The sequence below is a fragment of the Knoellia locipacati genome (assembly GCF_044791685.1).
Taxonomy (GTDB): Bacteria; Actinomycetota; Actinomycetes; order Actinomycetales; family Dermatophilaceae; genus Knoellia; species Knoellia locipacati_A.
Genome location: NZ_CP087730.1, coordinates 570,342 through 628,012 on the forward strand (window position 1 = coordinate 570,342; position 57,671 = coordinate 628,012).

The following is a 57,671-nucleotide window of genomic DNA, read 5'->3' on the forward strand; positions in this document are numbered from 1 at the left end:
CGAGCCCGGCCTCGAGGGCAAGGACTTCTACTCCCCCACCCAGGCGACGTTCGCCAACGGCATGCACGCCGCCATCGTCGAGACCGACCCGGTCACCGCGGAGATCAGGATCCTGCGCTACTGCGTCATCCACGACTGCGGCACCGTGGTCAACCCGATGATCGTCGAGGGCCAGGTCCACGGCGGGGTCGCGCAGGGAGTGGGCGGCGCGCTCTACGAGCGGATGGCCTACGACGAGACGGGGCAGCTGCTCAACGCCTCGTTCATGGACTTCCTCATCCCCTACGCCTCCGAGGTCCCGCACATCGAGACCGACCACCTCGAGACGCCCTCCCCGCTCAACCCGTTGGGCATCAAGGGTGCCGGCGAGGCCGGCACGATCCCCGTCTCCGCCGTCATCGCCTCGGCCATCGAGGACGCCGAGGGCTTCCCGATCCGGTCGATGCCGATCAGCCCGACCGAGCTGTGGGACCTGCGGCGCGAGCACGCTGCTGCCGCGGCCGCAACGGCCGCCTCCGGCACCACACCGACCCCGACGACGACCCCGACCCAGGAGTCCGCATGAAGATCTCCGGAACGGCCACCATGGCCGCCTCCCCCGAGCAGGTGTGGACCGCCGTCCATGACCCCGTCGTGCTCGCGCGCTGCATCCCCGGGTGCCAGTCGCTGCGCGAGCTCGCGCCCGGCCGCTACGCGATGACCGTCATGGCCGGGGTCGCGGCGATCAAGGGCTCGTACGACGGCGAGGTCGCCATCACCGACGTCACCGAGCCGACGGCGTTCACGATGAAGGCCGACGGCGCCGGCGCCCCCGGAACCATCGCGACGACGGTCGACGTGTCCCTCGCCCCCGGCGACGACGGCGGGACGGCCATCTCCTACGAGGCGGACGCCATCGTCGGCGGCCCCATCGGCGGAGTCGGCCAGCGCATGCTCGCCGGCGTCGCGCGCAAGATGGCCGGGCAGATGTTCACCGCGCTCGACCGCGACATCGCCGGCGAGCGCCCCGCAGCCCCCGCACCCGCCGCAGTGGGCGCCGGGGCCGTCGCCGGCACTGCCCCCGGTGCCGGCGTGCCCGCGGAGGTGGGCGGACGGCATACGGGTGTGTATGCCGGCTCCGCGGCTCCCAGCGGGAGCGGACCCGGTTTTGTCCCCGGCGCCCTCTTCGGAGCGGGCGTCGCCCTTGCCGGCGTCATCGTCGGCTGGCTGGTCGGAGGTCGATGATGCGCCCACTCACTGCTGCTGCGATCCAGGTGGCGCCCGTACGCGGGTCGCTCACCCCCCAGGTCGTCGAGGCCAACATCGAGCGCTGCCTCGACTTCGTGCGTCGCTGCGTCGCCGAGACCGGTGCCGAGCTCGTCGTGCTGCCCGAGTCCGCGACGACCGGCTTCACGCCCGACTGCTCCGTGGAGCAGCTCTGGGACCTCGTGAGCGAGCTGCCCGGTGCCATGTCACAGCCGTTCCAGGACCTCGCCAAGGAGCTCGGGATCGTCCTGTGCGTCGGCACCTACGAGCGCGGGCCGGAGCGCGGGATCGTCTACAACGCCTCGATCCTCGTGAACAGCGACGGCGCACTCCTCGGGGTCTACCGCAAGACGCACCCGTTCTGCACCGAGGCCGTCTCGGGTGGCGGCTGGGTGACCCCGGGCGACACGGTGACGGTGTGCGACACCGCAATCGGGCGGATCGGCATGATCATCTGCTTCGACGGTGACTACCCCGAGCTGTCCCGGATCCAGGCCGTCCAGGGTGCCGAGATCATCTGCCGCCCGTCGGCGCTGCTCCGGTCCGCGGACATCTGGGAGCTGACGTCGAGGGCGCGTGCCTACGACAACCATGTGTTCGTCATCGGCGCCAACGCGACCGGCATCGACCCTGCCGGCGTCATCTACTTCGGCAACAGCCACATCGTCACCCCCAACGCGACGATCGTCGCCAAGGCGGCCTCGCACGAAGGCTGGGTGTCGGCGCGGCTCGACCCGAGGACGGCGCTCTCGTCGCTCACGCCCGGCTCCAACATCCAGCAGGGCTTCGACCACCTCCGCGACCGCAACCTCGACCTCATCCGGGGCCACCGCGAGGAGCTCGAGTCACCGGCGAAGACGGCGTTCCCGCACGGCGGACCGCGCCCGGACCACGTGCCCGAGGGCGACTGAGCGGACCCCTGCTCCACGGGCGACGACCTGGCGTCCGCCGTTCGCCAGGTCGTCCCGCCTGTGTGCACGGCCGCGCCCGTGTGCACTGCTGCGCCCGGGTGCAGCAGTGCACAGGGCCGGACTCGTAGGGCCGTTCGACTGTGCACTGCTGCACCTCAGCGGAGCAGTGCACAGGGCCGGACTCGTAGGGCGGTTCGACTGTGCACTGCTGCGCCACAGCGCAGCAGTGCACAGTGCTGTCCGGACACCACGCGGGGCCGGCTCGTCCAGCGCGGACCGAAGGCAGTTGGCGGGTTCTGAGGCGACTTCCGCGATCCGTTGGCAGAGATTGACAAGGCGACCACCCGGCATACCCGGCTTGAATCTCTGACATGGCTCAGCGACGCATCAGGATCGGGATCGACACCGGCGGCACGTTCACGGACGTGGTGGCCTTCGACGAGGACTCGGGGGACCTCGTCACGACGAAGACCCCCAGCACCCCCAGCAACCCGGCGGACGGGTTCATCAACGGCATCGACAAGGTGCTGGGGCTCATGGACGCGAGCGGCGACGACATCACCGCCGTCTGCCACGGCACCACCGTCGCGACCAACAAGCTCCTCGAGGGCAAGGTCGAGCAGCTCGGCTTCATCACGACCGAGGGCTACGAGTTCATGCTCGAGATCGCCCGCCAGGCCGTGCCGGACGGCTACGGCAACTCCTACTTCTGGGTCAAGCCGGCGCGCATCGTCCCCGCCGACGCGGTCCGCACCGTGGGTGGCCGCTTCGACTTCGAGGGCAACGAGATCCGCCCGTTCGACGAGGAGGGTGCCGTCGCCGCGGCCCGCTGGTTCAAGGACCACGGCATCACGACGATCGGCGTCTGCTTCCTGCACTCGTATGCCGCGGACGACCACGAGCTGCGGATGCGCGAGATCCTGCGCGAGGAGCACCCCGAGGCGATCGTGTCGATCTCCAGCGAGGTGCTGCGCGAGTACCGCGAGTACGAGCGCTCGATGACGACGCTCGTCGACGCCGCGGTCAAGCCGAACGTCAGCCGCTACGTCACCAACATCCACGAGCGGCTCGACGGGTTCACCGGCAGCGCCGAGGCCGGCACCGCGGCGAAGCGCGAGATCCCCTTCTACATCATGAAGTCCAACGGCGGCGTCCTCTCCGCCGACGAGGTCGTGCACCAGCCGATCACGACCGTGCTGTCCGGCCCGGCTGCCGGTGCCCTCGGCGCCGCTCTCATCGCGCAGAAGGCCGGCTTCGACAAGATCCTCACCTGCGACGGTGGCGGCACCTCGACCGACGTGTCCGTCGTCCTCGACGGTGAGCCGACCCTGACGACCGAGGGGACGGTCGGCGCCTACCCGAGCAAGATCCCGATGATCGACGTCGTCACCGTCGGCGCCGGCGGCGGCTCGATCGCGTGGGTCTCCCCCGAGGGCGCGCTCAAGGTGGGCCCGCACTCGGCCGGGGCCGACCCGGGCCCGCTCTGCTACGGCAAGGGCGGCACCGAGCCGACCATCACCGACGCCCACGTCACCCTCGGCCGGATCCCCCCGCACCTGCTCGGAGGCGAGATCCCCCTCGACGTCGAGGCGGCCCGCACCGGCATCACGGCGCTGGCCGAGCGCCTCGGGCTCGACTTCGAGCGCTGCGCCACGGGCATCCTCGAGATCTCCGCCTGGAACCAGGCCAACGCGCTGCGCCAGGTCTCGGTCAAGCGTGGCCTCGACGTCCGTGACTTCATGCTCACGACCTTCGGCGGCTCCGGCTCGCTGCTCGCCTGCCGCCTCGTCGACATCCTCGACCTCGCCGGCGTCGTCGTCCCCCCGAACCCCGGCAACGTCAGCGCCTTCGGCCTGCTCACCGTCGACGTCAAGAACGACTACGTCCAGACGCAGGTGGCCAAGCAGACGGCGCTCGACCACGCGGCGATCGAGAAGACCTTCGCCTCCCTCACCTCGCGTGCGGCGGCTGCCCTCGAGAAGGAGGGCTTCTCAGCGGCCGAGCACCAGTTCACGCGGACCGTCGACCTGCGCTACTTCGGCCAGGCCTACGAGGTGCGGGTCACCGCTCCCACGGACGCGCCCGTCGACGACGCGTATGCCGCGAAGGTCGCCGAAGGCTTCCACGACGAGCACCGCCAGCTCTACGGCTACGACTTCCGGGGCGACCCGAGCCAGCAGGTCGAGTGGGTCAACCTCCGCGTCACCGGTGTCGGCCCGATCACGCGCCCCGAGCTGCGCGAGCTCCCCGCCCGCACGGAATCGACCAAGAGGTCAGAAAGTGCCGACGGTCCCGGCACAGAATCGACCAATTGGTCAGAAAGTGCGCGCCGCTCCATCCGTCCGGTCTGCTTCGACGCCGAGGACGGCTACGTCGACACCGGAGTGTGGTGGCGGCCCGACCTCGGAGCCGGCGACACGATCACCGGCCCGGCGATCATCGAGGAGTTCGGCTCCACGGTCCCGGTCCACCCCGGCTTCGTCGTCCGGGTCGACGCCTTCGGCAACCTCGTCATCACCAAGGAGGACAAGTGAGCACCACGCCCGCGACGCCGCAGACGGCACCGGTGAACCCGGCCGGCCTGCCCACGGCATACGAGCACGGCAAGCGGCTCACCGAGCCCGGCAGCACCGTCGACCCGATCCTCGTCGAGATCGTCCAGGGCACCCTGGCGAGCGTCGAGATGGAGGTCGAGACCGCGATCGCCCGCACCTCGCGCTCCCCCATGATCCGTGACGCCCACGACTTCCGCGCCGGCATCCACGACCGCCAGCTGCGCAAGCTCACCGGCCGCTCCTACTCGGCGCTCGTCCACCCGATCGCGCGGGACTTCCCGCTCGACGAGATGAACGAGGGCGACGTCTTCTTCCACAACGACGTCTACGAGTCCGAGGGCGGCATCGGCCACCTGCCCGACCTCTGCGTCACCGTGCCCGTCTTCCACGAGGGCGAGGTCGTGGCCTTCGTCCAGGCCTTCGGCCACCACGACGACATCGGCGGCGCCTGCCCCGGGTCGATGCCCAGCGGCGCCCAGTCGGTCTTCGAGGAGGGCCTCTCGGTCCCGCCCATCAAGCTCTGGGACGCCGGCGTCCCCAACAAAGCCGCCCTGCGGATCATGACCCGCAACTCGCGCATGCCCGACAGCCTCGCGGCCGACCTCGACGCCGAGTGCTCCGCGTGCCTCATGGGTGCGCGACGCCTGACCGACCTCTTCGCGCGCTACGGCCGAGACAGCGTCGAGACGGCGTTCGACGCGATCCTCGACAGCACCACCGAGACCTACCGCCGCGAGATCCTCAGCAAGATCCCCGCCGGCACCTACGTCTGGGAGGACTACGCCGAGCACGACGGCGTCGACGAGCCGCAGCTGCACACGCAGCGGATCACGCTCACCAAGGTCGACGACGCACCGGCCGACCCGGAGACCAACTTCACCGGCGGCGCCCGCCTCATCGTCGACTTCACCGGCACGGCGCCCCAGGCCAAGGGCCCGATCAACCACTGCGGCGACTACGTCGGCGGCAACTTCCTCAAGAAGTGGCTGGCCCCGATCCTGCGCAACCTCGCCGACACCCCCGAGCGGATGGCCGAGCTCGACGTCAACGAGGGCATCGTGCCGCTCATCGAGATGCGCTTCCCCGAGAAGGGCACCCTGCTCACGCCGATCTACCCGGCGCCGACCAACGCCCGCACGTTCGTCATCCTGCGCCTGCTCGGCGTCCTGTCGGGCGTCGTGGCCAAGGCCGTCGACGGTCAGATGCCCGCGGACCAGGAGACGATCCGCTACACCGGCGTCTACGGCAAGGACCGGGACGGCAACGACTACCTCATGCGTGAGGTCCTCGGCGGCGGCTCCGGCGGTCGCTACTACGCCGACGGCGAGGACACCATCCACGTCGTCCCCGACTCCCGCAACCTGCCGACCGAGTTCACCGAGTCGCGCTTCCCGTTCATCGTCGAGCGCCTCGGCCTGGCCGTGGACTCCGGCGGCGCGGGCCGCTACCGCGGTGGGCTGGGCTACGAGAAGCACATCCGGATGCTCCAGGACGCGAACTTCATGTCGATCGCGGACCGCTCGATCCTCGCCTGCTGGGGCGTCAAGGGCGGCAAGGCCGGTATGCCGTTCCACGTCACCATCGACGTGGGCGGGCCGGACGAGCGCGTCGTCGACGCGCTGGCCGACGCCGAGCCGGTCAAGGCCGGCCAGGTCATCCGCATCCGCACCACCGGTGGCGGTGGCTGGGGCGACCCGCTCGAGCGTCCCCTCGACGAGATCGAGCGCGACCTGCGCTGGGGCAAGGTGTCCCTCGACGGTGCGCGGAGGGCATACGGCGTCGTGGCCTCTGGTGGCAAGGACGACGTGAGCATCGACGTCGAGGCGAGCGAGTCCCTGCGCACGCAGATGCGTGAGGAGCGTTCGGACGAGCCGTTCTTCGACCGCGGCCCCGGCTACGCACAGCTGGCGACCGACGGGGCACGGGCGAGCGAGTACGACTGGATGTGACCGGTCGGTGACCGAGGTCCTCGTCATCGGCGCGGCCGGCAAGACCGGCCGCGCCGTGACGCGCGCCCTCCTCGCACGAGGGGTCGGCGTGCGGGCCGCGGTCCGCGCCGGGTCAAGCAGTGCTGCGTATGCCGGTGACCCGGTTCACGCAGTGCCTGTGGACCTCGTGAGTGGGACCGGTCTCCTGAGGGCCGTCGCGGGGGTCTCCGCGGTCTACCACCTGGCACCCAACGTCCATCCCGACGAGGTCGAGATCGCCGAGCGCGTGGCGGATGCCGCTGTGGCAGAGGGGGTTTCGCGCTTCGTCTTCCACTCGGTGCTGCACCCGGACGACGCGTCGATGCCGCACCACCTGCGCAAGGCCGAGGCGGAGAAGTCGATCCGTGCGCGGATCGCGGGGGCCACGGTGCTGCGCCCAGCGGCCTACCACCAGAACCTCGTCGACGCCGCGCAGGCCGGACGGATCGCCGTCCCCTACTCCCCCGATGCACGGTTCACGAACGTCGACCTGGACGACGTGGCCGAGGTCGCGGCGAGGGTGCTCACCGAGGACGGGCACGACGGCGCGACGTACGACCTCGCAGGGCCCGAGCGGCTGACCGTCGCGCAGATGGCTGCGGAGGCCAGCACGGTGCTGGGGCGTCCCGTGGCCGTCGAGCGGATCCGGCTCGAGGACTGGGTCGCCGGCCCCGGCGCCGAGCTCGACGCCCGGGCTCGTGACGAGCTGCTCGCGATGTTCGCGTCCTACGACCGGGACGGACTGGTGGGCGACTCGACTGCCCTCCGGTCGTTGCTGGGCCGTGATCCGAAGCGCTGGCGCGAGATCATCTGAGACTGTCAGCATGGGTGCATGAGCGACGAGCAGAAGTGGCTCGACCGTGCCATCGACCTCGCCGTCGCCAACGTCGCCCGGGGTGGGGGGCCGTTCGGTGCCGTGGTGGTGCGAGACGGCGCCGTCATCGGCGAGGGCACCAACATGGTCACGACCGACCTCGACCCGACGGCTCACGCCGAGGTCGTCGCGCTGCGGGCAGCCTGCCGCGACGTGGGTGACTTCCACCTGCCCGGTGCCACCGTCTACGCGTCGTGCGAACCGTGTCCGCTCTGCCTCTCGGCCTCGCTGTGGGCTCGGGTCGCCGCCGTCGTCCATGCCGCCGACCGGCACGCGGCAGCGGCGGCGGGCTTCGACGACGCAGTCTTCCACGGGCTGCTCGACCCCACCCCCGACCCGGAGGCCTGGCCGATGCGGCGCACGCACCAGCCGTCGCCGCGCTCCGAGGAGCCCTTCGACGCGTGGCGGGCGGCGCCGGACCGCACCGAGTACTGACGCCATGGACGTCGCGACCTTCTACGCCCTGTTCTCGGCGACGTGCTTCACGCTCGTGGGCCTCTGGTGGGCCGTGGTCCAGAAGCACGAGGTCTGGCTGCGCTCGCCCGAGGGCCGGCGGGATGCCGGTGGCATCTACCTCGCGTTCCTCCTCCCCGGGCTCATGGGCCTGTTCGCGCAGGTCGGCGGGACGGAGAACCCGCTCATCTGGCGGGTGAGCTTCGTCGTCGTCGCCCTCATCGGCTGCTGGTCGACCCTGCGGCTGCTGCAGCGGTCCCGGGCCGACGGGGACGCGGGCCTGTTCGCCCAGCACCGCTGGATCGCAGCGCTGATCTACGCCCTCATCGCGATCCTCGGCGTCGCGCCCGAGATCGTCGACCCGCTCGGGGTGACCCCGCTGCAGGCCGAGGCGACCCTGCTCATCCTGCTCATCGCGCTGGCCCACTGGCTCGTCTGGGAGTTCATGACCCACGCCGAGCCCGATCCGGAGTCCTGACCCGGGCGCCGTGTGCCTGAGCGCGAGCCCCCACTCGCGCTGAGGCACACGCGGCGGCAGGAATGCGCTATCTTGTGTCGCATGGTACCCGGTGACGACGCCATCCTGACGCACCTGCGTCGGGGTGCGCTCGAGTACTGCGTGCTCGCGATGCTCCAGGGCCAGGAGCTCTACGGGCTCGACATCGCGCGGCGACTCACCGTCGACGGCATCCTCATGTCCGGCGAGGGCACGCTCTACCCGCTGCTCGCGAGGCTGCGCAAGGCCGGCCTCGTCGACACGACGTGGCAGGAGTCGGTCGAGGGACCGCCCCGCCGCTACTACTCCCTCACCGACGACGGCCGCGCCGCGGTGGCCGCCTTCACCCGCACCTGGAAGCCGTTCCGGGACGCGGTCGACTCCGCCATCCAAGGGGGCACGTCATGACACCAGCAGTCACGCATCCGCTCGTCAGCGCCTGGCTGCGCGACCTCGAGCTGCTCCTCCACGGCATCGACCCGGGCGAACGCGCAGAGGTCCTCGCGGGCGTGCACGAGCACCTTGACGCGACCCTGCCGCCCGAGGCGTCCGACGACGACGTGCGCCGCACCCTCGCCGAGCTCGGCTCACCGCAGTCCGTCGCCGACGAGGCGTATGCCGGCCGCCCACCACACGTGCTGACGCAGGCGTCCCATCCCTCGGCCTGGCCGGCTGTGGTCGCTTCCGTGATCAACGGTGCCGGCCTCGCGGTCGCCGGTGCCATCACGCTGCTGGGAGCCGCCATGACGGGCTCGCTGGCGCCGCACCCATCGGAAGTCTTGGCGCTCGTCAGCTTCTTCGCCATCCCTTGGCTCGTCGGGCTCATCCTCACGTCGATGGCACAGGTGTGGGGCACGGCCGACAAGGTCCGTTCGAGCCTGCTCTACCCGGGGACGCTGCTGGCGCTCGGTGCCTCGACCTGGCTCATCGGACTGGCGGGCGCCGTCCCCCTGACCGTGCTCACGACAGTGGTCGTCCTCGCGGTCGCGGTCCGGACCCTCGCGCGGCTGGTCCGAAGCGCGCTGCGCTGAGCCGGGCGCGACGGCATACGGACGGCTTTTTGGCAGAAGGTGACACCGCACCGGACACGTCTTGCCACGGATGCACCGATCACGACGACGTCGCGGCTCCCTAGGCTCGACGCACGCCCGACCACCCGAGGAGCCGAACCGTGACCGGACCGCTGCAGGACATCACCGTCGTCGACCTGTCCCGCGCCCTCGCCGGCCCGCACGCCGCGATGATGCTCGGCGACATGGGCGCGCGCGTCATCAAGGTCGAGTCGCCGACCGGTGACGACACCCGTGGCTGGGGACCGCCCTTCGTGGGTCCGGACGAGGAGCCGATCTCCACGTACTACCTCGCCGCCAACCGCAACAAGGAGTCGATCACCCTCGACCTCAAGTCCGACGACGGCCGTGACGTCCTCACGCGGCTCGTGCAGCGTGGCGACGTCCTCATCGAGAACTTCCGCCCGGGCGTGCTCGACCGCCTCGGCTTCACCGTCGAGCGGCTGCACGAGCTCAACCCGCGGCTCGTCATCCTCTCCATCAGTGGCTTCGGGCACGACGGACCGCAGGGTGGGCGCGCCGGCTACGACCAGATCGCGCAGGGCGAGGCCGGGCTCATGTCGGTGACCGGCCCCGACCCCGACAACCCGCAGCGTGTCGGCGTCCCGATCGGCGACCTGCTCGCCGGCATGTACGGCGCCTATGGCGTCGTCAGCGCCCTCCACGAGCGCAGCACGACCGGCACCGGTCGCGTCGTGCGCACGTCCCTGCTCGCTGCCGTGGTGGGCTCGCACGCCATGCACGGCACGAACTACACGGTCGCCGGCCATGTCGGCCACGCCCAGGGCAACCACCACCCGAGCATCTCCCCCTACGGCCTCTTCCACTGCGCCGACGGCGACGTGCAGGTGGCCTGCGGCGCCGAGTCGCTCTGGGTCAGGCTCGCCGAGGGCTTCGGCATCGACCCCGCGACGCCGGGGATGGCGACGAACCGCGAGCGCATCGCCCACCGCGACCAGGTGGCCGCCACCCTCAACGAGGCGTTCGCGTCGTGGCGCCTCGACGACCTCCTTCCCCGTCTCGCCGAGCTCGGCGTCCCGTCCGGCGAGGTGCGCACGATCGACCGGGTCTACGACTGGGACCAGACGCGTTCCCAAGGGCTCGTCATCGACGTCGACCACCCCGTGCTCGGCTCCATCGAGATCCCCGGACCGCCGATCCGCTTCGACGACAACGCCTTTGCGGGTGGTCGTGAGGAGCACCTCGCACCTCCGACGCTCGGCCAGCACAACGAGAGCGTTCGGTCCTGGCTCGCCGAGGAGGGCCCGGCGTGAGCGACAAGCCCAGCGCCGAGCCTGGCGCCAAGCCTGCCCGGCCCACGTCGAGCGAGCTCATCGCCGCCGTCCTCGACGACAGCACCTGGCAGAGCTGGGACGAGGCACCTCTCGTCGTGGCCGACGAGGGAAGCCCGTATGCCGTCGAGCTCGCCACCGCTGCCGAGAAGGCCGGCACCGACGAGTCGATCGTCACCGGTGAGGGCCGCATCGGCGGGCACCGGGTCGCGGTGATCGCCGGTGAGTTCAGGTTCCTCGCAGGCTCGATCGGCGTGGCCGCGGCCGAGCGCATCGTCCTCGCCTTCGAGCGGGCCACCCGCGAACGGCTGCCCCTCTTCGCGGCACCGGCGTCGGGTGGCACGCGCATGCAGGAGGGCACCCCGGCGTTCGTGACGATGGTGAAGATCTCTGCGGCGGTGGCGGCCTACAAGCGTGAGCACCTGCCCTACATCACCTACCTTCGCCACCCCACGACCGGAGGCGTCTTCGCGTCCTGGGGATCGCTGGGACACGTCACCGTCGGGGAGCCCGGCGCGACCATCGGCTTCCTCGGCGCCCGGGTCTACGAGGCGCTCTACGGCCAGCCGTTCCCCGACGACGTGCAGACGGCCGAGAACCTCTTCGCCCACGGTCTGCTCGACGCGGTGCTCCCCGTCGAGCTGCTCACCGCGACGGCGGCCCGCTTCCTCGACCTCGTCCTCGCGCCGCACGACTCGTCGCCCGCACCGGACGTCCCCAAGGAGCCCCTGCCCGACATCCCTGCCTGGGACTCGATCACCCACTCCCGCAACCCTGCCCGGCCGGGCGTGCGTGCGCTGCTCAAGCTCGGCGCCACCGACGTGCTGCCCCTCTTCGGCACGGGCGCCGGCGAGTGGGACCGCTCGCTGTTCCTCGCGCTGGCCCGGTTCGAGGGCACTCCCTGCGTCGTCCTCGGCCAGGACCGTCGCGGCGAGCAGACCGAGGCCCCGCTCGGACCGTCGGGCCTGCGCGTCGCCCGGCGCGGCATGAAGCTGGCGACCGAGCTCGACCTGCCGCTCGTGAGCATCATCGACACCGCCGGGGCGGCCCTGTCCAAAGAGGCCGAGGAGGGCGGCATGGCCGGCGAGATCGCCCGCTGCCTCTCCGAGCTCGTCGTGCTCGAGGTGCCCACGGTCTGCGTGCTGCTCGGGCAGGGCACGGGCGGTGGAGCACTGGCCCTCATGCCCGCTGACCGGGTCATCAGTGCCCAGCACTCCTGGTTGTCACCGCTGCCGCCCGAAGGTGCGTCGGCGATCCTCTACCGGACCCCGGACCGTGCGCCCGAGCTGGCCGAACGCCAACGGGTGCGTTCGCTGGACCTGCTCGAGGACGGCATCATCGACCGCATCGTGGCCGAGCACCCGGACGCCTCCCAGGAGCCGGAGGCCTTCTGCCGCCGCATGGGTCAAGCCATCCGGCACGAGCTCAGCGACCTGTCCGACCACGACCCGGCGCAACGACTCGCTGCCCGGCACTCGCGATACCGGCTGCTGGGGCGCTCACCCCGCTGACCGCCGACGTCCAGCCGCAGGTCGCTGGGCGGGCCGCGACATCGCGCTTCGCCCGCCCTGCGGCACCCGCGCCTCGACATCTGCACCGTGACACCTGCCAAACGGGGACGCCTCACCTGTCAGGTCATGCCAACGCCCGTACCCGGCCCCCTCCCTAGGCTCGCCGCAACGGCATACCGACGGGGTATGCCGTCTTCGTCCAGGAGGTGGGTCGGTGCGAGTACTCGTGGCGCTGGGCGGCAACGCCATGACGTCCCCCGACGGCACCGCACACCCGGGTGACCAGGTGCGCGCCATCAGCGAGGCGATGGAGCACGTCGCCGAGCTCGTCGCCGCCGGCCACGACGTCGTGCTCACCCACGGCAACGGGCCCCAGGTGGGCAACCTGCTCGTCAAGAACGAGGTCGCGGCCCACGTCGTCCCCCCGGTGCCGCTCGACTGGTGCGGCGCCCAGACGCAGGGGACGATCGGGTTCACCATCCTCGACGCGCTCGAGCCCGCGCTCGCGCGTCGCGGGGTCGCCCGGCCGGTCGCGGCCCTCGTGACCCGCACGCTCGTCGATGTCGACGACCCGCACTTCCAGGCGCCGACCAAGCCGATCGGGCGCTACCTGCCCGCGGACCAGGCGCAGCAGATGATCGAGCACGGACAGCAGTGGGAGGACCGCGGCGACAAGGGCTGGCGCCGGGTCGTGGCCTCCCCCGAGCCGCGCGAGATCCTCGACCTCGGAGCCATCCGCGCCCTCGTGGAGTCGGGCCACGTCGTCGTCGCCGCCGGTGGTGGTGGCATACCCGTGGTGCGCGAGACCGACGGCAGCCTCCGAGGCGTCGAGGCGGTCATCGACAAAGACCTCACCGCCGCCCTGCTCGCGTCGGCCCTCGGCTGCGACATCCTCATCATCGCCACGGACGTCGACCACGCGATGGTCGACTACGGCACCCCGCAAGAGCGCCCGCTCGGCTTCACCTCGCTCGCCCAGATGCAGTCGTATGCCGCGGACGGCCAGTTCGCGTCGGGCTCGATGGGCCCCAAGGTCGACGCCGCGCTGCGCTTCGCCGAGAGTGGTGGACGCAGCATCATCACGTCGCTCGAGCACATCACCGATGCCGTCGAGAGTGATTTCGGCACGGTCATCGACAGCAGCCCCGAAGACTGATCCACGAGTTCCATCATCCCGATCCCCTGTCCCACAGCGGTTTCCGCAACAAGAAAGGTCACGTCGTGCCTGAAGCCATCGAGGTCCGCAAGGTTCCGATCCACAGCGTCTCCGACGCCTCCGAGCTCGCGAAGCTCATCGACAACGGTGTGATGGAGGCGAGCCGCGTCATCGCCATCATCGGCAAGACCGAGGGCAACGGCGGCGTCAACGACTACACCCGGATCATCGCCGACCGCGCGTTCCGCGAGGTGCTCGTCGACAAGGGCGCCCCCGCCGACCAGGTCAAGCAGGTGCCGATCGTGTGGTCCGGCGGCACCGACGGCATCATCAGCCCGCACGCGACGATCTTCGCCACGGTGCCCGAGGACGAGGCCGAGAAGTCCGACGACCTCCGCCTCACCGTCGGCTTCGCCATGAGCGAGCCGATCAAGCCCGAGGAGATCGGCTACGTCGGCATGATCTCCAAGGTCGCCGAGGCCGTGAAGGTCGCCATGGAGCGCGCCGGCATCACCGACCCCAAGGACGTCCACTACGTCCAGACCAAGACGCCACTACTGACGATCCACACCATCCGCGACGCGAAGTCGCGCGGCGAGAAGGTCTGGACCGAGCACACCCACGAGTCGATGGACCTCTCCAACGGCACGACCGGCCTCGGCATCGCCGTCGCCCTCGGCGAGATCGAGATGCCGACCGACGAGGACGTCATGCACAACCGCTCACTCTTCTCGTCGGTGGCCTCGTGCTCCTCCGGCGTCGAGCTCGACCAGGCCCAGGTCGTCGTCGTCGGCAACGCCCGCGGCATCGGTGGGCGCTACCGCATCGGCCACTCGGTCATGCGTGACGCCCTCGACGCCGACGGCATCTGGGAGGCGATCAAGGACGCCGGGCTCGAGCTGCCCGAGCGAGCCCACAGCAGCGACATCAAGGGCCGCCTCGTCAACGTCTTCCTCAAATGCGAGGTGAGCCAGGACGGTCAGGTGCGCGGTCGCCGCAACGCCATGCTCGACGACTCCGACGTGCACTGGCACCGCCAGATCAAGTCCTGCGTCGGTGGCGTCACCGCGTCCGTGACCGGCGACCCGGCGGTCTTCGTGTCGGTGTCGGCAGCCCACCAGGGACCCGACGGTGGCGGTCCGGTCGCGGCGATCGTCGACCTCGGTGAGGGCGAGCCCACCGGCTACGCCGCGCCGGCAGCCCCCACCAGCTGACCTCGACCCGAACTCATTGCCCCAGGACCACCGCGTCGGGCCCGATTCCGGGCCCGGACGGTGGTCCTGGGGCAATCAGTCGAGGTGAGTTCGCGGCATCACCCGTGTCGAGTGTCGCGTCGACTCCTGCGCTCGAAGTCGCGGTCGCGCACGATCTCGACGGCCAGCGTCGTGACTGCCACACCGATGAGCACGACGAGCAGACCGAGGACTGCGTTGACGATGAGGCTCCAGGACATGGCCTCGTCCCCTCTCCCCCACCAGCGCCAGTGCCGGTGCCGGTGGCAAGATCACTGTCCCGCGTTCCCCGGCTCGTGAACATGACCCGGTCGGCTGGGTGCGGCATGACGAGCCCAGGGCAGGGACGGGCCACCCCGAGCCGACGTCAGTGCGCGAAGTGGCGGGTCCCGGTGAAGTACAGCGTCACGCCCGCAGCCCGCGCCGCCTCGACGACCTCGGCGTCGCGCATCGAACCGCCCGGCGCGACGACCGCGCGGACACCGGCGTCGAGGAGCACCTGCAACCCGTCGGCGAACGGGAAGAACGCATCCGAGGCAGCCACCGCGCCCTGCGCCCGCTGCTCGTCCCCGGAGTTCGCCCGGGACACGGCGAGGTGGCACGAGTCGACCCGGTTGACCTGACCCATGCCGATGCCGACCGAGGCGCCACCAGCGGCGAGCAGGATCGCGTTCGACTTCACCGCGCGCACGGACCGCCACGCGAACTGGAGGTCGGCCAAGGTCGCCTCGTCGGCCGCTTCACCGGAGACGAGCCGCCAGTGGGCGGCGTCGTCGCCGCCGGTGACGGCGCCCGTCTCGTCGGTGACGACGGCGTCCACCGCGTCGCGGTGCTGCATGAGCAGCCCACCGCTGATCGGGCGGATCTCCGCTCCACGCCGCCCGGGCGCTGCCGCCTCGAGGAGACGGATGTTCTTCTTCGCGGTGAGGACCTCGAGCGCGTCGGCGTCGAACGACGGTGCGACGACGACCTCGGTGAAGATGTCGGCCACGGTCCGAGCCATCTCGACGGTGACCGGGCGGTTGGTCGCGATGATCCCGCCGAACGCCGAGACCGGGTCGCACGCATGCGCCTTGCGGTGCGCGTCCGCGACGTCGCTGCCCACGGCGATCCCGCAGGGGTTGGCGTGCTTGATGATCGCGACCGTGGGCTGGTCACCGTGGTCATACGCAGCCCGCACCGCGGCGTCCGCGTCGACGTAGTTGTTGTAGGACATCTCCTTGCCGTGGAGCTGGTGCGCCTGCGCCAGCCCGGGCTCCGGCACGAAGCCGCTCGCGTAGAGCGCCGCGCTCTGGTGCGGGTTCTCGCCGTAGCGCAGCACCGCGGACCGGCTCCACGTCGCGCCCGCCCAGGCCGGGAAGCCGGTGCCGTCGCTCGAGTCGGTGTAGGCGTTGCCCATCCACGACGCCACGTGCACGTCGTAGGTCGCCGTGTGGACGAACGCCTTCGCGGCGAGCGCCTTGCGCTCCTCGAACGTGAACCCGCCGCCGCGCACGGCCTCCAGGACGGAGTCGTATGCCGTCGGGTCGACGACCACGGCCACGCTCGGGTGGTTCTTGGCGGCGGCGCGCACCATCGACGGGCCGCCGATGTCGATCTGCTCGACGACCTCGTCGGGCGCCGCCCCCGAGGCAACGGTTTCGGCGAACGGGTAGAGGTTGACGACGACGAGCTCGAACGGCTCGACCTCGAGCTCGGCGAGCTGCTCGACGTGGTCGGGCTTGCGGGTGTCGGCGAGGATGCCGGCGTGCACGCGCGGGTGCAGGGTCTTGACGCGTCCCTCGAGGCACTCGGGGAAGCCGGTGAGGTCGGCGACCTCCGTCACCGGGATGCCGAGGCCCTCGATGAGCCCGGCCGAACCGCCGGTTGACACGATCGCGACGCCCGCCTCGTGCAGGCCCAGCGCCAGCTGCTCGAGCCCGGTCTTGTCGTAGACGGAGACGAGCGCCCGACGGACGGGGCGGCGGTCCTGCGTGGGACCGGGAGTGCTGACGGTGACGGCCATGGTGAGGCTCCAATCGCAAACTGGGGTGCAGGGCAGGAGGTCAATCAGCGGGTGCACCCAGGCGGGCGATGCGATCCCATGTGACTCCCCGGTGGTGGTCCACCTGCGCCAGTCGTCCCCTCGATCCTAACGGCCCGGCGGAGTGCTCCCGTCGCGGCCCAGCCGCCCGACGAGGTCGACGAGCAGCTCGCGCTCCTGCACCTTGATGCGCTCGTGCAGGGTCTCCTCGGTGTCGTCCTCGCGCACCTCGACGGCCCGTTGGGCCAGGATCGGGCCGGTGTCCACGCCGGCGTCGACGAGGTGCGCCGTCGTCCCCGTGACCCGGACTCCGTGGGCAAGCGCGTCGCGCACGGCGTGCGCCCCGGGGAAGCTCGGGAGCAGGGCCGGGTGCGTGTTGAGGATGGTCCGGTCGCGCAGCGTCTCCGGTCCGAGGATCTTCATGAAGCCGGCAGTGACGACGAAGTCCGGTGAGCGAGAGGCGATCTCGGCAGCCAGCGCCTCGTCCCAAGCACCCCGGTCCGGGAAGTCGCGCACCCGGCACACGAACGTCTCGATGCCGGCGCGCTCCGCGCGACGCAGCCCCTCGATGTCCTCCCGGTCCGCTCCCACCGCCACGATCCGGACGCCGTATGCCGGGTCGAGACTCGCGTCGATGAGCGCCTGGAGGAGCGTGCCCGACCCGGACACGAGGACGACGACGTCAGCGGGTGGAGTCACGTCGGGCAGCCTAGCGAGTGGCGGGAGCCGCACTCAGCGGCGCAGGCGCCAAGCGTCCCAGGCGACGACGGCGAGCGCGCCGACGAGGAGCTCCACGGCGACGACGAGCGTGGTCCAGAGCGCGGGAGTGCCCATGTCACCCAAGCGGTACGCGCCCAGCGACCCGCCACCGAGAGCATCGAACGCCCCGATCGTCGCCGCTACGAGGAGACAGGCCACGGACGCCACCGAGGCCTTGGTGCGCAGTGAGGACAGGCGGGCCACGGCTGCCAGCGAGCGGCGGCCCACGTAGGCGCCGACGAGCACGGGGACGAGCACGAGGAGCCGGACGAACCACGGGTAGGCACCGGGCTCGGGCATCGCGCCGAAGACGGGGACGAGAGGCATGAGCCCGGTGGAGGAGCCGGCGAGGGACGTGTGCGCCCCGTCGACGACGGAGAACCCCGGCCCTGCGAGGAGCCCCACGACCCACAGCGCCAGGTTGGGCAGCGCGGCGAGCTGGGCACCGATGAGCAGCAGACCACCGAGGAAGCCGGCGCCGACCTCGGCCTGGAGGCTCGTCACGGCGCCCCAGCGCAGCCCGACCGCCGTGAGCACGACGGCGGTCGCGAGTCCGAGAAGCAGCACGAGGCCGCGCCGTGCCGGTCCGGATGCACGCCGCACCGTGTCGGGGACGACGACGGCGTCGAACCTCGGCCCGAGCACGTCCGCCTCACGAGCGAGCCGGCGGATCGCCAGCGCGAGGGCCAGGGCGGGCACGACGAGGAGCGGCACCGCGAGGCTCGGCCACCGCAGCGGCAACGAACCCGCGAGGGTGAGGGCCGACGCGATCCCGACGGCGACGGCATACCCGAGCCACCAGCGACCACCGACGACCAGGACGGAGCGCGGCAGGAGGTCGGCGGCGAACTCGTCGTCGACGTCGGAGCCCTCCAAGGCCCGGCCCGCCCCGCGGGAGGCCAGCCAGACCGCGAGCCCGCCGAGCACGAGCGGGACGAACGCGACCTTCGTCGCGCCGGACCCGAGGTGCGCGCCCTGGACGAGGAGCCACAGGGAGGACCCGGCGCCGATCGGCTCGGCCATCGACCCACCCGACCGGGGCTCGAGCATCCAGCCCAGCGCGGTGGGGACGACCACGACCAGGAGCGAGAGGAGTCCGGTGGCCAGGCCGACGAGCACGTCCCGGACCGGTTCGGGCAGCCACGAAGGGGCCTGCGACGCAGCGCCGCCCGCTTCGTCCGCGTCGGCGGAGGGGCGCACACCACGAAGCATCTCCAGGACCGTCATCGCGCCCAGTGTCCCCCGAACCGCCATCCGCTCCGCGGCGCACACGCCGAGGAGCGGGATGCTCGGCGAGCCAGCGGTAGTGGAGGGGGCAGACCGACGCGAGCGGGCGGCATACCGAAGACTTCTCGGTATGCCGCCCGCTCGCGGTGCGTGGACGCCTCAGGAACGGGGCTGCAGGCCCATGCCCTTGAGGATCTCGTGCATGAGCTCGGCGGTCTCGGAAGGCGTCTTGCCGACCTTGACGCCGGCGGCCTCGAGGGCCTCCTTCTTGGCCTGGGCGGTGCCCGACGAGCCGGAGACGATGGCGCCGGCGTGGCCCATGGTCTTGCCCTCGGGAGCGGTGAAGCCGGCGACGTAGCCGACGACGGGCTTCGTGACGTGCTCCTTGATGTAGTCCGCGGCGCGCTCCTCGGCGTCGCCGCCGATCTCGCCGATCATGACGATGGCCTTGGTCTCGGGGTCGGCCTCGAACGCCTCGAGGGCGTCGATGTGCGTCGTGCCGACGATGGGATCACCGCCGATGCCGATGGCCGTCGAGAAGCCGTAGTCACGCAGCTCGTACATCATCTGGTAGGTCAGCGTGCCCGACTTGGAGACGAGCCCGACCGGACCCTTGCCGGCGATGGTGTGCGGCGTGATGCCGGCGAGCGACTCCTCCGGCGTGATGATGCCGGGGCAGTTGGGGCCGATGATCCGGGTCTTCTTGCCGATCGAGTAGTTGAAGAACTCGGCGGTGTCCTTGACCGGGATGCCCTCGGTGATGACGACGAGGAGCGGGATCTCGGCGTCGATCGCCTCGATGGCGGCGTCCTTGGCGAAGGGCGGCGGGACGAAGGCGACGGACACGTTGGCGCCGGTGGCCTCCATGGCCTCCTTGACCGAGCCGTAGACGGGGAGCTCCTTGCCGCCGATCTCGGCGGTGGTGCCGGCCTTGCGGGCGTTGACCCCACCCACGATGTTGGCGCCGGCGTCGAGCATGAGGGCGGTGTGCTTGGAGCCCATGCCGCCGGTCATGCCCTGGACGATGATCTTGCTGTCAGCGTTGAGGTAGATAGACATGTGTGTGCGCTTCCTTGAAGTTCGTCAGCCGGGCGGTCAGTTGGCGGCCAGCTCGGCGGCCTTGGCCGCGCCGCCGTCCATCGTGTCGGCGAGGGTGACGAGCGGGTGGTTCAGCTCGTCGAGGATCGCCCGGCCTGCTTCGACGTTGTTGCCGTCGAGACGGACGACGAGGGGCTTGGTCTCGGCGTCGCCGAGGATCTCGAGCGCACCCTTGATGCCGTTGGCGACCTCGTCGCACGCGGTGATGCCACCGAAGACGTTGACGAAGACCGCGCGGACCTGCTCGTCGCCGAGGATGACGTCGAGGCCGTCGGCCATGACCTGCGCGTTGGCGCCGCCACCGATGTCGAGGAAGTTGGCGGGCTTCACGCCGTGCTTCTCACCGGCGTAGGCGACGACGTCGAGCGTGCTCATGACGAGCCCGGCGCCGTTGCCGATGATGCCGACCTGGCCGTCGAGCTTGACGTAGTTGAGGCCCTTGGCCTTGGCCTTGGCCTCGAGCGGGTCGGCGGCCGCCTTGTCCTCGAGGGCCTCGTGCTCGGGCTGGCGGAACTCGGCGTTCTCGTCGATCGTCACCTTGCCGTCGAGAGCGACGATGTCGCCGTCGGTGGTCTTGACGAGCGGGTTGACCTCGACCAGCGTCGCGTCCTCGTCGCGGTAGACGAGCCAGAGCTTCTCGAGGACGGGCACGATCTTGGCGCCGGTCTCGGCGTCGAAGCCTGCCTCGTCGACGATCTCCTGGGCCTTGGCGGTGTCGATGCCGACATTGGGGTCGACCGCGATGCGCGCGAGGGCTTCGGGGCGCTCGACGGCGAGCTGCTCGATGTCCATGCCGCCCTCCTTGCTGCACATCGCAAGGTAGGTGCGGTTGGTCCGGTCGAGCAGGACGGAGAAGTAGTACTCCTCCGCGATCTGCGCGCCCTGGGCGATCATCACCTGGTGGACGGTGTGGCCCTTGATGTCCATGCCGAGGATCTCGCCGGCGCGCTGCTCGGCCTCCTCAGCCGACTTGGCCACCTTGACGCCGCCGGCCTTGCCGCGCCCGCCCGTCTTGACCTGCGCCTTGACGACGGTGACGCCGCCACTCCTGGCTCCGATCGTCTCGGCGGCCGCACGGGCCTCCTCGGGGGTGGTGGCGACTGCGCCTGCCAGCACGGGTACACCGTGCTTCTCGAACACATCGCGTGCCTGGTACTCGAAAAGGTCCACGGATTCGTTCCCGTCCTCACGTGTCATTGGGTGACCACTGGTTCGTTCGGGCCGAGCCTAGCGCCGCAGCGAAGGGGCCATCGTCCGCGGGTCTCGATCCGGACACGTCGGCAGACGTGATTCTCACGACAAGGCTCCGGCCACCGATGCGCGTATACGGTTGAACGATCATGGATGCCTCGATGTGGATGCACCCCGCTGAGCAGCAGCCGACAGCGATGGGCCGTGCCCGGCGTGCGCTCGACACCGCGGCCGCCGCCGCCCGCGGGCTGGGCCCGCTGCTCACTCCCCGGGCCATGGTGGGGATGGCGATCGAGGGCGCGTGGATGACGACGCACCTCGCGACCTACCCCCTCGGGATCTTCCAGGAGCGGGTCGAGGGTGGACGTGGCTACCGCATCGAGCACCTCGCTCCGGTGCAGCGCGGCCTGCTCATCTCCAACGTCGAGGCGGCCGGCACGCCGATCCTGCTCGTGCACGGTCTCATCGACAACCGCTCGATCTTCACGCTGCTGCGTCGCGGACTGACGCGTCGCGGGTTCGGCTCGATCTACTCGATGAACTACTCGCCGTTCACCGCCGACGTCCGCACCGCTGCGGCCCAGCTCGGCGAGGAGATCGAGGCGATCGTCCAGGAGACCGGCTACGAGAAGATCCACATCGTCGGCCACAGCCTCGGCGGTCTCATCGCCCGCTACTACGTGACCCGGCTGGGGGGCGACGAGCGCGTGCACACCCTCGTGACGCTCGGGACGCCGCACCAGGGCACGTATGCCGCGTACGCCGCCCCGACCCGGCTCATCGGGCAGATGCGCCCGGGCAGCGGCCTCATCCGCGAGCTCGACGAGCCCGCACCCGGCTGCTCGACGCGCTTCATCTGCTACTGGTCCGACAGCGACCTCGTCATCGTCCCGCAGGGCAGCGGCGCCCTGCGCCACCACGACCTCTCCGTGCGCAACATCCGCCTCCACGGGGTCGGGCACATCTCGCTCGCCATCGTCGGCGACGTCGTGCACGGCATCTCGACGGCACTGGCCGAGCTCGACCCGGAGGGCGCCACGCTGACGCCCGGCGTGACCCCGCTCGCCCCTCGCGGGCGGGGCGAGGATGCGGGCTCCTGGCGCTCCCGGCGCGAGGCGCGCGGACGGCATACGGCATCGTCGTCGACGTGACGCGCGTCACACCGTGACGCGAACACCGAGGTGAGAGCAGGTAAACGTCCGCCATCCTCATGGGGCGATCCGCTTTCTTCCACAGACGGGTTTGGATAACGGTGAGGTCACGGTACGGTGGTACCTCCCGTGTCCCCTGCACGTGAGGTACCCCTGCCTTGAGTCACCCCTACGAGGGGCGCCACCGTGGCCGGCATCGCAAACCTGCGACAAGTCGAGTCCCCCGCGCCCTGCACCCGGGCTTCGTGTTGCCCAGCGCCGCTGCCGCGGCCCTGGTCGTCACGGCGACCGGTGCATCCGTTGCCGAGTCCGCTCCGCTGACCCTGGACCTGACCGCTGCCCAGGCGCAGACGGCACGCGACCAGGCCGCCACCGAGGTCGCCGAGCAGGCCGACCTCTCGTCGCGCCGCCAGCAGATCGCGATCCAGACCGCCGCACTCCAGGGCCGCGCGACCGAGCAGAAGCGCGTCGCCCGCAACAATGCGCGCGTCGCCGCTGCGGCCAAGGCGAAGGCCGCCGCTCTGGCCGCCGCGCAGGCCAAGGCCGAGCGCGAGGGCAAGCGCTGGGTCAGCCCCATCGCCGGTGCACAGTTCACGTCGGGCTACGGCATGCGTTGGGGACGCATGCACTGGGGCAACGACTTCGGCACCTCGATCGGCACGCCGCTTCGCGCCATGTCCAAGGGCACCGTCGTCTTCGTCGGGCGTCACGGCAACATGGGCAACCTCGTGCGCATCAAGTACTGGGAGGGCACGGAGTCCTGGTACGCCCACATGGACAGCTTCTCGGCGCACGTCGGCGAGACGGTCATGCCCGGTGACATCGTCGGTCGCACCGGCAACACCGGCCGCTCCACCGGCCCGCACCTGCACCTCGAGATCCACCCGGAGGGCTCCGGCCCGGTCAACCCGGCTCCGTGGCTCGCGGAGAAGGGCCTGCAGTGAGCTGAGGCTCGCGAACGGCAACGCCGAAGGGCGGCACCCATGGTGGGTGCCGCCCTTCGGCGTTGTCTCGGGCCCGTCCGGGCCAGCGTGATCGGCGTCGTCCGTCGGCCCCTGCCGTCAGAGCTTCTCGAGCGGCGCGAAGCGCAGGAGGAAGCGCTTGACCCCGGTGTCGCCGCCGAAGTCGACCTCGGCCTGGGTCTTGTCGCCCTCGCCCATCGTGCGCACGACCGTGCCGAGGCCGAAGGCGTCGTGGGTGACCTTGTCCCCCGCCGAGAGCGGGATGATCGGGCGGTTGCCCGGTGAGCGCACGCCGGGTCGCGCCGCGAGCGAGGCGACGGCGGGGCGCTGGCCGCGGTGGCCGATCGCCGCGGCGCCGCTCAGCTCGCGCTCCCAGCTGAGGAGCTCGGTGGGGATCTCGTCGAGGAACCGGCTCGGCGGGTTGTACTGGGGCGCACCCCACGCCGACCGCACGGCTGCCCGCGACAGGTGGAGCCGCTCGCGCGCACGCGTGATGCCGACGTAGGCGAGGCGCCGCTCCTCCTCGAGCTCCTTGGGGTCACCGAGGGAGCGCAGGTGCGGGAACGTGCCGTCCTCCATACCGGTGAGGAAGACCACCGGGAACTCGAGGCCCTTGGCGGTGTGGAGGGTCATGAGGGTGACGACGCCCTGCTCCTCGGCCTCGGCCGAGTCGGGGATCTCGTCGGCGTCGGCGACGAGTGAGACGCGCTCGAGGAAGTCCTCGAGGCTGTTGACCTCGCCGGTCTCGGCCCGTGCCTCGTCGAACTCGCGGGCCACGGCGACGAGCTCGGCGAGGTTCTCGATGCGGGTCTCGTCCTGCGGGTCGTGGCTGGCGCGGAGCTCGGCGAGGTAGCCGGACTTCTCGACGATGGCCTCGAGCAGGTCGGCCACGCCGGCCTCGTCGTCGTCGCGGACCTTGCCGAGGTCCTCGAGCAGGGCGGTGAACGCCTTGATCGCGCTGACGGAACGGGTGGCGATGCCCGGCGCGTCCTCGGGGCGGCCGAGGGCGGCGACGAACGGGATGCGCTCGCGCTCGGCGAGGGCCGCCACGACGGCCTCGGCACGGTCACCGATGCCACGCTTGGGCACGTTGAGGATGCGTCGGAGGTTGACGGTGTCGGCGGGGTTGGACAGCACGCGCAGATAGGCCAGCGCGTCCTTGACCTCGCGCCGCTCGTAGAACCGGGTGCCGCCCACGACCTTGTAGGGCAGGCCGACCCGGACGAAGACCTCCTCGAGGGCACGCGACTGCGCGTTGGTGCGGTAGAACACCGCGACGTCGCCGGGCTTGGTGCCGTGCTCATCGCCGAGCTTGTCGATGCTGCGCGCGACGAAGGACGCCTCGTCGTGCTCGTTGTCGCCGACGTAGCCGACGATCGGCGCACCCGAGCCGGAGTCGGTCCAGAGGTTCTTCTTGCGGCGCGACTCGTTGCGCGCGATGACCGCGTTGGCCGCCGTGAGGATCGTCTGGGTCGAGCGGTAGTTGCGCTCGAGCAGGATCGTCCGTGCGTCGGGGTAGTCCTCCTCGAACTCGACGATGTTGCGGATCGTCGCACCCCGGAACGCATAGATCGACTGGTCCGCGTCACCGACGACGACGAGCTCGCTCGGCTCGACCGCGTGCTCGGCGCGGGCCCCACCGTGACCGACGAGCTCACGGATCAGCTGGTACTGCGCGTGGTTGGTGTCCTGGTACTCGTCGACCATGACGTGGCGGAACCGGCGCCGGTAGTGCTCCGCGACGTCCGGGAAGGCCTGGAACATGTGGACCGTGAGCATGATGATGTCGTCGAAGTCGAGCGCGTTCGCCTGCCGCAGACGACGTTGGTATGCCGTGTAGGCCTCCGCGAGAAGCCGTTCGGTGTGGGTGCCACCGGGGTTCTCGGCGCTGGGCTCCGAGCCCACGCGGGCGGCATACGTCTCCTCGTCGATGAGCTCGTTCTTGAGGTTGGAGACCTGGTGGCTGAACGTGCGGGGGTTGTAGCGCTTGGGGTCGAGGTCCATGTCGCGGATGACCATCGACATGAGGCGCTGGCTGTCGGCGGCGTCGTAGATCGAGAAGGTCGACTTCATCCCGACCTTGTCGGCCTCACGGCGAAGGATCCGCACGCACGCGCTGTGGAACGTCATGACCCACATCGCCTTGGCCCGGGGCCCGACGAGGTCGGCGACCCGCTCGCGCATCTCGGCCGCGGCCTTGTTGGTGAACGTGATGGCAAGCACCTGGCCGGGCTGGATGCCACGGGCCGCGAGCAGGTAGGCGATGCGGTGGGTCAGCACGCGGGTCTTGCCCGAGCCGGCGCCGGCGATGATGAGCAGGGGGCTGCCGGCGTGCAGGACGGCCTCGCGCTGCTCCTCGTTGAGCCCTTCGAGGAGGGCGTCGGGATCCTGGGTGCGGGCTCCCCACGCAGGGACGGTGGAGGCGTCAGCGGCCCCCGGACCGCCCTCACCGTCGACGACCGCCCACGACGGGACGCCAGCCTCGTTGACCAGCGCGGCGTGCGCACTGTCGTGGGTGGCGGGGTCGGTCGAGGGGGTCGTGCCGGGGTGCTTGGCGGAGTCGGGCTGGCCGAAGTCCATGCCGTCGAAAAGGGTGCTCATCTCGCGTCCAACCCTACGTCGTGCCGCCCACATCGCCCGCCTCGTCCACCGGTCCGGGGCGCGCGGGCGAGCGGACAGCAACGCGTTCTGCCGAGGGCCGCCGTCGGTGCCCGGTGGCAGGGTGTGGACATGACCACACAGATCGTCCTGGTTCCCGGATTCTGGCTCGGCGCGTGGGCGTGGGACGAGGTGGCGCCTCGGCTGCGTGACGAGGGTTTCGACGTCGTGGCCCTGACCCTTCCCGGACTCTCGGAGGGGTCGCCGGACGCCACGGCGACGGTCGACGACCAGGCCGACGCCATCGTCGAGGCCTTCGACACCCACGCGGAGCGCCGCGTCCTCGTGGTGCACAGCGGGGCGGCAGTGCCGGGGACCGTCGTGCTCGACCGGGATCCTGGGCTCGTGGACCACGTCGTCTACGTCGACACCGCCCCCGTCTCGGACGGCCACGCGATGAACACCGAGCTCGACGGCGACAGCCTCCCGCTCTCGGCCGTCTACGACTCCGAGCTCGAGGAGGGGTCGATGCGCGACCTGACCGAGGAGCAGCTGCAGACCTTCCGCGACCGCGCCGTCCCGCAGCCGGGCGCGACGGTCCGCGAACCCGTCAACCTCCGCAACGACGCTCGCCTCGATGTGCCCGGCACCGTCATCTGCACGGCGTTCTCCGCCTCGGACTACCGGGCCTACGCCGAGCAGGGCGTCCCGTTCCTGCGCGGGATCACGGAGTTCCGCAGCTTGGAGCTTGTCGACCTGCCGACGGGTCACTGGCCCATGTGGTCCAAGCCGGCGGAGCTCGCTGCGGCGATCGCGACCGCTGCGGGAGCTCCGACGAAGGCGGTATCGCAAGACCCTCGCTGAGCCTCGAGTTTCGCTGTGTCACAGCGATATTGACCCTGTGGATTGCTTCTTTTCGAACGTGAGTTCGAGTAGAATTCGAGGTATGGAAGCCACGGCGCAGCGACTGCCACCCTTGAGGGCCGGTATGCCGTGCTGCGGGAGTGTGCTGCGGACCTCACCTCCGACGAGCTGCTCGACGTCATCGAGGAGGCGCAGCGGGAGAAGGACGCCGCCTCAGCGCGGCAAGCAGTGGCGTTGGCGCACCTGTCGGCGCGTGAGCCGCACCTGCAGGAGGACGGCACAACGGTGGAGGTGCACCACGGGCTGGGGCACCAGCGGCTGGACGCACCGGAGCTGGCCGCGCCCCGGCTGGGGGTGTCGGTGCACGTCGCCACCAGGAGGGTGACGGCGGCGATCGACCAGATGACCCGGACCCCGGCGGTGGTCGACGCGATGGCTGTGGGTGTGCTCGATGAGCAGCGGGCGGCGGTGGTGACCGAGGAGACCGAGTTCCTCTCCCCCGAGTCCGCGGGCAAGGTCGTGGCCCTGGTCGCGGACCGGTGGCGCGGGTTGACGACCGGCCCGTTGCGGCGGCTGCTGGCGCGCACCGCGGCGCAGGTCGACCCGGAGGCGGTCGCGGCGCACGCCGAGGACGAGCGGGAGCGGCGCGGGCTGACCCGCCGGCTGGGGGTGCACGGCACCGACCACTGGCGCGGCGACTTCCGGGTCGAGCAGTCCCGGGTTGCGTGGGCCGCGGTCACCGAACGCGCCCGCGAGCTCGTGCGCGGCGGGCACGCCGACACGCTGGAGAAGGCTCGCGCGGACGCGATGATGGAGCTCATCCTCGAGCACTGCGACGTGCGCGTCGTCGTCCACACCACCCGCGCCGCCGACACCACCACTGATGCCCAGAAGGACGCTGCTCCCGCCGCTGACGCGACGGGCGAGGATGACCACACGGCCGCCGGCCACGCCGCCTCCCCGCAGTCGGCTCATGCAGAGTCACCCGCCACCTCCGCGGGCACAGCCGGACCTGAGCGGGCCTGCCGGAATGAGCATCGTGAGAGTGGGCTGGTCGAGGTTGGTGGGCTCGGGGCGCCCGGGACGACGTTCGTGCCCCGCGCGTGGCTCGACGGCGCCGACACCAGCTCCACGAACGCAGAGCGGGAGCTGACCTGCGACCCCGACACCGGGGCGATCCTCGCCGGGGACGTCCCCGAAGCCCTCGCGTCCGGACGGACCCGCCGCTCCCGGCCCCGACCTCGCGCCGAGGACCCGACGCCGACGTACCGCGTCCCCGCAGAGATGGCCCGCCTCGTCCGCCTCCGCGACGGGTCCTGCCGCTTCCCCGGCTGCGCCACCCCCGCCCGCCAGTGCGACCTCGACCACGTCCGACCCTGGCCGACCGGACCCACAGCACCCACCAACCTCATCGCCCTCTGCCGGCGCCACCACCGCATCAAGCAACGCCCCGGCTGGACCCTGCGACTGCACCCCGACGCCCGCGTCACCTGGCACGACCCCACCGGGCGCGCCCACACCACCTGGCCCGTCGACCACCTCCACCTCGCCACCCCGGCCTGCCCTGACAACGACGAGCTCCCACCAACGACCCCCGGCACCAGCCGCGCCGCCGAGTCGGCGCCGTCGGCGGCCCACGACCTCGAGCTGCCCACCACGTTCGAGGACGAGCTCCACGACCTCCTCGAGCAGCACGCCGTCCCACCCCGGCGCACCCGCCCCACCGTCTGGAACGCCCGCGGCCAGCTCCTCTCCGGACCACCACCCCGCACCGACCACCACACCGGCCGCACCCGCCACCGCGACACCGGACGCCACACCCTCGTCGTCCTCGACCTCCCGCACCGACCCCCACCACCACCGTCGCCGGCGTCCGAGACCATCCCCTTCTGAGCCGGTGCCTCATGAGCGGCCTCCATCTGACCGGACGTGCGGAACGCGCCGCCGGAACCAGGACGGATGTCGGGGCGGACGGCATACGGTGTCGTGCATGGCCTCTCGCAAGGGTGAGTTCGGCGAACCGGTGTACCTCGACGTCGCCGGCCACGAGATCAAGCTGTCCAGCCCGGAGCGGGTGTACTTCTCCGAACGTGGCGAGACCAAGCTCGACCTCGCCAACTACTACATCTCGGTCGGCGACGGGATCGTCAACGCGCTGCGCGAGCGACCGACGATGCTGCACCGCTTCCCCGACGGCGTCGACGGCAACAAGGTCCACCAGAAGCGCGTGCCCCGCGGCGCTCCCCCGTGGCTCGAGACCGTGCGACTGCACTTCCCGAGGTACGGGCTGCACGCCGACGAGCTCTGCCCGACCGACCTCGCCCACGTCATCTGGGCGGTGCAGATGAGCACGGTCGAGTTCCACCCGTGGAACAGCCGCCGTGCCGACACCGAGAAGCCGGACGAGTGGCGGATCGACCTCGACCCGATGCCGGACGCGCCGTTCGACCGGGTCCGGCGCGTCGCCCACGTCGCCCACGAGGTGCTCGACGAGCTTGGCGCCACGGGCTGGCCCAAGACCAGCGGCGGCCACGGCCTCCACGTCTATGTGCGCATCCGCCCGGACCACGGGTTCAAGGAGGTGCGCCGAGCCGCCCTCGCCTTCGCCCGCGAGGTGGAGCGGCGCGCTCCTGACGACGTGACGACGACGTGGTGGCGCAAGGACCGCGACCCCACAGCCGTGTTCGTCGACTACAACCAGAACGCGCGCGACCACACGATCGCGAGCGCGTACTCGGTGCGCGGCAACCCGACCGGCACCGTGTCGACCCCGATCCGGTGGGACGAGATCGACGACGTCGAGCCGCAGGAGTGCACCATCGCCACCGTGCCGAAGCGGTTCGCGGAGATCGGCGACCTCCACGCCGCGATCGACGATGCCGTCTTCGACATCACCGCGCTGCTCGAGTGGGCGGACCGCGACGAACGCGAGGGAGCCGACGTCCCACCCGAGCCCGAGGACGACGACTCGAAGCCATGACCCCGGATGCCACACCCCCGGGCGCCACGACCCCGCGCATCACGACGAGCCCGGACGACGGCGTGACCCGCGTCGGCCCGGACCCGCACCCCATCACGCACGACCTCTTCCTCTCCCCCGTGCCACCCGGCACGGGGTGGCCCGCCGACCCGGCCACCGCCTCGACCCCCGTCGCCCGCACCGCCGGCGACGTCGCGACCCTGGCGGCCGCAGCCAACACCCTCGCCGACGTGGACGCGCGCGTCTCGGTCTGCCGCGCCTGCCCGCGCCTCGTCGACTGGCGCGAAACCGTTGCGAGACAGGATCGTCGGGCCTCGTTCGCCGACCAGCCCTACTGGGGCAGACCCGGCCCGTCGTTCGGCGACCCGTCCGCCGACACCCTCATCGTCGGCCTGGCTCCCGCGGCGAACGGCACCAACCGCACTGGCCGGATGTTCACCGGGGACGCCTCCGGCGACTTCCTCTATGCCGCCCTGCACCGCACCGGCTATGCCAACCAGGCCACCTCGGTCGCGGCGGGAGACGGGCTCGCGCTGCACGGCATACGGATCGTCGCGGCAGTGCGCTGCGCTCCCCCGGCGAACGCTCCCACGCCGACCGAGCGCGCGACGTGCGCGACCTGGCTCGGCCGTGACCTCGAGCTCCTCGGCGACCGGTTGCGCGTCATCATGACCCTCGGCGACATCGGCTGGCGGGGCGTCCTGGCCGCCACCACCGCCCTCGGCTGGGACGTCCCGAGGCCCCGCCCGCGCTTCGGCCACGCCGCCGAAACCACCCTCCACACACCGACCGGACACCCGGTGCGCCTCGTCGGCTGCTACCACGTGAGCCCGCACAACACCTACACCGGCCGCCTGACCCCGGCCATGCTCGACCGTGTCCTCACCGGCCTGCGCGACTGAGGCACCGACGCCGCAGATGCGGCGCTAGGATCGCGTCTATGCCGCAAATGCGCCTGTCCGAAGCCGCGATGTTCCTCGGCGTCAGTGACGACACCGTCCGACGCTGGGTCGACAGCGGAGCCCTCGACGCCCACTCCGACGACGCCGGCCGCAAGGTCGTCGACGGCCACGCCGTCGCGCTCCTCGCCCGCGAGCAGGCGCGCACCGTCGCCGACCCCTCGACGGTCGGACGCTCGGCCCGCAACAGGTTCGTCGGCCTCGTCACCCACATCACCATGGACACCGTCATGGCGCAGGTCGAGCTGCAGTGCGGACCCTTCCGCGTCGTGTCACTGATGTCGACCGAGGCCGTCCGCGAGCTCGGCCTCGAACCCGGCTCCGTCGCGGTCGCCGTGGTGAAGTCGACGTCCGTGATCGTCGAGACCCCATGACGACGAGGTATGCCGTCCGCTCGGCCGCCCCTGTCGCCGCCCTCCTCCTCGTGGCCGGCTGCGCCACCACCCAGGGCTCCCCGGAGGGGTCCGACGCCGACCCACAGCCGACGCATGAACGGACGCTCACGGTGTTCGCCGCGGCCTCGCTCCAGCCGTCGTTCGAGGAGATCGGCGAGGTCTTCGAGGACTCCCACCCTGGCGTGACCGTGCGTTTCAGCTTCGGCGGGTCGTCGGGCCTCGTCGCCCAGCTCTCCGAAGGCGCCCCGGCCGACGTCCTCGCCACGGCCAACGAGCCGACGATGGCCAAGGCCGTCGCCGACAGCCTCGTCGAGGGCGACCCGAAGCCCTTCGTCTCCAACACGCTCCAGATCGTCGTCCCGGCCGACAACCCGGCCCGCGTCGCGTCCCTCGCGGACCTCACCAGGCCCGGCACCAAGGTCGTCCTGTGCGCACCCGCGGTTCCCTGCGGAGCCGCGAGCGCCGCCGTCGAGGAGGCAGCCGGCATCGACCTCACACCGGTGAGCGAGGAGCAGTCGGTCACCGACGTCCTCGGCAAGGTCCGCTCGGGAGAGGCCGATGCGGGGCTCGTCTACGTCACGGACGTCATCGGCGCGGGCGCCGACGTCACCGGCATCGACCTCCCCGAGGCGGCCGCGGCCCTCAACCGCTACCCGATCGCCACCCTCCGCGAGGCAGCCGATGCCCCCCTCGCCGACGAGTTCGTCGGCGTCGTGACGAGCAGCGCGGGGCTCGAGATCCTCGCCGACGCAGGCTTCCAGCCGCCGTGATCCCCGCCCTCGTCCCGCGGTGGCTGCTCGTCCCGGCCGCCCTGGGCACCCTGTTCGTGGCGCTGCCGATCGTCGCGATGGCGCTGACCGTCGACTGGGGCAGCTTCGGGTCGCTCATCACCTCGGACGCCTCCACCGACGCCCTCCTGCTCAGCCTGCGCACCGGCGCCACGAGCACGGTGCTGTGCGTGCTCCTCGGCATCCCCCTGGCCGTCGTCCTCGCCCGGACCACCGGCACGGGCGCCACACTTCTCCGCTCCCTCGTGCTCGTCCCCCTCGTCATCCCGCCGGTCGTCGGCGGCATCGCGCTGCTCCAGGCGTTCGGCCGCCGCGGCCTGCTCGGCTCCACCCTCGACGTCCTCGGCGTGCAGGTCGCGTTCTCGACCACGGCTGTGGTCCTCGCGCAGACCTTCGTGGCCATGCCGTTCCTCGTCCTCAGCCTCGAAGGTGCGCTCCGCACCGCCGGCACGCGCTACGAGGACGTCGCCGCCACGCTCGGCGCCGGCCCGACGGCGGTGTTCCGACGGGTCACCCTTCCCCTGGCCCTGCCCGGCCTCGTCTCCGGCACGATCCTCGCGTTCGCCCGGTGCCTCGGTGAGTTCGGCGCGACCATCACCTTCGCGGGCAGCCTCCAGGGCACGACGCGCACGCTCCCCCTCGAGATCTACCTCCAACGCGAGGGCGACCCGCGCGCCGCCGTCGCGCTCTCCCTCGTCCTCGTCGCCGTCGCCGTCCTCGTCATCGGCCTCACCCGCGCCCGACGGGACACGCTCACCGGTGGCCTGTCGTGAGCGCAGGACCCGACACGACGCGCGGAGCCCAGCCACTGCACGTCGCCATCACCGTGGGCGACCGCGACGTCGCCGTCGACCTCACCCTCGCCGCCGGCGAGACCGTGGCCCTCCTCGGCCCCAACGGCGCCGGCAAGTCCACGGTGCTCGCCGCCACCGCCGGCCTGCTGCGCCCGGACGACGGCACCATCAGGCTCGGCGAGCGCCTCCTCTTCGACCACTCGACCCGGACCTGGGTGGCGCCCCACCGACGCGGCATCGCCCTCCTCGCCCAGGACGCCCGCCTCTTCCCCCACCTCACCGCGCTCGACAACGTCGCCTTCGGCCCCCGTGCGGCGGGTGCAACCAGAACAGCAGCCACCGAGCGCGCGGCGCACTGGCTCGAGGAGGTGGGCATGACGGCATACGGGCATCGTCGTCCGCGCGAGCTCTCCGGCGGCCAGGCGCAGAAGGTCGCCATCGCCCGAGCCCTCGCCACCGAGCCGGCGGTGCTGCTCGTCGACGAGCCGCTCGCCGCGCTCGACGTCGAGGCCGCCCCGGACGTGCGCGACCTGCTCCGGCGCGTGACCCACGACCGGACCACCCTCGTCGTGACGCACGACGTCCTCGACGCCGCCCTCCTCGCCGACCGCGTCGCCGTGATGCACGCCGGACGGGTCGTCGAGGAGGGTGAGACAAGCCGCGTCCTCAGCCGGCCGACGAGCGACTTCGGCGCGCGATTCGCCGGGCTCAACCTCGTGCGCGGGGTCGCGAGCAACGGCGACCTCCGTATGCCGGACGGTCGCCTCCTGCACGGCATCGCCGAGTCGCCGCTCGTGGAGGGCGCCCCGGCCGCGGCCGTCGTCTCCCCCTCGGCCGTGAGCGTCCACCTCGAGGCGCCCCACGGCAGCCCGCGCAACAGCCTGCGCGCGACAGTGACCGACCTCGAGCCGCACGGTCAGCTCGTCCGGGTCCGCACCGACCTCCTCAGCGCCGACATCACCCCACCCGCGGTCGCCGAGCTCGGACTGCGTCGGGGCGCGGCGGTCGTCCTCGCTGTCAAGGCCACCGAGGTCCACCTGCACCCGGCCTGAGCCACGTCGCTAGCCTGAGGCGATGACCTCTGGTTCCTCGCTGCCCGAGTCCGCCCCCGCTCTCGTCGTGACCCGCAACGGCGGTGGCAAGGTCCTCCAGGTGCGCGACCAGCCCCTGCCCGCACCCGGTCTCGACCAGGTGCTCGTCCGGGTCGCCGCTGCCGGCGTCAACTTCATCGACGTCTACCAGCGCGAGGGCGTCTACCCGATCCCGACGCCGTTCGTCTCCGGCAGCGAGGGTGCCGGCGAGGTCGTCCAGGTCGGCGACGGTGTGAGCGACTTCGTCGTCGGTGACCGGGTCGCGTGGGGCCAGGGCCTCGGCTCGTCGCAGGCCTACGCCCCCGTCGACACCAAGAACCTCGTGCACGTCCCGCCGGGCGTCGACCTCGAGACCGCGGCGGCCTCGATGCTCCAGGGCTTGACTGCGCACTACCTCTCGACGAGCACGTATGCCGTCCAGCAGGGCACCGTGGCCCTCGTCCACGCCGCGGCCGGCGGCGTCGGCCAGCTGCTCACCCAGATGGTCAAGATGCGCGGCGGCCGGGTCATCGCCACCGCCGGGTCCGCCGAGAAGCTCGAGACCGCTCGCGAGCGCGGGGCCGACGACCTCATCAACTACAGCGAGGTCGACGACATCGCTGCGGCTGTCCGTGAGCTCACGGACGGCGTCGGTGTCGACGTGGTCTACGACGGCGTCGGCAAGGACACCTTCGAGGCCTCGCTCGCCTCACTGCGCCCACGCGGGCTCATGGTCCTCTACGGCGGCGCGAGCGGCCAGGTCCCGCCGTTCGACCTCCAGCGCCTCAACAAGATGGGCTCGCTGTTCGTCACCCGCCCCAGCCTCGGGGCCTACATCGCCACCCCGGACGAGCTGCGGGCCCGCTCGACCGAGCTCTTCGAGTGGATCGAGTCAGGCGACGTGCAGGTGACGATCGGTGGGCGCTACCCGCTCGAGGACGCGCGGACGGCATACGCCGATCTCGAGGGACGACGCACCCAGGGCAAGCTCGTCCTCATCCCCTGACCACGACACTTCGTGACCAATTGGTCGAAAAGTGTCGCGACACTTCGTGACCTATTGGTCGAAAAGTGTCAGGTGGTGCGGCGCCAAGCCCTCAGTTCCAGAGGACGGCGACGAGGGTGTTGACGACGGCGAGCGCGCCGGCGGCGTGGACGAGGTTCGGGTTCCCCTGACCGCGGCGCTCACGTCCCGCAGCGATCTCGGCACACGCGGCGACGGCGAGGGCGACGAGCAGCTTGACGCCGACCTTGGTGTGGTTGACGTCGCCGTCACCCGCCTCGTTGAGGCCGACGAGGACCAAGCCCGTGACGATCTGCGCCCGGGCACCCCAGACGAGCGCCGGAGTGGGCACGCCGCGCCGGACGACGACGCTGCCGATGATCGCGAGCAGGCCGAGCAGGTGCAGCACGACGAACACGGTCTTGAGGAGATCCATGCCGGGAGGCTATCCACCCGCCCGGGTCAGACGAGACGCCGCCCCATCGCCCAGGCCGTGAGCTCGTGCCGGGACGAGAGCTGGAGCTTGCGCAGCACCGAGGACACGTGGGTCTCGACCGTCTTCACCGAGATGAAGAGCTCCTTGGCGACCTCCTTGTACTGGTAGCCGCGGGCGATGAGCCGCATGACCTCGCGCTCACGCGCCGACAGCCGGTCGAGCTCCTCGTCGACCTCCGCGATCTCGCCCGCCGCCGCGCCGAACGCGTCGAGGACGAAGCCCGCCAACCGGGGAGAGAACACCGCGTCGCCGTCGGCCACCCGCCGGACGGCGGTGCCGAGGTCGCGCGCCGTGATCGTCTTGGTGACGTAGCCGCGAGCGCCGGCGCGGATGACCGCGATGACGTCCTCGGCCGCGTCCGAGACCGACAGGGCGAGGAACCGCACCGGCGCCCCCGCCTCGGACTCGACGCCGTAGCAGCCGTTGATGACGTCGGCGCCACCCTTGCCGGTGCCGCCGGGCAGGTGGACGTCGAGCAGGACGACGTCGGGCCGCGTCTCGCGGATGACCTTGACCGCCGCCTCGACGTCGGGCGCCTCACCGACGATCTCGATGGCAGCGCCGGCCTCCTCGGCCAGCTCGCTGCGGACGCCGGTGCGGAACATGCGGTGGTCGTCGACGAGGACGATCCGGACCGGACCCCTGGGCTGGTTCTGCTGCGTGGACATCTACTCGTCTCCTTCGAGAGGCGGCAGCGTGAGCTCCACCTCGGTGCCGTCCTCACGGCGACGGACCCGGGCGGTGCCGCCGTGCCGTTCCATCCTGCCGAGGATCGAGGCCCGCACGCCCAGGCGGTCCTCCGGGATGTCGTCCAGCTCGAACCCCTCGCCCCGGTCGCGCACGAACGCCTCCACCCCGGTCGGCCCGATCTCGACGTATGCCGTCACCGGCGGCTTCCCGTGCCGCGTCGCGTTGAGCATCGCCTCGCGCATGGCGCGCGCCAGGGCGGTGCCGTGCTCCTCGAGCGGCCGGTCGCCGGTGACGACGAGGTCGATGACGACGCCACTGTGGTCCTCGACGTCATGCGCGGCGGCCGTGACGGTCGAGGCGAGCGTCTCGTCGGAACCGGCCGGGCCGGCATACAGCCACGAGCGCAGCTCGCGCTCCTGGGCGCGGGCGAGCTGGGTCACCGAGGCGGGGTCGTGCGAGCGACGCTGGATGAGCGCCAGGGTCTGGAGGACCGAGTCGTGGAGGTGGGCGGCGATGTCGGCGCGCTCGTTGGCGCGGGCGGCGACCTCCTGCTCCTCACGGTAGTCGCGCCACAGCCGGACGACCCACGGCGCGGCGATCAGGACCGCCCCGACCAGCACGGCCAGCGTGGCCAGCAGCGCGTCGCCCATCGCGGCGAGGGACCCGCCGCGGATCGTCAGGACGAGGATGCCGATCACTGCGACGAGGGTGCCGAGCCCGAGGCGCAGCCAGAGCATGCCGCGGTCCTGGTGCTGGGTGCCGAGCCACTTGGTGCGCTCGGCGTCGTCGAGGTGGGACCACGCGACGGTGACGCCGCCGGCGATGAGGAGCAGCGGGAGGAGCACGCCCGCGCGGACGTCCACCCCGGCCAGCTGCAGCCCCACGACGGCGCCGACGAGGACGAGCAGTCCGCCCGCGGCGACGAACAACCCCCACCGCGACTCGCCGAGACCCGAGACCGCCCGGAGCGCACCGGGGTCGCGTCGCGTGCCGCCGGTGTCGCTCGACGGGGTGACCGCCCAGAGGAAGAGGTAGATCGGGATGCCCGGGCCGAGCACCGCCAGGACGACGAAGCACACGTGCACCCACCGGAGGCTGACGTCGAGGTGGTCGGCGATCCCGGCGCACACACCCCCGATCCAGCGCCCCGAGAGGGGTCGCGTCAGCGGCGGTCGTCCTGGGGCTGGGACCTCCGCGGGCTGCGCGACGCGCTCGTACGGTGTGGGCACACCCCCATCCTGACGCACGATGGGCGTGGTCGTGGCCGTCGCAGGGGTGTCGTGGGGGTCCCTTCAGGGGGTCGTCAGGGTCGACCCTCATGGCAGGAGCCCGCCCGGTCGGCCACTGTTGGTGACATGACGCAGACACCGCACCAGGCGCAGACCGGCGCCGGCCCCCAGGACCGCCCACAGGGCAACAAGTTCTGGGACGACATCCTCTCCACCGGGCTCCGCCGCGACCGCTCCCGTCAGTGGTTCGCCGGCGTCTGCTCCGGCATCGCCCGCCGCGTGGACGTGGACCCGGTCCTCATCCGTGCCGCCTTCATCGCGCTCACCCTCTTCGGTGGGTTCGGCATCGTCGCCTACCTCGTGGCCTGGCTGCTCATGCCGGACGAGAGCGGCCGCATCATGGCCCGGGACGCCCTCAACCGGGACGGCGGTGGCGACGCCAGCGGCGCGATCATCCTCTCGGTCATCGCCGTGCTCGTCATCGCCGCCATCGTCTTCGGCGACAACGGCTTCCTCATCGGCTGGGGTGTCATCCCGATCGCGATCGTGGGGTGGCTGTTCTGGAGGCACGAGCAGGGCAGGCAGTCCGGGTCGAACTGGACGTCGGCCGCAGCTCCCACAGCTCCGCCGCCCCCCGCCGGGGTCGCTCCGTCCGCCGGCCCGTACGCCGCCGGCCCCCAGACCCCGAACCCGTACGTCACCAGCCCGTATGCCGCGAGCTCACCGGCCGCTGCCGCCGCACCGACCGCTGAAGCCGCCGCTGGTGGAGCACCGGCGCGGGTAACCGGAGCCATGGCACCGCCCGACGCTCCCGGCTGGCAGCCACCTCCGGCGCCTCCCGTGCCCCCGCGTGCCCACCTCCCCCTCGCCCCGCCGCCCCCGCCGCGTCCGCGTCGGCGCACCGCCGGCTTCGCCGGGTTCGCCCTCGTCCTCGGCCTCGCCGCCGTCGGCTACGGCGCCGGCCTCATGCTCGACGGCCCGGTGGGCTTCCCCGGATCCGAGGAGCTCCTCGGTGGCGTCCTCGCCCTCGGAGCGGCCTCACTCGCCACCCTGGTCATCGGGCTCACCGGACGTCGCAGCCTGCTGTCGGCCGCGCTCGTCACCGTGCTCGGACTCGGCGTCGGCGGTGCCGGCATCGTCGAGTCCTCGTGGGAGGGCGACCGCGGCATCCGCATCTGGACGCCGGCGGCCGCGACGACGACCCAGCACTTCGACCACAGTGTCGGTCGCACGACGGTCGACCTGCGTCCGCTCTTCGCGTCGCTCGCAGCGCCCACCCCCAGCGCCGGACCCGGCCCCACTCCTCCGCCCGGCCTCCCCGTCGCCCCGCAGGACCTCGACATCGAGCAGGGCGCCGGCGAGATGACGATCATCGTCCCGGCGGGGGTCGACGCCCGGATCCGCGCCAGTGTCGAGTTCGGCGAGGTGCGCGTCGTCGGCAACCTGCCCGAGGGCATCTCGGACCGGGACGACGGCGGCAACGACGGGCCCGGCGAGACGCTGAGCCTCGACCTCGGCACCGGCAACCCCACCGTCATCGTCCGCGCCGACATCACCGTCGGCCAGATCACCATCCAGGAGGGCTGAGCGATGAGCCAGCACGACGACACCACCCGCATCGAGACGCTCCTCGACGAGTCGGACGACACCACCCGCCGACCGAGCGAGACCACGGACGAGAGCTCTGCCGAGCGCGGCGTCGACCACCCGGACGACCGCCCCGACGAGACCCCCGGTGACCGGGCTGCCGAGGGCCCGGCCGAACGGCCCGCCCCCGCGACGCGCTGGGCCCCGGCCGCGTCCTCGCCCTACCAGGCACAGGCCTACCAGGGCCAGGCCTACCAGGGCCAGACCGCGGTGCCCGAGTTCAAGTCAGGCCCCGCGCCGACGACCTCCGTCGTCGGCCTCCTCGGCCTGCTCACCGTCATCGCGGTGCTCGTGGCGCAGGCCACCGACCTCGACGTCGCCTGGAATGTCGTCGGACCCGTCGCCGTCGTCGGCGCCGGAGTCCTGCTCGTCGTCCTCGGACTGGCGGGTCTGCGTGGTCAGCGGTTCAGGGGCCGATGACTCACGCGAGCTCGCCGGCAACGGCGAGTGCGTCGGGGACCGAGCTCGCGAGCGGCAGGCTCGCGAGCTCGGTCTCCGGCACCCAGCGAGCGTCCGAGGTCGAGCCGCCCACATCGAGCACGACGGGGTCGGTCGGCTCGGCGCAGGCCGCGGTGTGGAAGAGCCGCACGGCGTGGAAGTTCTCCACCCGTCCGCTCGGCGCCCGCCCCACCCAGTGGCGTGTCATCACCGTGAGCAGCCTGACGTCCGCCACCCGTTGACCGGTCTCCTCGTGGACCTCGCGCACGACGGCGTCGAGCGGCTCCTCACCGTGGTCCAGGCCGCCTCCGGGCAGGTTCCACAAGCCGGCGGCGTTGGTGCGCTCGGAGAGCTGGGTCATGAGGACTCCGCGAACGCTGCGGACGACGGCATACGCCGCAATGCGCTGGTAGGGAACGGCGGCGGCGACCTCGGCCTCGGACAGGCCGTGGTCCTGCTCGACCCCGGCGGCCGGCGCCCCGGGTGGCGTCTCGCCGCGTCGCCGGACGCGCGCTGCCACGGCATACGTGATCGCGAGGTCGTGCGGTGAGCTGCGGACGGCCGAGACCGGCTGCCCCAGCCAGCCACGCGCGGCGAGCTCCGTGGCCGGGTCGTGCCCGTGCCCGAGCTCGAACTGCTCGACCACGCGCCCTTCGAGCACCGCGACGACCGAGATCACGGCGCGCTCCCGTGCAGCCGTCGTGCGCGGGCGTACTCGTCGAGCGTCGCCTCGACCACGCTCTCCCACGACTGCTCCGGCGGGGTGGCGAGGTTGTGCGCCCGGAGGCGCGCCAGCTCCTCGGGGCGCGCGGCGAGCTCTGCGAGTCCCGTCGCGAGGTCGTCGTCGGAGGACCGGAGTATGCCGTCACGCCCGTCCACGACGAAGTCGTCCAGCCCGGTGCCCCTGCGAGCCAGCACTGCCAGGCCAGCCGTGCGGGCCTCGAGCGCCGCGATGCCGAAGGCTTCGAGCCGGGCCGTCGTGAGGTAGGCGTCGCTGCGCCAGTGCAGGTCGCGCAGCTCGTCCCGGGTCACCCGCCCCGGCGTGTGGACCCAGTCCATGCCGTTCCGGTCGAGTCGAGCCCTGACCAACCGGCGCTGGGGTCCGTCGCCGACGAGGTGGGCCTCGAGACGGACCTCGGGAGCGACCTCGTCGAGTCGTTCACGGGCGGTGCGCAGGACGTCGACGAGGGCCCCGGGACGCTTGCGGAGCACGAAGCGCAGGGCGCTGACGACCCGGACCGCGCCGTCGTCGGCGCGCTCGGTACCGAGCTCCACCGGGGGTCGCCAGTGCTCGACGTCGATGCCGTTCCCCAGCACGTGCACGTCGGCCCCGGGCGCGATGCGGCCCACGCGCGCGGCAGCCATCGACGACACCGCCGAGAGGGCGACGCCGGCGCCCTGCCAGCGCCGGGCGTGACCGAGCAGCCGGAACACCGGTGCGCTCCTGTCGATGACGCAGTGCCAGGTCACCGCCGAGGGAACCCCCGCGTCGAGCGCGACGCCCACCATGTCGGTCGCGAAGGGGCTGACCACCCCCATGTGGGCGTGGGCCACGTCGAAGCGACCGGAGCCGAGCAGGGCACGCACCTCGTCCTTGACGAACGGGTTGACGGGAGGGGCGCCCGGGACCGGCAACGGCAGGCGGTGCACGGTGACGCTGCCCGCGGCAAGCGCCTCGGCAGTGCCGGCTGCAGTGCCGGCTGCAGTGCCGGCTGCAGTGCCGGAGCCACGTGGGCCGGAGCCCGGCGCGGTCTCGGGCGACATCGTGTGCTCACGCGTCTGGCCCGCCGTGGCCGTGACGACCTCGACCTCGTGCCCCGCGGCGGCGAGCCGGTGCGCGAGGTCGTGCACCTGGACCTCGATCCCGCCGAGGCGCGGCAGGTAGCAGTCCGACAACAGGGCGACCCTCACGGGCGACCAGCCTGCCATGCGTCAGGATGGACGCGATGACGCGCACGCTCGTGGCCTTCCACGCCCACCCCGACGACGAGGCACTCCTGACCTCCGGCACCATGGCCAAGGCCGCTGCCGCGGGGCACCGTGTCGTGCTCGTCGTCGCCACCGACGGTGCGCTCGGTCTCGCCTCGGACGACTTCCGCCGGGGCGGCGAGGACGGTGGAGGCGACCTCGCCGGCGTGCGGTTGGCGGAGACGCAACGCTCCGCCGAGGCCCTCGGCGTCGACCACGTCGAGTGGTTGGGCTACGCCGACTCCGGGCACGACGGACCCGTCCCCGAGGACCCTCCCGGCCGCGTGCGCTTCTGCCGCGCCCCGGTCGAGCAGGCCGCGGAGCGCCTGGCCGCGATCCTCACCACCGAGCGCGCCGACGTGCTGCTCAGCTACGACGCCCGGGGCGGCTACGGCCACCGCGACCACGTGCGGGTGCACGAGGTGGGTGCGCGCGCCGCCGAGATCGCACGCTCCCGCTCGACCACCCAGTCGCCCCGGGTGCTCGAGGCGACCGTGCCCCGCGACACCATCGCCCGGGCCGTGCGGCTCGTCAGCAAGGTCTACCGCTTCCCCGCCGAGTTCGACCCGACGACGTTCGAGCGCAGCTTCACCGCGCGCGCCGACATCACGCACCGGGTCGACGTCCGCCGCCACATCGCCGCCAAGCGCGCCTCGATGCGCGCCCACGCCTCCCAGGCCTCCAACGACGGCTCGCAGGGCGGCGACCGCACCCTCGCCGCGTTCCTGCGCATCCCCCGCCCGCTCTACGACCTCGTCTTCGGGCGCGAGTGGTTCCGCGACCCGGACGCGAAGGCTGCGGACGGCATACGCACCGACATCTTCGAAGGACTCCCGTGAGCACGCGTGCCAAGCAGGTCCTGCGGGCCGTGGCCGGGCTCGCGCTCGCCGTGGCTCTGCTCGGGTGGGGCTTCCCGCGGTTCGCCAAGACGACGTGGGGCGAGGTCTTCGAGCAGGTGCAGACGGTCTCGTGGTGGCAGGCCAGCGGGTTCCTCGGTCTCGTCCTCGTCGGGCTCGGCTGCTACACCCTCACCTTCACCGGGTCACTGCCCGGACTGAGCAGCTGGCGCGCCTTCATCGTCAACATCTGCGGGTCGTCGGTGAGCAACCTCCTGCCCGGGGGCGGGGCGGTCGGGCTCGCGGCGACCTACACGATCCTGCGCTCCTGGGGCTTCAAGAACCGTGACGTCTCGACATCCGCGATCGTCACCGGCGTCTGGAACACGCTGGCCCGGATCGCCCTGCCCATCGTCGCCATCGTCATGCTGTGGGTGGGCAACGACGGGCTGCCGAGGTCGCTCACGAGCGCCGCGCTGGCAGCCACGATCTCCGGGTTGGCGCTGTTCGGCGCCTTCGTCGCGATCCTCGCCAGTGAGCGGGCGGCCCAGTCCATCGGGCGCACCCTCGACCGGGCGCTCGCGCCGCTCTTCCGCCGCCGCAAGCGCACGATGAGCATCGACGCGCTCGTCCACGACATGCGCCACCGCATCAACGACGTCGTGCGCACCGGCTGGCTGAAGATGACCTTGGGGATGGTCGGATTCTTCGGCTTCTACTACCTGTTGTTCGTCCTCATCATGAACTCAGTCGGGGTGTTCATGCCCCTCGGCATCCTCTTCGCGGCGTTCGCGATCGGGCGCTTGATCACCGCGGTTGGGATTACCCCCGGCGGAGTCGGCCTCACCGAGTCGGCAACGGTGGTGGCGCTGGTCGGGTGGGGGGCCGACACGGCCGGGGCCGCGGCCGGGGTCTTCCTGTTCTCGATCTTCACCCACCTCATGGAGGTGCCACTGGGCGCGTTGGGCTGGTTCGCCTGGTCGCTCAGCCCGCGCGTCAAGGGCGCCACCGGAGACGACGAGACCGACGAAGCCGTCGCCAGCGTGCGCTGACCTCCCTCAGTCCTGGATGAAGACGAGCGCCATCGGGGTCTGCTCGCTGCCCTGACCCAGCGGGTTGTCGGCGAACATCTCCTCGAACCGCGCCTTGTCGCCCGGCACGTCGCTGCCGAGGACGTTGCGGCCGATGTCGTTGGCGTCCATGACGATCGTCCCGCCGAACTGATCCTTGTATGCCGTGGGCACCCGGTCGCGGATCCCCGCGGTGAGGCGCGCGGCCACCCGGTCGGGGTCCTTGGGGGCGAGCTTGGCGGACACGTTGGAGGGGTAGGCGCTGTACTCGGTCGGGCCGTCGATGGCGGCGATGTCGTTGCCGACGAGCTCGTAGAACAGTCCCTTGCGACCGATCGCCTTGCCCACGGCACCGCCGGCAGCGGCATACAGGACGCGGGGAAGCCCGGCCTCCTCGATCGCGAGCTGCATCGTGAACGGCGACCCCAGGCCGATGCCTGCCGGGGTGCGAGTGACGTACTTGGAGAGCACCCGGGCCGGCTTGCCGACCTTGATGTCCCAGATGAAGTAGGACCGGCCCTGGGTGATGGCGATGATCTTCTCGGAGATGAAGAGGTACCAGCGGCCCTGCGTCGCGGCCTGGTGCTCCGGACCACCCGCTGCCAGCGTCGAGAAGAACTCCTCCACGCGCGGCAGCACCTTGGCGTCGAGGTCGTCGTCGGCCGCGAAGAGCTCGGTGCGCAGGGGGTAGCGACGGACGGTCTCGCCGCGTGCCGTCGTGAGGTCGAGCGACTTGCCCGAGTTGGGCTCGAGGTCCGACTTCGGCGCGGCCTGCGCGGTGGCCTTGTCGACCTGCGGCGCCTCGTCGAAGTACTCCTGGAGCCACAGCTCGAGGTTGATGAGGCGCCAGAACATCATCGTGTCGGCGTTGTTGGTGCCCTTGATCCAGCCCTCGAACGCGTGCAGCACCTCGGTCTGCTCGAAGTAGGGGCGGTTCGCGAACGACTCGCTGAGGAAGATCGAGTAGAAGTGGTTCTTGAGCCGCATGAACCACTCGGACTGCGGCGTCGTGAACCCGATCTTGTTGCGGCGACGGTTGATCGACTCCGGGAGCAGGCCGCGCGTCGCGTCGCGCAGGATGCGCTTGTTCCAGCCGTCCTTGATGATCGCCTCGTCGGTGAGGCTGAAGATGAACTTCACGACCTCCTTGTCGAGGAACGGCACGCGCCCCTCGACCGAGAAGCGCATCGTGTTCTTGTCCTCGTAGCGCAGCAGGCTCGGGAGGCTGTTGTGGAAGAGGTCCTCGATGAGCCGCTTCTTGAGGTTGCCCTGCTCGACGGGGAAGCGCTCGTCGGTCCACTGCGAGGTGAACTCGCGCTTGAGCAGGGACGTCACCGGCACGTCCTTGCGGCCCTTGAGCTTGGCCTTGACCCGGAAGCGCCCGAGGCGGAAGAGCACGTCGAGGCTCTTGCTCAGCTCGGCGGCCGCGGCCCTGGCGCCCTGGGCCCGCAGCTGGCGGAGGTAGACGGCGTAGTAGGGGATGTAGCCGGCCATCATCTCGTCGGCACCCTGGCCGTCGAGGAGGACGGTCACGTGCTTGGTCGCCTCGCGCATCACCTGGAACTGCGCGTAGGGCCCGCTGGAGATGAGCGGCTCCTCCTGCGTACGGATGAAGTCACGAAGGTCGGCCTTGAAGTCCTCGGGCTTCGGCAGGATCTTGTGACCGTCGACGTGCCCCTCGCAGATGTCGAGGACCTCGTCGACGTACTTCTCCTCGTCGTTGATCGAGTTCGGGAAGACGGCGCTGAAGGTGTTCTGCTGCACCCCCACCGACTGGGTGCGCTCGTCGCCCTCGTTGATGAGCTGGTTGATGATGACGGCGACGGCCGAGCTGTCGAGGCCGCCGGAGAGCGACGTGCCGACCGGCACCTCGGACTGGAGCCGAAGGCGCACGGCCTCGATGAAGCGCTCCTTGTACTCGGCCGCGGCCTCGTCGTCGTAGGGACGCTGCTCCTCGGCGAGCTCCGCGAGCTCCTCACGCAGGCGCGTGAACATCGTGCGTCGTATGCCGTCCGCGTCCGCCTCGAGCATCTCGCCCGGCTGGAGCCGCTCGATGCCGTCGAAGAACGTCTCGGTGCCGTCCTCGTGGGCGCGGAACCTCAGGTAGCGGTAGATCGAGCGCTCGTTGGGCTTCTTCTCGTACAGACCGCTGGCGAGGATCGGGCGGATCTCGCTCGAGAAGAGCAGGGCGTCGCCCTGCTCGCCGGCCACACGGCATACGTAGACCGGCTTGATCCCGAAGTGGTCGCGGGCGAGGGTGAGCCGCTGCTCCTCGCGGTCCCAGATCGCGAGCCCGAACATGCCGTTGAAGCGGTCGAAGGCCTCGCCACCCCACTGCGCGAACGCCTGGAGGACGACCTCGGTGTCGCTGTCGGTCTCGAACGTGCGACCCAGTCCCTCGAGCTCGGCACGCAGGTCGAGGTAGTTGTAGACCTCGCCGTTGTAGGCGATCGAGTAGCGCCCGTCGGCCGTGGCCATCGGCTGCTGGCCGTGGGCCACGTCGATGATCGAGAGCCGTCGGTGCGCGAGGCCGCAGGGGCCCTCGACGTAGATGCCCTCACCGTCGGGTCCGCGGTGCTCCTGGACGTCGTTCATGGTGTTCAGGAGCGCTTCGTTGGCGCTCAGGCCGTAGTAGCCGGCGATGCCGCACATGCGTTGGGGACCTCAGTTCTGATCAGGGGTTCCGGTCAAGCCTGCCACGAGTCGGGCCGGGGAGGTCACTCCCACTCGATGGTGCCCGGGGGCTTGCTCGTGACGTCGAGGACGACCCGGTTGACCTCGCGCACCTCGTTGGTGATGCGGGTCGAGATCTTGGCGAGCACGTCGTAGGGGACGCGGGTCCAGTCGGCGGTCATGGCGTCCTCGGACGAGACCGGCCGGAGCACGACGGGGTGGCCGTAGGTGCGGCCGTCGCCCTGGACGCCGACCGACCGGACGTCGGCCAGCAGGACGACCGGGCACTGCCAGATCTCGCGGTCGAGGCCGGCGGCGGACAGCTCGTGGCGGGCGATCTGGTCGGCGGCGCGCAGGATCTCGAGGCGCTCGGCCGTCACCTCGCCGACGATACGGATGCCGAGGCCCGGGCCCGGGAAGGGCTGGCGCCAGACGATGCCCTCGGGCACGCCGAGCTCGAGGCCGACCTGGCGGACCTCGTCCTTGAAGAGCAGGCGCAGCGGCTCGATGAGCGTGAACTGGAGGTCGTCGGGGAGCCCGCCGACGTTGTGGTGGGACTTGATGTTGGCCGTGCCCGTGCCGCCCCCGGACTCGACGACGTCGGGGTAGAGGGTGCCCTGGACGAGGAACTCGACCGGGTGGCCGTCGCGCTCGGCCGAGCCGACGACGTCGCGAGCGGCCTGCTCGAAGACGCGGATGAACTCGCGACCGATGATCTTGCGCTTCTCCTCGGGGTCCGAGACGCCCGCGAGCGCGGAGAGGAACTGGTCCCTGGCGTCGACGACGACGAGGTCGACGCCGGTCGCCGCGACGAACTCCTTCTCGACCTGCTCGGCCTCGCCGGAGCGCAGCAGTCCGTGGTCGACGAAGACGCAGGTCAGCTGGTCACCGACGGCGCGCTGGACGAGCGCGGCGGCCACCGACGAGTCGACCCCACCGGAGAGCGCGCAGAGCACGTGCTTGTCGCCGACGGTCTCCTTGACCTGCTCGACGAGGGACTCGACGACGTTGTGCGCCGTCCACTCCCCCGACAGGCCTGCGCCTCGGAGCAGGAAGTTCTCGAGCACCCGCTGGCCGAACGTCGAGTGCATGACCTCGGGGTGCCACTGCACGCCGTAGAGCTTGCGCTCGTCGTCCTCGAACGCCGCGACGGGCGCGCCGGACGTCGCCGCCGTGACCCGCATCCCGTCCGGGGCGGCCGTGGCGGCGTCGCCGTGGCTCATCCAGACCGACTGGTCGGAGGGCTGGCCGTTGAAGAGCGTCGAGTCGGTGTCGGAGATCTGGGCCGGCGTCGAGCCGAACTCACCCAGGCCGGTGCGCTCGACGGTGCCGCCGAGGGCCTGGACCATCGCCTGGAAGCCGTAGCACATGCCGAACACCGGCACCCCGGCCTCGAGCAGGCCCGGATCGAGCCGTGGGGCGCCCTCCTCGTAGACCGAGCTCGGCCCGCCGGACAGGATGATCGCCGCCGGCTCCTTGGCGAGCATCTCGCTCGCCGGCATCGTCGAGGGGACCACCTCGCTGAAGACGTTGGCCTCGCGCACGCGACGCGCGATGAGCTGGGCGTACTGGGCGCCGAAGTCGACGACGAGCACCGGACGGTCGGACAGGTGGGGGGTCTCGCTCACACGGACAGGCTACCGGCGGCTCTCGTCACTGCTTCCCGCCGTGTCGGCCGTTGCCGCTCGACGGCGTCCTGCCCCAGATTGACGCAGGACACGCATGACGAGGTCTGGGCGGAAGAGAGCCTGGGGTGGATCGAGCAGCCCCGCGACCCTGAGGAACGCGACCGTGAGGCGAGCGTCTGACTGCGCAGCGGCGTGCAGCCGCGGAAGGTAGGCGTTGCCGACCCGGATCTTCACGGTGCGAGACCCTGTGACGCCGGGGTATGCGAGGTCACCGCCTGCGGCCATGTCCCACGGGACATCGACGACACGCGCGATCTCGTCCATGACTCCGCTCGTCCGCAGCACCTCCTTGCGAAGGCCCGGGCGCGCAGGTGCGAGCGCGATGAGTGAGCGATGCATGGCTTGCGCCTCGAGGGCGGCGACCGTCATGCCCTGCCCGTAGATGGGGTTGAAGCTGCACAAGGCGTCCCCGGTCACCAATAGTCCGTCAGGGAGCGAGCGCATGCGCTCGTAGCGTCGGCGGACACTGGCGGGGAAGCGCAGCGACACCGGCAGGTCCGTCGGCTCAGCGCCCTGCAGGGCATCAAAGATGTCCGGATGTTCCAAGGACCTCGCGAAGTCCATGAAGCCGGGGAGGTCCGCCGGCGGGTGGTCCCCGAGAACCCCCATGAGCGTCACGATGCAGCGGCCACCCTCCAGTGTCGTGAGGCCGCCACCTCGGGGACGCGCCGGGGTGGGTGCCTGGATGACTGCAAGGTCACGGCCCAGCGCCCCGGGCGCGAGCCTGAAGATGGCGCTCGCGTAGCCCACGCCGATGGGGATCGTCTCCTCCGCCGGGCTCCCGCGGCCCAGCGCCTCGAGCCATATGGGGGTCCGGGACCCGCGGCCCGTCGCATCCACCACCAGGTCGGCCTCGAGGAGCTCTTCGCTGCTCCCGTCTGCCCTGCGGATCACCCGGGCGCCCGTGACGCGGTCACCCTCAGGGGTGGTCACGAGCCCGACGATGTCCCGCCCGTCCCGCCACGCCACGTCGGGCAGCGCCTGAACACGCCGCCGCACGTAGGCCTCGAGCCCTGGCCGGCTAGCACTGAGCACTCGGATGTCGCTGGGGGACGGTTTGAGACGACAACCGCTGAGGTAGAGCCGCACCTGGCCGGCCTGGTCGATGAGCGGCACCCCCTCCTCGACGAGATCGTCCGTCAACCCTGGGAAGAACTCCTCCAACACCTCCTGCCCGCGCGCCATGAGGCCGTGGATGTGGCGTCCTTGAGGCACCCCACGGCGCGGCGAACCGGTCACCCCCAGCTCATCGCGCTCCACGACGACGACCTCGGCGAACAGGTCCGCCAGCGCCCGCGTGGCCACCAGTCCGGCAATGCTGGCGCCGAGCACCACGGCTCGATCACCCACCAGAGAGTCGTTCATGACAACCGCCTCCTCACGTCGCGAGAAGGCTGCATCCGAATGCTGCTCACTCACCAGTCCACGCGGTGCTCAGTTCTGCTCGTCGGGCCCAGCCGCCCCCAGAAAAGCACCCGGGCCATAGAGCTCCCGTTCCCACAACCAGTCGACGATGCGCCGAACTCCTCGGGTCAGGTGACGTCGGTACGTGCTGAAGGGGAGACCCAGCAACGTCGCCGCAGCCTCCTGCGTGACCGCAGGTCGCAGGTAGGTCCGGTCGACCGCACGCAGCAGCGCGTCGTCACGTGGGTCGTTCGCGAGTGCGTCAACGGCGTCACGAAGGAGTGTCTCGAGCGCAGCCCCTGATGACCCCGGGCCAGCGGAGCCTTGGTCGTGCACCAGGCGGGTCCTCGTGAGTGGGTTGCGGTCGAGCAGTGCCGGGCGCCGCATGTCGCGCAGAGCCTGCTTCACAGCCTGGGCGAACTCGGGTTGCGACAGCACCAGGAACTCGGACTTCGTGGGGGGCGCGGGTGAGACGTCCCGCGCCAGTGAGCGTTCGGTCACCAGCTGCAACCAGTCGTCCACGGGAACTCGGCGGAAGTCGTGGGCGAACAACCCGTAGGTTCGATCGCCCACCCGGAAGTCGGCGCCCTCCGCCCGCGGAAGGTCCGCGACGGCGAAGTAGTCGTTCCACCGGTCTGGCTCGGCCAGGGTGAGGAAGTCCCACGCAAGGTCCTTGGTGCGCATGTAGTGCTCCATCGTCAGGAGCGGGGCAGCGTTGAGGGTCGCGGACGGGTTCTGGTAGGCGTGCTTGTCGATGATGAACCTGGTCTGGGTCACCACCTCCCCGGGCCTCGTCGGTGACTGGTGCTGGGCGTGGTCCCAGGCTGCAGTCGCACCGGGGTCGCTTGTGATGTCGTCCGGAGAGGCGCGGGTGAGGTCGAGCAGGACGAGCATGCCGAGGACTGATCCGTTGTGGTGTCGCAGGACCCAGAAACCCTCCCGCTGACGCTCCCACCAGCGCGCCGCGATCTCGCGAGAACGAAGTCCCTCTGCGTCGAGGACGAGTTCGAGCACGACGTCCCGGTCCGATGCCTTGGCAGGCTCAGGGTGCAGCCCGCCCCACGAGGTCCAGTCCACGGGGGCCAGCACACCGGGCAGGTTCCGGAAGACGAACTTGAGGTCGAACACGGCCTGCCGCCGCTCCCACCCGACCGCCGATCGCAGGTGCTCTCGCGTATGGGTCCAGACGCCCCTGAAGACCGTTCGGTACTCCTCGGGGTCTCGCCAGCGGAGCTCGGCATCGATCACGTCACGCGCGAGGTCATGGGGGAAGAGTCCCTCTTGGCCTGCCGTGACGAACGACAGACCCCGGAGCCAGTCGAAGAGCTCGCGAGCGTCCTCCAGACCCAACGCGTCGCGAAGGAGCGGCTCGGTCGTGGTCCTGGCCAGGCCGCACACCTGCAGAGCGCGGCGATGGAGGTCGGTGGGGACGTCCTCGACGAAGCGTCCGAGCAGCGCACTGACGAGATCAGGTGGAAGGGGTCCCGGTGGTACCGCGCCCTCCCGCAGGACGACGTCAGCGAGGAGTGACAGGGCGAGCGGGTGCCCGTGCGTCGCGCTGACCACCTCGTCGTGCAGGGCCGAGGCCACGCCCACGGCCCGGAGGTATTCGCGACTCTCGGCCGGGCTGAGGTTGCGGAGCGACACCACGCGCAGCAGCTCCGACCACGACGACTCCGAGCGCCACCTCGGTTCGGGCGGTGTCCGTCCCGCGATGACGGTCAACGCGCTGGCCGGCAGTCGAGGGAGGAGGGCTGTCTGGACCCACCCGTCGAGTGGAGCCAACCGCTCATAGTCGTCGATCAGGAGCACCAGTCGACCGGAAGGGCACGTGATCGCTCCGAATGCCACTGGCACCTCGAGCGAGTCAGCCAGTTTCGAGAGGACGGCCTCCGGCGTGGGGGCCAGGACTGCGCCATCCAGGCGGACGACCGTTGCTCCGTCGTGTGAGACGCCCTCAGCGATCAGGTCGAGAAGGCTCGACTTCCCGATGCCGCCCGGTCCGTGCAGGAACAGCACGGCGAACGGCGGCTCGTCCGCATCGAGCGCGGCGCGCACGAGATCCAGCTCTGCCGCCCGCCCCACGAACTGTCGCAGCTCGACGAGACGTTCACCGAGCGATCGGTGCCGGGCTCCGGGGCCGCCCATGTCTCAAGACGGTACTCGGGCCACCCGGCGGTGGTCACCGGGCGAGGCGCCCGTCCACCTCGGCGGCGACCTTGCGCTCGACCCAGAACGAGAGGAACGGCACGCACCCGGCGAGCATGACCCCGACCATCTTGGGCAGCGACCACCCCACCTTGAAGCCGAGGTTGGCCGTCGCCACGAGGTAGACCATGTAGATGAAGCCGTGCGGCTGCGGCCACCAGTGCAGCGGGTTCTGCTCACCCTTCATCGACGTGCCGTACTCGAGCACGATCTCGACGAGCAGCACGAGCAGTCCGATGCCGACGATGAACGCCATGACCTTGAAGAAGGTCAGCGCCTTGCGCGCCGCCGTCTCGTCCCGGATCACGGTCTGCTTGCTGGCCTGGCTCACGTCACTCACAGGCACCATTGTCGCCGCTCGCCCCGACCTCCTCCGCGGCGGCCCTTTCCGAAGCGGCGTCCTCCCTGCCCTCGTCCCGCACGATCCGCCACCACATGTAGAGCGCGAACAGCGCGAAGGCCCACCACTGCAGGGCGTATGCCGCGTTGCGCCACTTGAAGCCCGTCTCACCCGACGGCGTGGGCACCCGCTGCATCGAGCCCAGCGACCCCGGGGCCGCCGCCGGCGTCTCCTCCTGCTGGAAGACGAACGCGTTGTAGAGGTCGCCGGACCAGCGCCCGACGAGGACCGAGGTGTCCACCGAGCCGAGCTGGCCCTCGGGAGGTGCGGCACCGGCATACGGGGACTCGGGTGGAGCCAGCCCACCCGTGACGGTGACGGTTCCAGTCGGGACGGGCGGCAGCTCCGCGGGCGAGGTGACGAAGCCGCGCAGGACGGGCAGTGTCGCGCCGGTCGCGGTGACCCGCAGCGGCGCGACGACCCAGTAGCCCGAGCGCCCGTCGAGTCGACGGTTCGCGACGACGACCTGGTCGGGCCCGAACTCGCCGGTGGCCGACACCGGACGGATGCTCAGCTCGCCGGGGAAGTCCGAGTGCGGACGCAGGACCCTCTCGACGGCCACGGGCTGCTGCGAGCGCGCCTTCTCGAGGGACTCGCGCAACGCCTCGTCCTCGGCGACGCCGAGCTGCCAGCGACCGAGCTGGACGAACGCGACGACGACGAGGACGGCGACCGCGAGCAACGCGAGGTTGCGGGGCCTGAGCGCGGTCCGGAGCACGCGTCGAGCCTAAACGCGTGACCTGAGCGGAAACTCGGTGGCTCGGTACCGGTCCCGGCTCCTACCGTGGAGACGACATGCCGACGCAACCCTGGCCCTACGCCCTCGAGGACGGTGCCACTCCCCCGACCGACGCCGACCGCCTCCTGCTCTGGCTGGTCCGGCGGCAGTGGCGCACCATCGTCGGCGGTGCCGCGTTCGGCATCCCGTGGATGCTCTCGATCGCGCTCGTGCCGGCGGCCATCGGCAAGGCCATCGACGACGGCCTCGTCGCCCGCGACGGTCGCGCGCTCGTGCTCTGGTCCGGCGTCATCCTCGGCATGGGGCTGCTCAGCGCCGCCACGACGAACCTGCGGCACTGGTTCGCCGTGCGCAACTGGCTCTTCGCGGCGTTCCGGTCGGCGATCGTCACCGAGCGCGCCGTCCGCCGCGCCGGCCCTGCACTGACGCGCTCGACATCCGCCGGCGAGGTCCTGACCGCCTTCGCCAACGACTTCTGGAAGGTCGGCATGGTCTTCGACGTGTCGGCCCGCTTCGCCGGCGCGATCGCCAGCTTCGTGGTCGTCTCGGTCATCCTCCTCAAGGGCTCGGTGCTGCTCGGGCTCGTCATGCTCGTCGGCGGTCCCCTGCTCCTCGCCTCGCTCGCCTTCGTCATGCGCCCGCTCCAGAAGCGCCAGGAGGCGCAGCGCTCGGAGTCCGGTGAGCTCACGGCCCTCGGCGCCGACACCGTCTCGGGGCTGCGCGTCCTGCGTGGCGTCGGTGGTGAGGAAACCTTCCTGACCCGGTATGCCGGCCAGTCCGGTCGCGTCCGCTCCGCCGGCGTGCGCCTGGCCGGTGTGCAGGCGCTGCTCGACGCCTCGCAGGTGCTGCTGCCCGGGGTGTTCGTCGTCGTCGTCACCGGGCTGGGCGCCCACCTCGCGGTGGCCGGTGACATCTCGCCGGGCCAGCTCGTCGCGTTCTACGGCTACACGGCGTTCCTCACCATGCCGCTGCGGACCGCGACCGAGTTCGTCAACAAGCTCATCACGTCGCGGGTCATGGCCAGCCGCCTCGTGGCGATCCTCGCGGCCGAGCCCGACCACCCCGCCACCCCGACAAAACTTGACCAATTGGTCAGTTCTGGCGGACCGGACGCAACAAGACTTGACCAATTGGTCAGTTCTGGCGGCCCGGACGCAACAAGACTTGACCAATTGGTCAGTTCTGGCAGCACTGCAGCCGAGCTGTTCGACCCGACGTCCGGCGTGCGCATCGTGCCGGGGCGGCTGACCGCCATCGTGTCCGCCGACCCCGACGTGTCGGCTTCCATCGCCGCGCGGCTCGGTCGCACTGTCCCGGGCCGGCACGGCGTCACGTGGGGTGCCACCGTGATCGACGACCTCCCGATCGAGGTGGTTCGCCACACCATCGTCGTGTCGCAGTCCGACCCGCACCTCTTCAGCGGGCCGCTGCGCCGCGAGCTCGGCGCCGTCGTCGGCGAGCCGGGCGCGCACCCCGACGACGACGCCCTTCTCGCCGCGCTCCACACCGCCGACGCGATGGACGCGATCGAGTCGATCGACGGTGGCCTCGACGGCGAGCTCGAGGAGCGCGGTCGGTCGCTCTCGGGTGGGCAGCGCCAGCGCATCGCCCTCGCCCGCGCCCTCCTGCGCGATCCCGCGGTGCTCGTGCTGGTCGAGCCGACGAGCGCCGTCGACGCCCACACCGAGTCGCGCATCGCCGAGCGAATTCCCAAGCACCGCAGCGGTTCCACCACCGTGGTCGTCACGGCAAGCCCTCTCGTCCTCGACCGCGCCGACCGCGTCCTCCTCGTCGAGGACGGCACCGTGACCATCGAGGGAACGCACCGCGACCTCGTCCGAAACCACCCGGCATACCGGCGCATCGTCCTGCGCGGAGAGGACGACTGAGCGATGACCCCGATCCTCCACCAGATCGGCGAGACCGACCACGCCAAGCGCTCGCTGCCCATCGCGAGCCGCCAGACCGTGGTCGCCCACACCCGGGTCCTCCTGCGCGACCACCGTCGACCGCTGCTCTGGGTCCTCGCGCTGCACGGCCTCGCCGCTCTCGTCGGCCTCGTCGGGCCGTGGGTCGTCGGCCAGATCGTCGAGGAGGTGACCGAGGCCGGGCCGGGAGGCGCCAGCCTGCGGCGGATCGACGTGCTCATCGCAGTGCTCGTGGTCGCGATCCTCGCCCAGACCGTCCTCACCTGGCTCGCCCGGCGTGCAGCGTTCATCCTCTCCGAGCACGTCTTCGCCAGGCTGCGCGAGGACTTCGTCCGCGATGCCGTGCGGCTCCCGCTCTCGACGCTGGAGCGCGCGGGCACGGGTGACCTCGTCGCCCGCACGACCAACGACATCGACGCGATGACCCACGTCATCCGCTTCGGCATCCCGGCGGTCGTCGTGTCGGTCATGACGGTCACCGCCACCGTCGTCGCGGCCGTGATCACCTCGCCACTGGCGGCCCTCGCCCTCCTCACCCCCCTGCTCGTCCACGTGCCCTCGAGCCGCTGGTACCTCAAGCGGGCCGGACGGGTCTACCTCTGGGAGCACGCGAGCTACGCCCGGCTCAACTCGGTCGGGGCCGAGACGATCGACGGCCTGCGCACCATGGACAACCTCAGCCTCTCCGCCCAGCGGGGAGCGCGCTTCGACGAGGCACTGGACGAGGCCGGTCGCGCCGAACGGGTCGGGGTCGGCCTGCGGCTGCGCTGGTTCCCGTGGCTCGAGATCGGCTTCTTCCTCCCGGTCGCCGTCTCGGTGCTCTGGGGCGGCTGGCTCGCCTGGAACGGCCACATCTCGATCGGTGCGGCCACCGCCGTGACCCTCTACATCCAGCAGATGCTCGACCCGCTCGGTGACCTCATCAGCTGGCTCGACGAGATCCAGTTCGCCGCAACCTCGCTCGCACGGGTGCTCGGCGTCGGCGAGGTGCCGCCGGACCGCGTCGCCACCGGTGAGCAGCCGCGTGGCGCGACCATCGAGGTCGAGGACGTCCGCTACTCCTACCGCGAGGGGCGTGACGTCCTGCACGGCGTCTCACTCACGCTGCGGCCCGGAGAGCGCCTCGCGATCGTGGGCCCCTCCGGCGCCGGCAAGTCGACCCTCGGCCGCCTCATGGCCGGCATCGACGGACCGCGCACGGGCCGGGTGACCGTCGGCGGCGTGCCCCTCGTCGACCTCACCCTGCCCACCCTGCGCGGCGAGGTCGCGCTCGTGACCCAGGAGCACCACGTCTTCGTGGGCACCGTCGGCGAGAACCTGCGCCTCCCGCGCCCCTCGGCGTCCGACGACGAGGTGTATGCCGCCCTCGCGGCCGTCGACGCCGACACCTGGGTCCGTGCCCTGCCCGACCGCCTCGAGACGAGGGTCGGGTCGGGCGGGCATGCCCTCACCGAGGCGCAGGCGCAGCAGCTCGCGCTCGCCCGGCTCGTGCTCGCCGACCCGCACACGCTGGTCCTCGACGAAGCCACCTCGCTGCTCGACCCCCGCGCGGCGCGCCACCTCGAGCGCTCGCTCGCCGCGGTGACCCGTGGACGCACGGTCGTCGCGATCGCGCACCGGTTGCACACGGCATACGACGCCGACCGCGTCTGCGTCGTCGAGGAGGGACGGATCAGCGAGCTGGGCACGCACGACGAGCTCATCGAGCGCGGCGGCGCCTACGCGGCGCTGTGGCGCGCCTGGCGGGACGAAGAGGGGTCGGGGCCCGGCTAACCGCTGACCGGGCATCGGTCCGCCGGCATGGTGCGTGATCGGGCCGATAGCCGATAGGTGTTCGTGCACACCTATCGGCTATCGGCCCGCAGCACCAACGTCATGACCCAGCCGCTGCACGGCGGGCTGCTTCGCCGGGACCGGGTCGAGGCGGCGATAGGCCTCCCCCTGCCCCGGCCGACCGTCGAGCTCGCCCTTGTTGGGCCACAGCGACATCGCCCGCTCCGCCTGCGCCGTGATCGTCAGCGACGGGTTGACGCCGAGGTTGGCCGACACCGCGGAGCCGTCGACCACCGAGATGCCGGGGTGGCCCCACAGCCGGTGGTAGGGGTCGATGACGCCGCTCGTCCCGCTCTCGCCGATGGCCACGCCGCCGAGGAAGTGGGCGGTGAGCGGCACGTCGAAGACCTCGCCCCAGGTGCCGCCGGCGACGGTGTAGTCGCCGGTCACCTCCTGGAGCCGGCGCGCCACGGCGTGCATCGCGTCGTGGCCCTCCTTGATGAAGGTCGGGTTCGGCTCGCCGTGGCCCTGCTGCGAGGTGAGCCGGCGCCCTCCCAGGAGACCACGACGGCCGGACACCCGCAGCGAGTTGTCGCGGGTCTGCATGACGAGCCCGATGATGGTGCGCTCGCTCCACCGGGTCGTCATCGGGAACTGCTTGAGCAGGGCCTGCGGCTGCCGGGCGAGCTCGAGGAGGAACTGGACCGGCCGCGGCCACCTCGTGTCGCCGGGGACCATGAGCGTCGTGAGCAGACCCATCGCGTTGGAGCCGGGCCCGTAGCGCACGTTCTCGACGTGGGTGTCGTCGGTGGGGTGGAACGACGCCGTGATCGCGATGCCCTCGGCGAGCCCCGCCTCCGGGTGCGGGTGCTGGGTCATCGCGCCGAGGAGCGCCTCGCTGTTGGTGCGGGTGAGGTGGCCGAGCCGGTCCGAGATCCGGGGCAGCTCCCCCTCGTCACGCATCGCGTGCAATAGCGTCTGGGTGCCCCACGTGCCGGCCGCGACGACGACGTGCCGGGCGGTGATAACGCGCGGGTCCCTGCCGTGGACCGGACCCGTGCGCTCGTGCAGCACGCGGTAGGTGCCTTCACCCTCGCCGTATGCCGGCCCACGCAGAGCCTGGGACCCGCCGTCACCACCGCTGCCCGGCACGACCCCCAGCCGGGTCACCGTGCGCATCGGCTCGATGACGACTCCGAGGGCCTCGGCGAGGTGGAGGTAGTTCTTGCGCAGGGTGTTCTTGGCCCCGTGGCGGCAGCCGACCATGCAGTTGCCGCACTGGGTGCAGCCGGTCCGGCGAGGGCCCGCACCGCCGAAGTAGGGGTCCTCGACCTCGACCCCCGGCTTGCCGAAGAACACCGCGACGGGCGCCTTGCGGAAGCTCTCGGGGACCCCCATGTCCTGGGCGGCGTCGCGGAAGATCTGCTCGACGGGACCCTCGCACGGGTTCTCGACGACGCCGAGCATCGCCGACGCCGTCTCGTAGTGCGGCGCCAGCTCGGCGGCCCAGTCGGTGATGTGAGCCCACTGCTGGTCGCGGAAGAACGCCTCCGGCGGCACGTAGAGGGTGTTGGCGTAGTTGAGCGAGCCGCCGCCGACGCCGGCACCGGCGAGGATCATGACGTCGGGCAGGCGGTGGATCCGCTGGATGCCGAAGCACCCCAGCTGAGGTGCCCACAGGTAGTTGCGCACGTCCCACGACGTCTTCGCGAAGTCCTCGTCCTCGAAGCGGCGGCCCGCCTCGAGCATGTGGACGGAGTAGCCCTTCTCGGCCAGGCGCAGGGCGGCCACCGACCCGCCGAAGCCGGTCCCGATGACGACGACGTCGACGTCGACGTCGACGTCGACGTCCTGATGGTC

At 71.4% G+C, this 57,671-nt stretch carries 50 protein-coding genes and 1 riboswitch (2 of these 51 cut by a window edge); of the genes, 31 read left to right on the forward strand and 19 right to left on the reverse strand.

Translation table 11 applies throughout. The annotated features are described in order from the left end of the window. From cutA to LL946_RS02670, 14 genes are all read left to right on the forward strand, one after another. On the forward strand, window positions 1-565 hold the 3' portion of the coding sequence (cutA, locus tag LL946_RS02605; protein WP_404384494.1) for an aerobic carbon-monoxide dehydrogenase large subunit. It extends 1,880 nt beyond the left edge of the window; 565 of the gene's 2,445 nt are visible here — the last part of the coding sequence; the start codon falls outside the window, past its left edge; it ends in the stop codon at window positions 563-565. After that, window positions 562-1,224 carry a carbon monoxide dehydrogenase subunit G gene (locus LL946_RS02610; protein WP_404384496.1) on the forward strand — a complete coding sequence of 221 codons (663 nt, stop codon included), beginning with the start codon at window positions 562-564 and terminating at the stop codon, window positions 1,222-1,224. The genes cutA and LL946_RS02610 overlap by 4 nt, the downstream gene beginning before the upstream one ends. Beyond that, entirely contained in the window at window positions 1,221-2,156 is a 936-nt protein-coding gene (locus LL946_RS02615) for a carbon-nitrogen hydrolase family protein (RefSeq protein WP_404384498.1), read from the forward strand. The genes LL946_RS02610 and LL946_RS02615 overlap by 4 nt, the downstream gene beginning before the upstream one ends. A gap of 371 nt (window positions 2,157-2,527) precedes the next feature. Continuing rightward, complete coding sequence (locus LL946_RS02620; protein WP_404384500.1) at window positions 2,528-4,690, forward strand: hydantoinase/oxoprolinase family protein; 2,163 nt, start codon at window positions 2,528-2,530, stop codon at window positions 4,688-4,690. Continuing rightward, a complete protein-coding gene (locus tag LL946_RS02625; RefSeq protein ID WP_404384502.1) occupies window positions 4,687-6,660 on the forward strand; it encodes a hydantoinase B/oxoprolinase family protein in 1,974 nt (657 codons plus the stop codon). The genes LL946_RS02620 and LL946_RS02625 overlap by 4 nt, the downstream gene beginning before the upstream one ends. Before the next feature lie 7 nt (window positions 6,661-6,667). Then, the gene (locus LL946_RS02630) at window positions 6,668-7,492 is read left to right on the forward strand and encodes an NmrA family NAD(P)-binding protein (protein WP_404384504.1); all 825 of its coding nucleotides are present in this window, start codon (window positions 6,668-6,670) and stop codon (window positions 7,490-7,492) included. A gap of 18 nt (window positions 7,493-7,510) precedes the next feature. After that, the gene (locus tag LL946_RS02635; RefSeq protein ID WP_404384506.1) at window positions 7,511-7,987 is read left to right on the forward strand and encodes a nucleoside deaminase; all 477 of its coding nucleotides are present in this window, start codon (window positions 7,511-7,513) and stop codon (window positions 7,985-7,987) included. Between the two features lie 4 nt (window positions 7,988-7,991). Further along, complete coding sequence (locus LL946_RS02640) at window positions 7,992-8,483, forward strand: hypothetical protein (protein WP_404384508.1); 492 nt, start codon at window positions 7,992-7,994, stop codon at window positions 8,481-8,483. 81 nt (window positions 8,484-8,564) lie between these two features. Further along, complete coding sequence (locus tag LL946_RS02645) at window positions 8,565-8,909, forward strand: PadR family transcriptional regulator (RefSeq protein WP_404384510.1); 345 nt, start codon at window positions 8,565-8,567, stop codon at window positions 8,907-8,909. Next, a complete protein-coding gene (locus tag LL946_RS02650; RefSeq protein WP_404384512.1) occupies window positions 8,906-9,532 on the forward strand; it encodes an HAAS signaling domain-containing protein in 627 nt (208 codons plus the stop codon). The genes LL946_RS02645 and LL946_RS02650 overlap by 4 nt, the downstream gene beginning before the upstream one ends. 140 nt (window positions 9,533-9,672) lie before the next feature. After that, window positions 9,673-10,845, forward strand: coding sequence for a CaiB/BaiF CoA transferase family protein (locus LL946_RS02655; RefSeq protein WP_404384514.1), 1,173 nt, complete (start codon window positions 9,673-9,675; stop codon window positions 10,843-10,845). Further along, on the forward strand, window positions 10,842-12,374 hold the full coding sequence (locus LL946_RS02660) for a carboxyl transferase domain-containing protein (RefSeq protein WP_404384516.1): 1,533 nt from the start codon (window positions 10,842-10,844) through the stop codon (window positions 12,372-12,374). Before LL946_RS02655 ends, LL946_RS02660 begins: the two co-directional genes overlap by 4 nt. 214 nt (window positions 12,375-12,588) lie before the next feature. Next, complete coding sequence (locus LL946_RS02665; protein ID WP_404384518.1) at window positions 12,589-13,530, forward strand: carbamate kinase; 942 nt, start codon at window positions 12,589-12,591, stop codon at window positions 13,528-13,530. A gap of 65 nt (window positions 13,531-13,595) precedes the next feature. Next, on the forward strand, window positions 13,596-14,744 hold the full coding sequence (locus LL946_RS02670) for a ring-opening amidohydrolase (RefSeq protein ID WP_404384520.1): 1,149 nt from the start codon (window positions 13,596-13,598) through the stop codon (window positions 14,742-14,744). A 98-nt stretch (window positions 14,745-14,842) separates the two neighbouring features. Here the strand turns inward: LL946_RS02670 and LL946_RS02675 are convergent, their stop codons facing one another. From LL946_RS02675 to sucC, 6 genes are all read right to left on the reverse strand, one after another. Next, window positions 14,843-14,983, reverse strand: a complete 141-nt coding sequence (locus LL946_RS02675) for a hypothetical protein (RefSeq protein WP_404384522.1) — start codon at window positions 14,981-14,983, stop codon at window positions 14,843-14,845. Window positions 14,984-15,129: 146 nt separating this feature from the next. Continuing rightward, on the reverse strand, window positions 15,130-16,767 hold the full coding sequence (purH, locus tag LL946_RS02680) for a bifunctional phosphoribosylaminoimidazolecarboxamide formyltransferase/IMP cyclohydrolase (RefSeq protein ID WP_404384524.1): 1,638 nt from the start codon (window positions 16,765-16,767) through the stop codon (window positions 15,130-15,132). Window positions 16,768-16,815: 48 nt separating this feature from the next. Beyond that, a riboswitch (ZMP/ZTP riboswitch) is annotated at window positions 16,816-16,893 on the reverse strand. Further along, entirely contained in the window at window positions 16,894-17,493 is a 600-nt protein-coding gene (purN, locus tag LL946_RS02685; RefSeq protein ID WP_404386767.1) for a phosphoribosylglycinamide formyltransferase, read from the reverse strand. 24 nt (window positions 17,494-17,517) lie between these two features. Then, window positions 17,518-18,771, reverse strand: a complete 1,254-nt coding sequence (locus LL946_RS02690; RefSeq protein WP_404384526.1) for a DUF6350 family protein — start codon at window positions 18,769-18,771, stop codon at window positions 17,518-17,520. Between the two features lie 159 nt (window positions 18,772-18,930). Continuing rightward, window positions 18,931-19,830 (reverse strand): succinate--CoA ligase subunit alpha, encoded by a 900-nt coding sequence (gene sucD, locus LL946_RS02695; protein WP_404384528.1) that lies wholly within the window; start codon window positions 19,828-19,830, stop codon window positions 18,931-18,933. Between the two features lie 36 nt (window positions 19,831-19,866). Then, window positions 19,867-21,039 (reverse strand): ADP-forming succinate--CoA ligase subunit beta, encoded by a 1,173-nt coding sequence (gene sucC, locus LL946_RS02700; RefSeq protein ID WP_404384530.1) that lies wholly within the window; start codon window positions 21,037-21,039, stop codon window positions 19,867-19,869. Window positions 21,040-21,209: 170 nt separating this feature from the next. On the opposite strand from sucC, the gene LL946_RS02705 reads away from it, so the two are divergent. Together LL946_RS02705 and LL946_RS02710 are read left to right on the forward strand one after the other, a co-directional pair. Next, window positions 21,210-22,211 (forward strand): esterase/lipase family protein, encoded by a 1,002-nt coding sequence (locus LL946_RS02705; protein ID WP_404384532.1) that lies wholly within the window; start codon window positions 21,210-21,212, stop codon window positions 22,209-22,211. Window positions 22,212-22,456: 245 nt separating this feature from the next. Continuing rightward, window positions 22,457-23,155 (forward strand): M23 family metallopeptidase, encoded by a 699-nt coding sequence (locus LL946_RS02710; protein ID WP_404384534.1) that lies wholly within the window; start codon window positions 22,457-22,459, stop codon window positions 23,153-23,155. A 117-nt stretch (window positions 23,156-23,272) separates the two neighbouring features. Here the strand turns inward: LL946_RS02710 and pcrA are convergent, their stop codons facing one another. Continuing rightward, window positions 23,273-25,774, reverse strand: a complete 2,502-nt coding sequence (gene pcrA / locus LL946_RS02715) for a DNA helicase PcrA (protein WP_404384536.1) — start codon at window positions 25,772-25,774, stop codon at window positions 23,273-23,275. A gap of 129 nt (window positions 25,775-25,903) precedes the next feature. On the opposite strand from pcrA, the gene LL946_RS02720 reads away from it, so the two are divergent. From LL946_RS02720 to LL946_RS02760, 9 genes are all read left to right on the forward strand, one after another. Then, complete coding sequence (locus LL946_RS02720) at window positions 25,904-26,635, forward strand: alpha/beta fold hydrolase (RefSeq protein ID WP_404384538.1); 732 nt, start codon at window positions 25,904-25,906, stop codon at window positions 26,633-26,635. Between the two features lie 129 nt (window positions 26,636-26,764). Further along, window positions 26,765-28,528, forward strand: coding sequence for an HNH endonuclease (locus LL946_RS02725; RefSeq protein WP_404384540.1), 1,764 nt, complete (start codon window positions 26,765-26,767; stop codon window positions 28,526-28,528). A 97-nt stretch (window positions 28,529-28,625) separates the two neighbouring features. Continuing rightward, complete coding sequence (ligD, locus tag LL946_RS02730) at window positions 28,626-29,615, forward strand: non-homologous end-joining DNA ligase (protein ID WP_404384542.1); 990 nt, start codon at window positions 28,626-28,628, stop codon at window positions 29,613-29,615. Beyond that, window positions 29,612-30,517: a uracil-DNA glycosylase gene (locus LL946_RS02735; protein ID WP_404384544.1), complete on the forward strand. Its 906-nt coding sequence runs from the start codon at window positions 29,612-29,614 to the stop codon at window positions 30,515-30,517. The genes ligD and LL946_RS02735 overlap by 4 nt, the downstream gene beginning before the upstream one ends. Window positions 30,518-30,555: 38 nt before the next feature. After that, window positions 30,556-30,948, forward strand: a complete 393-nt coding sequence (locus tag LL946_RS02740; protein ID WP_404384546.1) for a molybdopterin-binding protein — start codon at window positions 30,556-30,558, stop codon at window positions 30,946-30,948. Next, window positions 30,945-31,739 carry a molybdate ABC transporter substrate-binding protein gene (modA, locus tag LL946_RS02745; RefSeq protein WP_404384548.1) on the forward strand — a complete coding sequence of 265 codons (795 nt, stop codon included), beginning with the start codon at window positions 30,945-30,947 and terminating at the stop codon, window positions 31,737-31,739. Before LL946_RS02740 ends, modA begins: the two co-directional genes overlap by 4 nt. After that, window positions 31,736-32,530, forward strand: coding sequence for an ABC transporter permease (locus tag LL946_RS02750; protein WP_404384550.1), 795 nt, complete (start codon window positions 31,736-31,738; stop codon window positions 32,528-32,530). The genes modA and LL946_RS02750 overlap by 4 nt, the downstream gene beginning before the upstream one ends. Continuing rightward, window positions 32,527-33,603, forward strand: a complete 1,077-nt coding sequence (locus LL946_RS02755; protein ID WP_404384552.1) for a sulfate/molybdate ABC transporter ATP-binding protein — start codon at window positions 32,527-32,529, stop codon at window positions 33,601-33,603. The genes LL946_RS02750 and LL946_RS02755 overlap by 4 nt, the downstream gene beginning before the upstream one ends. A 22-nt stretch (window positions 33,604-33,625) precedes the next feature. Continuing rightward, complete coding sequence (locus LL946_RS02760) at window positions 33,626-34,627, forward strand: quinone oxidoreductase family protein (RefSeq protein ID WP_404384554.1); 1,002 nt, start codon at window positions 33,626-33,628, stop codon at window positions 34,625-34,627. A gap of 91 nt (window positions 34,628-34,718) precedes the next feature. On the opposite strand, the gene LL946_RS02765 is transcribed toward LL946_RS02760, so the two are convergent. Genes LL946_RS02765 through LL946_RS02775 form a run of 3 tightly spaced genes read right to left on the reverse strand, consistent with a single transcriptional unit; the run spans window position 34,719 to window position 37,039 of the window. After that, window positions 34,719-35,060: a hypothetical protein gene (locus tag LL946_RS02765; protein ID WP_404384556.1), complete on the reverse strand. Its 342-nt coding sequence runs from the start codon at window positions 35,058-35,060 to the stop codon at window positions 34,719-34,721. A gap of 26 nt (window positions 35,061-35,086) precedes the next feature. Beyond that, the gene (locus LL946_RS02770) at window positions 35,087-35,788 is read right to left on the reverse strand and encodes a LuxR C-terminal-related transcriptional regulator (protein ID WP_404384558.1); all 702 of its coding nucleotides are present in this window, start codon (window positions 35,786-35,788) and stop codon (window positions 35,087-35,089) included. Next, a complete protein-coding gene (locus tag LL946_RS02775) occupies window positions 35,789-37,039 on the reverse strand; it encodes a PspC domain-containing protein (RefSeq protein ID WP_404384560.1) in 1,251 nt (416 codons plus the stop codon). A 126-nt stretch (window positions 37,040-37,165) separates the two neighbouring features. Between LL946_RS02775 and LL946_RS02780 the strand changes: the two genes are divergently transcribed. After that, a complete protein-coding gene (locus LL946_RS02780) occupies window positions 37,166-38,626 on the forward strand; it encodes a PspC domain-containing protein (protein WP_404384562.1) in 1,461 nt (486 codons plus the stop codon). Between the two features lie 3 nt (window positions 38,627-38,629). Continuing rightward, the gene (locus LL946_RS02785; RefSeq protein WP_404384564.1) at window positions 38,630-39,106 is read left to right on the forward strand and encodes a hypothetical protein; all 477 of its coding nucleotides are present in this window, start codon (window positions 38,630-38,632) and stop codon (window positions 39,104-39,106) included. A 1-nt stretch (window position 39,107) separates the two neighbouring features. On the opposite strand, the gene LL946_RS02790 is transcribed toward LL946_RS02785, so the two are convergent. Both LL946_RS02790 and LL946_RS02795 read right to left on the reverse strand, forming a co-directional pair. Next, window positions 39,108-39,803 carry an NUDIX hydrolase gene (locus tag LL946_RS02790; RefSeq protein ID WP_404384566.1) on the reverse strand — a complete coding sequence of 232 codons (696 nt, stop codon included), beginning with the start codon at window positions 39,801-39,803 and terminating at the stop codon, window positions 39,108-39,110. Continuing rightward, window positions 39,800-41,035: a glycosyltransferase family 4 protein gene (locus tag LL946_RS02795; RefSeq protein WP_404384568.1), complete on the reverse strand. Its 1,236-nt coding sequence runs from the start codon at window positions 41,033-41,035 to the stop codon at window positions 39,800-39,802. Before LL946_RS02795 ends, LL946_RS02790 begins: the two co-directional genes overlap by 4 nt. 26 nt (window positions 41,036-41,061) lie before the next feature. Here LL946_RS02795 and LL946_RS02800 point away from each other — a divergent pair, with 26 nt between their 5' ends. Next, window positions 41,062-41,931 (forward strand): PIG-L deacetylase family protein, encoded by an 870-nt coding sequence (locus LL946_RS02800; protein WP_404384570.1) that lies wholly within the window; start codon window positions 41,062-41,064, stop codon window positions 41,929-41,931. After that, the gene (locus LL946_RS02805; protein ID WP_404384572.1) at window positions 41,928-42,980 is read left to right on the forward strand and encodes a YbhN family protein; all 1,053 of its coding nucleotides are present in this window, start codon (window positions 41,928-41,930) and stop codon (window positions 42,978-42,980) included. The genes LL946_RS02800 and LL946_RS02805 overlap by 4 nt, the downstream gene beginning before the upstream one ends. A 6-nt stretch (window positions 42,981-42,986) precedes the next feature. On the opposite strand, the gene asnB is transcribed toward LL946_RS02805, so the two are convergent. From asnB to LL946_RS02835, 6 genes are all read right to left on the reverse strand, one after another. Beyond that, window positions 42,987-45,650, reverse strand: coding sequence for an asparagine synthase (glutamine-hydrolyzing) (gene asnB, locus LL946_RS02810; RefSeq protein WP_404384574.1), 2,664 nt, complete (start codon window positions 45,648-45,650; stop codon window positions 42,987-42,989). 65 nt (window positions 45,651-45,715) lie between these two features. Then, window positions 45,716-47,299 (reverse strand): glutamine-hydrolyzing GMP synthase, encoded by a 1,584-nt coding sequence (gene guaA, locus LL946_RS02815; protein ID WP_404384576.1) that lies wholly within the window; start codon window positions 47,297-47,299, stop codon window positions 45,716-45,718. Window positions 47,300-47,308: 9 nt separating this feature from the next. After that, window positions 47,309-48,724 carry an FAD-dependent oxidoreductase gene (locus LL946_RS02820; RefSeq protein WP_404384578.1) on the reverse strand — a complete coding sequence of 472 codons (1,416 nt, stop codon included), beginning with the start codon at window positions 48,722-48,724 and terminating at the stop codon, window positions 47,309-47,311. Between the two features lie 69 nt (window positions 48,725-48,793). Next, entirely contained in the window at window positions 48,794-50,911 is a 2,118-nt protein-coding gene (locus LL946_RS02825) for an AAA family ATPase (RefSeq protein WP_404384580.1), read from the reverse strand. Window positions 50,912-50,945: 34 nt separating this feature from the next. After that, window positions 50,946-51,227 (reverse strand): DUF3817 domain-containing protein, encoded by a 282-nt coding sequence (locus tag LL946_RS02830; protein ID WP_404386769.1) that lies wholly within the window; start codon window positions 51,225-51,227, stop codon window positions 50,946-50,948. Between the two features lie 76 nt (window positions 51,228-51,303). Continuing rightward, window positions 51,304-52,089, reverse strand: coding sequence for an SURF1 family protein (locus tag LL946_RS02835; protein ID WP_404384582.1), 786 nt, complete (start codon window positions 52,087-52,089; stop codon window positions 51,304-51,306). Window positions 52,090-52,166: 77 nt separating this feature from the next. Between LL946_RS02835 and LL946_RS02840 the strand changes: the two genes are divergently transcribed. Beyond that, on the forward strand, window positions 52,167-53,999 hold the full coding sequence (locus LL946_RS02840) for an ABC transporter ATP-binding protein (RefSeq protein ID WP_404384584.1): 1,833 nt from the start codon (window positions 52,167-52,169) through the stop codon (window positions 53,997-53,999). 3 nt (window positions 54,000-54,002) lie between these two features. Then, entirely contained in the window at window positions 54,003-55,811 is a 1,809-nt protein-coding gene (locus tag LL946_RS02845) for an ABC transporter ATP-binding protein (protein WP_404384586.1), read from the forward strand. 78 nt (window positions 55,812-55,889) lie between these two features. Here the strand turns inward: LL946_RS02845 and LL946_RS02850 are convergent, their stop codons facing one another. Further along, window positions 55,890-57,671, reverse strand: partial view of a GMC oxidoreductase gene (locus LL946_RS02850; RefSeq protein WP_404386771.1) — the 3' portion only. 3 nt of this gene lie beyond the right edge of the window; the window shows 1,782 of its 1,785 coding nt (coding positions 4-1,785); the start codon falls outside the window, past its right edge — the gene reads right to left on this strand; its stop codon occupies window positions 55,890-55,892.

What these genes read in the sequence shown, in the direction of transcription:
- LL946_RS02610 (WP_404384496.1), top strand. Translation starts at nt 562, where the DNA reads ATGAAGATCTCCGGAACGGCCACCATGGCCGCCTCCCCCGAGCAGGTG.
- LL946_RS02615 (WP_404384498.1), top strand. Translation starts at nt 1,221, where the DNA reads ATGATGCGCCCACTCACTGCTGCTGCGATCCAGGTGGCGCCCGTACGC.
- LL946_RS02620 (WP_404384500.1), top strand. Translation starts at nt 2,528, where the DNA reads ATGGCTCAGCGACGCATCAGGATCGGGATCGACACCGGCGGCACGTTC.
- LL946_RS02635 (WP_404384506.1), top strand. Translation starts at nt 7,511, where the DNA reads ATGAGCGACGAGCAGAAGTGGCTCGACCGTGCCATCGACCTCGCCGTC.
- LL946_RS02640 (WP_404384508.1), top strand. Translation starts at nt 7,992, where the DNA reads ATGGACGTCGCGACCTTCTACGCCCTGTTCTCGGCGACGTGCTTCACG.
- LL946_RS02645 (WP_404384510.1), top strand. Translation starts at nt 8,565, where the DNA reads ATGGTACCCGGTGACGACGCCATCCTGACGCACCTGCGTCGGGGTGCG.
- LL946_RS02650 (WP_404384512.1), top strand. Translation starts at nt 8,906, where the DNA reads ATGACACCAGCAGTCACGCATCCGCTCGTCAGCGCCTGGCTGCGCGAC.
- LL946_RS02675 (WP_404384522.1), bottom strand. Translation starts at nt 14,983, where the DNA reads ATGTCCTGGAGCCTCATCGTCAACGCAGTCCTCGGTCTGCTCGTCGTG.
- purH (WP_404384524.1), bottom strand. Translation starts at nt 16,767, where the DNA reads ATGGCCGTCACCGTCAGCACTCCCGGTCCCACGCAGGACCGCCGCCCC.
- LL946_RS02690 (WP_404384526.1), bottom strand. Translation starts at nt 18,771, where the DNA reads ATGACGGTCCTGGAGATGCTTCGTGGTGTGCGCCCCTCCGCCGACGCG.
- sucD (WP_404384528.1), bottom strand. Translation starts at nt 19,830, where the DNA reads ATGTCTATCTACCTCAACGCTGACAGCAAGATCATCGTCCAGGGCATG.
- LL946_RS02705 (WP_404384532.1), top strand. Translation starts at nt 21,210, where the DNA reads ATGGATGCCTCGATGTGGATGCACCCCGCTGAGCAGCAGCCGACAGCG.
- pcrA (WP_404384536.1), bottom strand. Translation starts at nt 25,774, where the DNA reads ATGAGCACCCTTTTCGACGGCATGGACTTCGGCCAGCCCGACTCCGCC.
- LL946_RS02720 (WP_404384538.1), top strand. Translation starts at nt 25,904, where the DNA reads ATGACCACACAGATCGTCCTGGTTCCCGGATTCTGGCTCGGCGCGTGG.
- ligD (WP_404384542.1), top strand. Translation starts at nt 28,626, where the DNA reads ATGGCCTCTCGCAAGGGTGAGTTCGGCGAACCGGTGTACCTCGACGTC.
- LL946_RS02735 (WP_404384544.1), top strand. Translation starts at nt 29,612, where the DNA reads ATGACCCCGGATGCCACACCCCCGGGCGCCACGACCCCGCGCATCACG.
- LL946_RS02740 (WP_404384546.1), top strand. Translation starts at nt 30,556, where the DNA reads ATGCCGCAAATGCGCCTGTCCGAAGCCGCGATGTTCCTCGGCGTCAGT.
- modA (WP_404384548.1), top strand. Translation starts at nt 30,945, where the DNA reads ATGACGACGAGGTATGCCGTCCGCTCGGCCGCCCCTGTCGCCGCCCTC.
- LL946_RS02760 (WP_404384554.1), top strand. Translation starts at nt 33,626, where the DNA reads ATGACCTCTGGTTCCTCGCTGCCCGAGTCCGCCCCCGCTCTCGTCGTG.
- LL946_RS02765 (WP_404384556.1), bottom strand. Translation starts at nt 35,060, where the DNA reads ATGGATCTCCTCAAGACCGTGTTCGTCGTGCTGCACCTGCTCGGCCTG.
- LL946_RS02770 (WP_404384558.1), bottom strand. Translation starts at nt 35,788, where the DNA reads ATGTCCACGCAGCAGAACCAGCCCAGGGGTCCGGTCCGGATCGTCCTC.
- LL946_RS02780 (WP_404384562.1), top strand. Translation starts at nt 37,166, where the DNA reads ATGACGCAGACACCGCACCAGGCGCAGACCGGCGCCGGCCCCCAGGAC.
- LL946_RS02785 (WP_404384564.1), top strand. Translation starts at nt 38,630, where the DNA reads ATGAGCCAGCACGACGACACCACCCGCATCGAGACGCTCCTCGACGAG.
- LL946_RS02800 (WP_404384570.1), top strand. Translation starts at nt 41,062, where the DNA reads ATGGACGCGATGACGCGCACGCTCGTGGCCTTCCACGCCCACCCCGAC.
- asnB (WP_404384574.1), bottom strand. Translation starts at nt 45,650, where the DNA reads ATGTGCGGCATCGCCGGCTACTACGGCCTGAGCGCCAACGAAGCGCTC.
- LL946_RS02820 (WP_404384578.1), bottom strand. Translation starts at nt 48,724, where the DNA reads ATGAACGACTCTCTGGTGGGTGATCGAGCCGTGGTGCTCGGCGCCAGC.
- LL946_RS02825 (WP_404384580.1), bottom strand. Translation starts at nt 50,911, where the DNA reads ATGGGCGGCCCCGGAGCCCGGCACCGATCGCTCGGTGAACGTCTCGTC.
- LL946_RS02830 (WP_404386769.1), bottom strand. Translation starts at nt 51,227, where the DNA reads ATGGCGTTCATCGTCGGCATCGGACTGCTCGTGCTGCTCGTCGAGATC.
- LL946_RS02840 (WP_404384584.1), top strand. Translation starts at nt 52,167, where the DNA reads ATGCCGACGCAACCCTGGCCCTACGCCCTCGAGGACGGTGCCACTCCC.
- LL946_RS02845 (WP_404384586.1), top strand. Translation starts at nt 54,003, where the DNA reads ATGACCCCGATCCTCCACCAGATCGGCGAGACCGACCACGCCAAGCGC.